This window comes from Mucilaginibacter sp. dw_454, assembly GCF_018449775.1.
In the GTDB taxonomy this organism is placed as follows: Bacteria; Bacteroidota; Bacteroidia; order Sphingobacteriales; family Sphingobacteriaceae; genus Mucilaginibacter.
The window spans coordinates 57,672-115,342 of record NZ_JAAVVB010000009.1 but is presented as its reverse complement, the minus strand read 5'-3'; the positions used below and the strand labels follow the sequence as shown (position 1 = coordinate 115,342).

Here is a 57,671-nt window from a genome sequence, read left to right as displayed (position 1 = left end):
ACTGAAGGTGGTATAGTTGGTAAAACCGTCAGTTGTATGAATTTCCTGATCAAGGCCCTTGTATTTGCCGTCAACATCCATATAAACGGTAGGGTTGATCATAGTATGATACATCGAGGTATAGAAGTTCTCTTTGATCTCTCTGTTGCCCTGGATGGTGATCTTATGCAGCTCTTTCTCCCATTGGTCCTGGCCCTCTTGTTTGATCTTGTCAAAATCCCAGGTTTTAGCTTCGGCAGTCAGGTTGGCTTGTGCGCCCTCCATGCTTACCGGCGAGATCGCGAATTTGATCTTGATCTTCTCGCCTTCATCCGTTTTGAAATCAAAGTAAGCACGCAGGTTTTTGCCCGCTATTTCCGGGAAGTTCTTCACCGTTGCAAACTTGCCCCAGAAACCGCCGTACACCTCGCGTTTTGAATAGTTTTTGTAGCCATGGGCGATGAAGGGTTTCGAAAACTCCATCGCAAAGTATAAAGCCCTGCTGCGTGCCCAGCCGTTAGTTAAGCGATAGCCAACCACGTGCGTATCGTCAATAACACGCATGTAGGTCCACACGTTTTTGTCCGGGTAGTTATAAATGCCCGACATCAAATCCAATATAATATGAGCATTATCTGATTTTGGGAAGGTATACTGGTGAAAACCAACGCGGGTAGTGGTGGTCAGTTCGGCCAGGATATTGTGCTCATCCAGCTTAACTTTGTAATAGTTAGCCTCACTTACCTCGTTAGCGTGCGAGAATGGCGAGCGGTAACCACTATGTGGTTTGTCGGCCGTACCTGGATTCAATTTCAATGGACCGACAGTTGGCATAATCAAAAAGTCGCCCAGATCTGAGTGGCCGGTGCCGCTAAAATGGGTATGGCTAAAGCCAACAATGGTTTTATCTTCATACTGATAACCAGCGCAGTACTCGTAAACTTTGGGGTTATAATGCCCGTCAAGCTCATAGCCTACGGTATCTGTCTCGGGGCTTAATTGCACCATACCAAACGGCACAGTAGCACCGGGGAAAGTGTGGCCCATGCGCTGGGTGCCCACAATAGGCTTAACATATTGTATTAAATTCTCTGATTTTTGTGCGCTGGCAGCAAGGCCCGAGCATATTAAAAGGACAGTAAGTGTTTTCTTCATGTAATGGTGAACAGTTAATTGCAAATGATAACGCAAATTATAAAATGTAATTGAATTGATTTAATTTATATTTACCAAAGCAAACGCCATTCTGACAGTCGAAAATATATTTTGTAACATCGGTACAGGTTTTGCCATCTAAACTCAAAAAACTAAATACTAAGAACAATGAAAAAGCTATTCTCAGCAATATTGGTTATCGTGGCAGCAATGTCATTAAGCTCATGCAGCTATAACAGCATGGTGCAAATGGACGAAAATGTTAAGGCTAAATGGGGTACTGTGCAAACGCAATATCAACGCCGGTCAGATTTGATCCCTAACCTCGTTGAAGCCGTTAAAGGTGCCGCAAATTTTGAAAAAAGTACTTTGACCGACGTGATCAACGCACGTGCTAAAGCTACTTCTATACAGGTTGATCCTTCAAAATTAACGCCCGAATCTATCAAAGCCTACCAGGCTGCACAGGGTCAGTTAAGCTCAGCCTTAGGTAGATTAATGGTTGTTAGTGAAAACTATCCTAACCTGAAAACCAACGAAAACTTTTTGGGGCTGCAAGCGCAGTTAGAAGGTACCGAAAACCGCATCACCGTGGCTCGTGACGACTTTAACCAAGCGGTGCAGGAGTTTAATACCAAGATTCGCTCGTTCCCGGCTAATATCACTGCCAAAATGTTCAGTTTTACAGAAAAGGGTTACTTCCAGGCAGAAGCAGGATCTGATAAAGCGCCAAAAGTAAAATTCTAATTTAGAGATTAGAGGTTGGGGATCAGAGATGAGTTTTCTGATCTCCGATCATCTTATCAAATAATGACAACTAACCTCTAATTAACTGCCTCATGGCTCTATTTACCGACGAAGAACAACAACGTATCCGCGAGGCAATCGCCGATGCCGAAAAACACACCTCGGGCGAGTTGCGGGTTTGTATTGAAAAAACCTGCAGCGAAGAAGTGCTTGAACGTGCCGCCAAATATTTTTTTCAGCTTGATATGCAAAAAACCAAGCTGCGCAACGGCGTACTAATTTACGTTGCCGTGGTAGATCGTAAGTTTGCCATTATTGGTGATGCCGGTATAAACCAGGTGGTTGATACCCATTTTTGGGACAGCACCAAAGAAGACATGCTGGAACATTTTAAAACCGGCGATATAGTAGAAGGCATAGTAACCGGGCTTAAAATAGCCGGCGACCAGCTTGGTAAATTTTTTCCATACGATTTGAACAACGACGCCAACGAATTGAGTGACGATGTTGCCTTTATGGATGGCGATTAGAACTTAAGAAAATGTTTAAGAAAATATTATTATTTGTTGGGTTAGCGATATGTGTCCTGGGCGCTTTCGCACAACAGTTGCCACCTAAGTCTACTACGCTGGTAACCGATTATACCAATACTTTATCTGCAGATGATAAGCAAAAGCTGGAAGCAAAGCTTGTTGCTTTTAACGATTCGACTTCATCGCAGATTGCTATAGTAATGATTCATTCCATTGGCGATTATGATGTCAATGATTATGCACAGAAACTGGGACGTGCCTGGGGGATTGGACAAAAGGGCAAGAACAATGGTATTGTTATCCTGGTAGCCGTAGACGATCATAAGATGTCTATCCAAACCGGGTATGGCATGGAAGGTGCACTGCCCGACGTAATTACTCAACAGATCCGCGTGAATGATATGAACCCGCGCTTCAAAGCCGGTGAGTTTTATGAAGGCTTAGACGCCGGTGTAACTGATATTATTAAATACACCAAAGGCGAATATAAAGCTGACCCAAATACTAACAAACGCAAACGCGGCGACGATAACAGCGGTGGTCCTGCCGGTTTTATCATCATCATTGTTATTGTGATATTGATCGTGGTATTCCGCAATCGTGGTGGCGGCGGAGGCGGTGGCCGTGTTATTGGCAGCCGTGGATCTGCTAGTCCGTTCTGGTGGTTCCTGGCAGGCTCTGCACTGGGCCGCAGTAGTGGCGGCGGCGGTTGGGGAGGTTTCTCCGGCGGCAGTGGCGGTTTCGGTGGTGGTGGCGGAGGCGGAGGCTTCGGCGGATTTGGCGGTGGCAGCTTCGGCGGCGGCGGCTCGGGCGGAAGTTGGTAGACACGATTTCAGGATTATTTAGATTTATCAGGATTCTTATCGCAAACAAATCGGAGTAATCGCTATTAAAATAATATGAGCAATAACTTGGAGTGGAAAATCTGCCATTCAGAATATATACATAAAGGTCCCTGGGCTACTTTACGGTCTGACAAGTGTGAAATGCCCGACGGGCGCATTGTGGAGCAATACTACGTGTTAGAATATCCTAACTGGGTAAATGCTGTCGCGCTTACTGCAGAGAACAAAATACTAATGGTGCGCCAATATCGTCACGCAGCTAACATTGTATCGTTAGAAATTCCCGGCGGTGTAATTGATGGCGACGAAGCACCGGAAGCTGCCATGCGCCGCGAATTATTGGAAGAAACCGGCTATCAGTTTGATGATATCGAATTAATCAACATTGTGTATCCAAACCCTTCAACGGCTAATAATCATGTATACTGCTACCTGGCCAAAGGCGGCATCAAAGTACAAGAGCAGGCTTTAGATGAACACGAAGAATTGATTGTTGAAGAATACACTATTGACGAGGTAAAACAATTTTTAACCGATAACAAGATCGCGCAATCGCTGCATTGTACCGGTTTGTTTTATGCCTTTATGAAGTTAGGCGTGATCAAATAGAATTTTAGCAAAACTGTTTGTCATCCTTTACTAAGCTCGGGATAGCCCATCATTCGACAGAAACATAAATTCCCTCTCATTGGGAGGAGTGCGGTTGGCTTGAGCGAAGGCGGGGAGGGAATCGCACAGGCCGAAGCTCTTTTTTATACGCATATGTCTTTTCATGGAATACTACCATTTAGAGGGGGCAACTGCCTGAATAATATATCAATAGCAACAAGGCCTCTAATCATTGGTGATAAGAGGCCTTGTTGCTTAATTGTTATTTGCTTTTAAACGCAATTCGGAAATTATTTAAATGAGATCAATGTCTCTGGCAACGATTCTACGTTTTCGCAGCAAAGCTGTTCCATAGCTTGTTTAAATTGTGTTTTCAGCACGGCTATGGTATGGTCGCCACCTTTTTTGCCCAAGGCTGATACACCATACATAAATGGCCTGCCCATAAAGGTAAATTTTGCACCACAAGCTAAAGCCCGTGCAATATCCGGTCCCGAACGTACACCGCCATCCATCATAATAGTTAGCTTGTCGCTGTATTTGGCCGTGAGGTTATATAATGAGCGGATGGACGATTCACCCGCGTCTATCTGCCTGCCGCCGTGATTAGACACAATAATACCATCTGCGCCAAGCGCTAAGGTCTTTTCCATGTCCTGCTCGCTAACTACGCCTTTTAGTACAAGTTTGCCTTTCCATTGGTCGCGTATGGCAGCAATCTTATCTACATCCACGCGCTTATCAAAAGACGCATTCATAAACTGACCCAGCTGCCCCATATTCAGGCTTTTGTCCATGTACTTTTTCAGTGTGGCAAACTCGGGGATGCCATGCTGCAAGGTTGACAATGACCACTCTGGCCTGATACACGATTGAAAAATGTTATTGATATTCATTTTAGGCGGCATAGACAAACCAGCTTTAATTTCGCGGTACCTGATACCGAAGGAAGGCACGTCTACCAATACAACCAGCACCTGGCAGTCAACGTCTCTTAATCGCTGCAAAATATCATCGCGCATGCTGGTCTTTGCAGGATGATATAACTGGTACCAGAATTTCCCTTCAGATACCTCGGCTATGCGCTCAATACTGCTGGTTGATACCGTACTTAAAATGTAAGGGATATTGTGCTTTAAGGCAGCTTTAGCCAATATCTCGGGCGAGTTGGGCCACATTAATCCTTGCAGACCAATTGGCGCTATCCCGAAAGGCGCATCATAACGATGGCCAAACAATTCTGCGCTGGTATCTACACCTTGATACTTTTTTAAATACTGAGGCATTAGGGTGATATCATGAAAATCGGTTTCGTTTTTCAACAAATTCACCTCTTCATTACAGCCTCCTTCAAGGTAATCAAAAGCAAATTTAGGGATCCGCTTTTTGGCCTTTTTTTTCAGATCGCCAATAGATGGATACCTTGGGTCATAACTTAATAAATCTGTCGACATACTATTATGTTTATGGAGTAATTATATTTAAAAATTGGTTTTATCAAAAATAGGTATACTAAAATTATTTAATTAGCATAAAACTTACCTTAATTGGTACTTTCCGTAGATTCGCCCAGCGTCAGAAAAAAACAATAAATATTAATGATACCAATTTATGATATTAAGGATTTTTCGCCACACTACGACAAAGAGCCGCAGTTTGTAATTGTACCGTTTGAAAATCTGAACCGCCCCAGTCCCTTTAGCTGGCCGCATAAGCATAGTTTTTATGAGATTTTATGGATAAGACGCGGTAAAGCCAAACACTTTGTTGATAACCAGGAGCTTGACCTTTCAAGCGATACTATCTACTTCATGTCGCCGGGGCAAACGCATCATTTTGAAAAGTATGAGGCCATTAAAGGCGACAGCATTATGTTCACCGAGGAGTTTTTTATCTTGAATTTCATCAATAAAGAAGCCCTGCAACAACTTTCATTTTTAGACGACAGTTACCGCAGCCCCAACATAAAACTCGATGAACCTACCAAACAAGTTTTAGAACCTTTGCTCAAGCTATTATATACTGAGTTTGAACGCCCTGATTATTCTAAACTGGCCATCAGCTCGATACTCTACGTATTTTTGAACAGCCTGCAGCGGGTTTATTTAACCCAAGATAGCAACAGCCACTTACCATCTAACCATACCACTGTTTTTAACAGCTTTAAACGGCTTTTGGAACAGCACTATAAAGAACAAAAAAAACTACCTTTTTATTCGGCCGAACTTTTTATCACCCCACATTATTTGAATGAGGTGGTTAAAAATGTCACCGGTAAAACAGCCAGCGAATTTGTGCAGGACCGCCTATCACTTGAAGCTAAAAGAATGCTGGTACAAAGCCATTTCCAGATCGGGCAAATAGCCGAGGAACTAGGGTTTAAAGATTTCTCTTATTTTTCAAGACATTTCAAAAAGCACAACAACATTAGCCCCGAGCAATACCGAAACCAGATGCACGAAAAGCACGGACTAAGTTAGCCCAAGTCAAATCTGCATTAAATATCGCCATTAAGTGAATTATAGCGACTTGTGTTTATGCCGAGTTTGCAGTAAAAACGCTACTTTTGCGCTTATCATGAGCGAAGAGAGATCATTAAATTTTATTGAGGAAATAGTTGAGGAAGATTTAGCTAAAGGCACTCACGGTGGCCGGGTTTTGACCCGTTTCCCTCCGGAGCCGAATGGTTATTTACACATTGGGCATGCTAAGTCTATTTGTTTAAACTTTGGACTGGCAAAAAAATACGATGGTCAGACTAACCTTCGCTTTGACGATACCAACCCTACCAAAGAAGAAACCGAATACGTTGACAGCATTAAAGAAGACGTTAAATGGCTAGGGTTTAATTGGGCCAGCGAATTATACGCATCAGACTATTTTGAGCAATTATACAATTTCGCTGTCGAGCTGATTAAAAAAGGCCTGGCTTATGTGGACGATAGCACGTCCGAAGAAATTGCTGCGCAAAAAGGCACACCAACAGAACCGGGCACACCGAATCAATATCGCAACCGCAGCGTTGATGAAAATCTGATTTTATTTGCCGGTATGAAAGCCGGCAAATACCAGGACGGTGAGAAAGTATTGCGCGCTAAGATTGACCTGGCGTCGCCAAATATGTTGCTGCGCGATCCGCTGATGTACCGCATTAAACATGCGCGTCATCACCGCACCGGCGATGCCTGGTGCATTTACCCGATGTACGATTTTGCACATGGGCAGTCGGACGCTTTGGAGGAGATCACGCATTCTATCTGCACGCTGGAATTTGTTCCGCACAGACCGCTGTATGATCTGTTCATCAAAGAATTAGAAATTTTCCCATCCAAACAATATGAGTTTGCCCGCCTGAACATGACCTATACGGTGATGAGCAAGCGTAAACTGATGCAATTAGTTACCGATAATCACGTAGAAAGCTGGGACGACCCACGTATGCCTACTATCAGCGGTTTGCGTCGTCGCGGTTATACGGCCGCTTCTATCCGCGAGTTTTGCGAGCGTATCGGCGTAGCTAAACGCGATAATATGATTGACGTGAGCCTGCTGGAGTTCTGTATCCGTGAAGATCTGAACAAAACAGCATGGCGCCGTATGGCTGTGTTAGATCCGATAAAACTGATCATTACTAATTATCCCGAAGGTCAAACTGAAACTCTGCATGGCGAAAACAACCCGGAAGTTGAAGGTGGCGATGGCGGCCGTGATATTCCGTTCGGTAATGAATTATGGATTGAACGCGAGGACTTTATGGAAGAACCGCCAAAGAAATTTTTCCGTCTGGGTGTTGGACTGATGGCTCGTTTAAAGAATGCTTACATTGTAAAATGCGAGGACTTTAAGAAAGATGCCGATGGCAACGTAACCGAGATCTATTGCACTTATATCCCTGAATCAAAATCAGGAAGCGATACCAGCGGCGTTAACGTAAAAGGCACCATCCATTGGGTGAGTGTACCACACGCCAAAACCGCCGAGGTTAGGTTATATGATCGTCTGTTTCAAGTTGAAGATCCGTCGAACGAGGAAGGCGATTTTAAAGAGTACCTAAATCCGGAGAGCTTACATGTATTGCCAACGGCTTATATCGAGCCTGATTTGGCAACTGCTAAGCCGGGTAAAGGTTATCAGTTTATACGTAAAGGTTACTTTACTTTGGATAAGCACTCAACTGCCGATAAGCTGGTGTTTAACCGGACGGTGGGTTTGAAGGATAGCTGGACTAAAAAAAGCTAAAAGCCTTCAAAGCTGAAGGCTTTTAGCTTTTTATAAATACAGGGCGAGGAATAATATCTTCGCCCTTTGCTTTTAGCTTTCTGCTTTAATCTTTCAGCTTAATACTTCTGATACACGTTATACAACACATTCAAATCCAGCTGACTTAACTGCGCCGTGCTATCGTCTTGCACAAAGTGGCGTTTAAAAGCGATAACTGCCGCGTTCAAATCAGAGGTATCATAACCCATTAGCTTGAGTGCCGTTTTATAGTCGAAATTATCGGGAGCCAGTTCCAGTGCATCGTCACTCCAATAACCGAAACCATTTTGTGCCAGCAATTTCCACGGAAAAAGCGGACCCGGATCGGGCTTACGTTTTGGCGCAAAATCCTGGTGTCCTAAAAAATTAGCAGTTGGGATATTGTAAGCTTTTTTGAGTTGAGCTAAGAGAAGCAACAGGCTTTTAATCTGCGCATCGGTAAATGGTTCTGAGCCGTTATTATCTAGCTCAATACCTAATGAGATACTGTTCATATCGGTAACGCTGCCCCATTTACCCAAACCGGCGTGGTTAGAGCGCAGATAATCGTTCACCATGTGATATACCTTGCCGTCTTTACCTACCACATAGTGCGCGCTTACCTCGGTACTTTTAATGGTAAAAGTGCGGATGGTTTGTTGTACAGAATCCTGCGCCGTAAAATGGATGATAACATAGTTAGCCTTTCGGATACCAAAATTGGTGGACCCAACCCATTCAGATGGCGTTTGGATCAAACCGGTGCTATCCATTAATACAGAAGGCTGCTGCTGCCTCACCAAACCAATTAGCGAGTCTGACTTTACGGTGTAGATACTGTCAGTACTAAAATGCGGGCCACGTACCACGGGGATCTTTTTGCCTTCGGCCGTGGTAATATTGGTGGTACCGCCCGGTTTATTCACCTTGGGTGAGCAAGCTGCAATAAACAATGCAAAGGCCAATAACAATACATACGTAAAGGGGTAATTATTGTGTTTTACCATTTTTTTTGTTTGTTGGCCTGTTGCATAAATAATACCAAAGTATTACCACTTACGGGCCTTATCGTAAAAATCTTCTAATCGGTTCTTGTAACCCTCCTCGCTAAACAAATCTATGATCTTTAAAAAAGTTTTATAGTTGGTAGTATATGGGAAGGCGTATTCTGCACATTCTAATTTTGAATCATCGGCCAAAAACTGGTTAAGCAAGGTAATTAATTGATCAACAGTTAGCGCTTTATCTGTCACCTCTGTTTTAAGTGTCGCTATTTTTTCCTCGTCGTTACGCTTTTGGCGTATTTTATTTAAAATCTTAGTCAAATCGTCGTCACTCATTGCTGTTTTTGGGTGAACGATCTTTTTGCGAACGGTGTCAGTAAAAACGCTATTGTTTGTAGCCGCTACAGATTTCAGGCCTGTTCCGGCTATACCAGCCAATACCAGGAAAAAGCAAAGTAATTTTTTCATCATTAACAGGGGTTAAATTGTCTTAATCAAAAATAACCCAAGGCTTTATCGGCACCAAACATTCTGTATTAAACGGCAATTTTTACACGAAAATATACCATTAATTAATATAGTTAGAATTATTGGTTAAATCTATCGTCTTCTAGCTCGGTATTTGCAAAGGTGTTACCTTGTTTAATGTCTCCCGTATCATATCCTTTTTTAAACCAATAAGCCCGCTGAGCGCTGGTGCCATGCGTAAAACTATCCGGCGTAACCCTACCCTGGTATTTTTGTTGCAGCCTGTCGTCGCCAATTTGGTGCGCGGCATTCAGTGCCGAGTCAATATCTGCCCGTTCAATAACAATATTATTATAATGATTTAAAGCCTCATAATGTGCCCAAACACCGGCGTAGAAATCGGCTTGTAGCTCTAGTTTAACAGATAATTTATTATAATCGCGCTCATTTAGATTTTGCCGGGCCTCTTCCATTTTTTGCGATACACCCAATAGATTTTGAATATGATGCCCTACCTCATGGGCAATGACGTACGCCCAGGCTGATTCGCCGGGTGCGCTGAAGCGGTTTTCTAATTCATTGAAGAATGACAGATCTAAATAAACCCTTTTATCCGCAGGGCAATAAAACGGACCGGTGGCTGACGTTGTAAATCCGCAACCTTCGGCATCAACCTGGTCGGTAAAAGTATGCAGTATTGGGTGTTCGTAGGTTTTACCCATGCTGCGGAATATGCTATCCCAAACTACGGTAGTTCCTTGAAAAACTACGCGGGCAAATTGCTTCTCACGGCTCTCGCCACCGCCGGGTACGGTATTGATTTGTTGCGAGTTTGGCGAACTACCTGAATTAAACAGCTGTGCCGGATTGAAGCCGGTGAATAGGTAAATAATTGCACCAATAAGCCCTAATGCTCCGCCTCCAAACAAAAAGCCACGACGGCCGCCGCCACTGCTGCTACCTTCTTCGTAATCATTACTTTCTTCGCCGCCTTGCCATTGCATAATTTAAATGCTGTTTGATGTTGTTAACAGCATAGCGCGGGCTATTGTTTGGCTACAAATAACTTAACCACCATTGTTTATGTGAGCGTTTGTATTTCATAAACCAACGGCACGGAAAGTATAATGTTGTCACAATACAAACCCAAACTATATATACGCCACCCAAACTTAGGCCGACAGCCGGTCCGCCCGGAAGTAAGCTGGTAGGTAACGGTATAATTAATCCTAACACGATAGCTGCAAAATGGATCAGGTACAAATGACAGATATAATAAAACAACGGCACTCGGCCATACACTACAAATATATCGGTAAACTTATTGCTTTTACCTTCTATCAAAGCCAGAAATAACATGCCGGGACCAAGCGTGATTAGCAAATAATCTAATGATGGCGGGTATTTACTTACATCGATAAAAGATAAAATAGTACGGTGAATATTGCCTTGATAAGTCCAGGTGGTTGGGTCGCCATAAATGGCAAAATATCTAATAATGATAAATAGCACCAACGCAGACGAACCCAAAATGATTAGAATGCGTTTACGTTTATCAGCATCAATAGTGAATATTTTACCAAAGCTATAGCCCGCAGCCATTACACCAACCCAGGGAATGAGCGGGTACATTACAAATATGGTTTCGCCGCCTATATTTACCAGACCCTGAACATGCAGGAAGGTCCATAATGTTTTTTCGCCGGCTGGCACCATCGATAGTTTGATGCCATCTAACGCGTCATGCCCAAATATCAGTATCAAACCAAAAGCGCCGACTACAGGTAATGGCAGGTATACCAAAAGGCCCAATATCATCATACTTATGCCAATTGCCCAAATCACCTGTAAAAACTGGCCGCCGCCCCAGCCCAAACGTATTACAGTAAGCTCCAATATAACCAACCACAAACCTCGCGACAGCAAAAAATTTGACGCCTGCCTTTTGGTCTTGCCCCTGTTAAGCGATAAAAACGCACCCGTACCTGCCAAAAAAACAAAAGTCGCCGCGCAGTAATGTGTAATAAAACGGGTCAGGAATAATAGGGTTGATGCCCGGGTCAAATCTGTCGGATCAATGGTTTCGGCCATAAAGAAATCTCGGGTATGGTCTAGCGCCATAATTACCATTACAACGCCGCGCAAAATGTCGATAGAATCGATGCGCTTTTTAGGGGTTTCAGCTAACAGGTTCATTAGGGATTTTTTGAAACCCTAACTTACAAATATTCTTTAATTATTTATAATACACATAATCAATTGCTTATAAACAAGATCGGCACCCCAAAACTGAGGTGCCGATACTTTATTGGTGTGCGATGATTAATTTGTTGTTACCGCCTTTGGTCGCTGAAAGTTAAACGGTACTATAACTTTAAAACTTATGTTGCGGCCCATGTTATAAATACCGCGTTGTACACCTGGTGCGGTGTCAGTGTTATCAAAGTATTTCAACCGGCTCATGTTTGATTGATAATTCACATCGCCCAGATTGGTGCCTTCTATAAATAACTCTAAAACCTTATCGCCTTTTGAGTTGGTTAGGTTACCGCCTAAGCCCGCGCTTATTAAATTATAACCGGCGGTATAGGTTTCTGTGCCATAGGCAGAAAAGAAACGATTCTGTGCACTGTAATGATCTAAACCAACAAAGGCATAGATATTTTTAACTGATGAAAAGCCTTTGGCAAAAGTACCGCGCAATTCTGAGTGTGTGTGTACCGGCGGAATAAATGGCAGATATTTCAAGCTATCAGCCACCGGGCCGCCGTTGCCTAAGTTTTTGCCATAGGTAAGTGCCAAATTATTCTCGAAATGCAGCCATGATACCGGGTGGATGTCTAAACTAAACTCGCCACCATTAATGCGGGCTTTGCTTTGAGTATAAGTAAATATAGTATATAATGGGAATGCCGGATTAACCGCCGCACTACCATCGGGATTTAATACTTGTTGCTGATAGATATAATTCTGAATATCGTTATTAAACAACTCAACGCTTACCGACACGTTCGGCAGGGTCAGGAACGCACCGATGTCTTCCTGCACACTAAATTCAGGCTTGAAGTTAGGATTACCTACGTGGTAGATCTGCGAACCCGGATCGGGGCCATTAGCTGACAATTCGGCGATACTTGGCGCTCTGAAACCGCGCGATACATTGCCTTTCAGCAAAAACTCCTGCGAGAAATTGTAAGTGGCGCCAAAGCTTCCTGAGAAACCGGTAAAGGTTTTATTTAGCGCATCAAATTGTTTGGTAACACCTGTTGTTCCGCCCGGATTACTGCCGGTGTATAGTTCGGGGTATTTATTACTTAGTGTATCTATGTAAGCTGCCTGGCCGTTGAACGAACGGTAATCATATCTACCGCCTGCAGATATATCCAAATTGCCAAAGCTTTTCTTGATCACCGCAAACGGACCAATATCAAACTGGTGATAAGCCGGGATCGGAAAATCGGTAGCATCGTCAATGGCGTTATTTTGGTATTGACCATTTACACCGAAAGTGGTTTCATAACCATCGCCGAAGGTCTGGTCGTACTTAAAATCGTAAGTGTAAGTGGTTAGGTGAAGGTTCAAGCCGGCAACTTCTGCATCCTCAGGGTGAGTAAATTCGCGACGGTGGCTAAACTGGTAACCCAGGTTGACAAACAAGTTTGCGCCGTTACCCAATATGAAGTTGCTGTTGTTATAAATGCGGTATAATTGTACGTGTTGGTGCAGCACCGGTATTTTATACGAGTTAAGTTCGCTGCCGGGCACTATTTGGTAACCACCATCTTCGGTAGTCTGCTTGGTGAACTGGCGGCTGATTGAATCACGGGCGCCGTCCGGGATGGCTTGCTCATCGTCAAATAACGAAGCATTGAAATACGAATATCCCCATGATTTATTTAAACCTAACATCAGGCGGGCATCACGCTCTTTAAAGTTAGTTGCGTAAACGCGGCCATCATGCTGGTTTTGGTAATCTTTTGATTCTTTGGCCGATATTACTGTCCCCCATACCAAACCATTGTTGTTGCCTTGCAGTCTTAATGAGTTGTTAATAGCACCGGCATTGGTACCGTACGACATCATGGTTGAACCCGCAATGGCACCATCAGGCAATGGCGGCGGCGATATCAGGTTGACAACTCCACCAATAGCGTCCGACCCATAAGTTAAACTGGCCGGGCCCTTAATTACTTCTACACGATCTATGGAGTTTTGATCCACTTCTATACCGTGTTCATCGCCCCATTGCTGCCCTTCCTGACGAATACCGTCCATTAGCGTAATTACACGGTTATAGCCTAAACCGTGGATAAACGGTTTAGAAATATTAGGGCCGGTAGTTACTGCGCTTACGCCCGGTATGTTAGCTATCATATCGATAACGTTACCGGCAGCAGCGCGCTGGTCTATAAACGCTTTGCCTACCGCAGCCATTGGTATCGGGCTTTTCTTTAGCTCGGTAGCACGGCTTACACCTGTAACTACTACTTCGCCGGCTTCAATAAATGATGCCTGAAGTTGAAAGTTTAGGGTTTGGCTTTTTGAAAAATCTACCGTTTGGGTAATACCTGCATAACCTACGCAGCTAATCTGCACTAGGTAAACACCTCGGGTGATATTGCTTAAAGTGAACTTTCCATTAGCATTTGTCACTGTCCCGGTTTTTAAATCGGGGATATTGATAGTAGCACCTACAATGGGCGAGTTGTCTTTTTTATCGGTGACAGTACCCGCTATAGTTGCAGGTGGCGCGTCGGCAGCCTTTGTATATATGGTGTTTGCCAGCAAAACAAACAGCAGGCTTAGTATTTTTATATAAGATTTCATCTTCGACTTAATATATTTAAGTATGGCCCGTTAAATACGATGACACATACTGATTGCTCTGAAATAATTTGATAAGGCGGCCCTCAAAAAACAGGCCTGAAAAAGTTTTAGCAGGATGCTGAAACCGGCGGTGCGCGGCCAGCCGCCAAAACCAAAGCAATGCTTATAAAATTGTAGCTGTAAGCTTTATAAAAATGCTTTGTAACAATATTAGGACTGAAGTAAGTATAGTGGCTAACTACGGCACTCATGTGGTGCATTGCATCACAAAGCGAACATTTTTCTTGCACAATGGTACGTGGACCGTATTGGGCAGCTATTTTGCTATTGGTAGTATTACCGGCTACAATTTTATGCTGGTGGGCGTAAACTACGTATTGGCCCGCTATAAAACAGATCAATAGTACCCACGAGTAAAGAATATTTGCCTTGTTATTTTTCAAAATAAGCTGATGCTTTTTGTAACCAAATGCAAATTTAAGCATAAAAAGCCAAAATAAAGAGTCAAAAGCAATATTGTTGCAAAAACTATTGTTTTTTGTGTTCAAATACAGCAGCCATCCGTGTATATTTGCAGCTATGACACCGGCACAGATTAACAAGAAATGGATTGAATTACAGGATAAGATTGCCATGGATTTTGACAGCGATAAGCCCGATGTTAAAGTGATGCTTTTTTTAATAGGCGTACAGGAATTGGGCCAGGGCCCACGTAAATTCAGCAAGCGGCAAAAGGAAGAACTGATGCATATTGCCACTTGCAAATTATTTAGCATGATGGGCTTTTATGAGCTGGAAGGCCTGGACCAGGATGGCTGGCCGCATTGGAAGATAGTACAGACCGTACCTAACTATACGCTACTGGAGCAGGAGCTGCTCCTGAAATCATTAATCATAAATTATTTCGAGGAAGAAATTAATTAATAATATGAAAAGAACGCTTACCCTTATTTTATTACTGATTACTGTAACCGCATTTGCTAAACCGCCTAAAAACCAATATGTGCGTATCAGCACTTCGTTTGGCTCATGCATTATACGTTTGTATAACGAGACGCCACAGCACCGCGATAACTTTATCAAACTGGCCAAAAAAGGTTTTTATAATGGTACGCTGTTTCACCGGGTTATCCAGAACTTTATGATCCAGGGTGGTGATCCGGATTCTAAGGATACCAGCAAAAACAAACCAGGGGTTGAATTGGGTAATGGTGATGTAAAATATACCATCCCTGCCGAATTTAATGATAGTTTATATCATAAACGAGGTGTATTGGCCGCTGCGCGGGATGATAACCCGGCTAAAGCATCCAGCGGATGCCAGTTTTATATTGTAGAAGGCAAACGTTTTACGGACGCCGATTTAGATAAACTAGTATCTACCCGTTTAATGGGCCACCCTATACCGGCCTCACATCGCGAAGTTTATAAAACGGTGGGCGGCTCGCCGCATTTGGATGGTAACTATACCGTTTATGGCGAAGTAGTGACGGGCATAGATATGGTGGACCAGATTGCCGGGGTAAAGAAAGATGAACGTGACAGACCGTTAAGCAATGTGCCTATGACGGTGACGGTATTATCAAAAGGCGAGTGCAAGGATCTGGACAAGATTTTGGGATTAAAGAATTAACACGATTTTAAGATTAAAGGATTATAATTGAAATTAAATCGTGTCAATTATTCAATATCCTGATTAATCATTTCAATCCTTAAATCGTGTCAATATCCTAATTAATCTTTCAATCTTAATCGTGTTAAACCAAGATCCTGCTTAATCATTCAATCATAAAATCGTGTCATGAAGATCATTACCTATAACGTCAACGGCATCCGTTCGGCGATAAATAAAGACTGGCTGGCCTGGTTACAGGCTACTAATGCCGATGTGGTTTGCTTACAAGAAATTAAAGCCACACCTGATGTATTAACCGACCTGCACCTGGTGGAAGCTTTGGGCTATGAGCACTATTGGTTCCCGGCCGAAAAGAAAGGCTACAGTGGTGTAGCTATCCTGACCAAACGCACACCTAAGCACATAGAATACGGCTGCGGCATCCCCGACTTTGACCGCGAGGGCCGCAATATCCGGGTTGATTTCGATGAGGTATCGGTGATGAGTGCTTACTTTCCATCGGGATCAAGTGGCGAGGAAAGACAGGCCTTTAAATTTAGATTTTTAGATGAGTTTGGTAAATATCTGACCTTGCTTAAAGTTGATTGCCCTAAACTGGTTATCTGTGGCGATTACAACATTTGCCACCGCCCTATTGATATCCATAACCCAAAATCAAACGCCAACTCATCGGGCTTTTTGCCTGAGGAACGCGAGTGGATGGAGAACTTCATCGAGTCGGGTTATGTGGATACTTTCCGTCACTTAAATAAGGAACCCCATAATTATACCTGGTGGAGTTTCCGTGCCAACTCGCGCGCCAAGAACCTGGGCTGGCGCATTGACTATGCCATGGCGAGTAAAGAACTAGAGGACAACATTAAACGTGTTGCCATACTTTCCGAAGCAAGACATTCCGATCATTGCCCGGTGTTGCTGGAAATGGAATTTTAATACCTTTACTCCGTCACGTCATCGTGAGCGAGGTACGAGCGTGACGATCTCTATACGACTATATCACAAATTAAAAACTTATCGCTTTACCGAAGCTCGCCACGCTACGCTCGTGATGACGCTAAGGGTTGGTTCTTTCTTGATTTATCGCAATAGCGCATTTTATCGCCAGTATAGTATATTTGATCTTATGAGACCTAAATTCATCCTACCCTTGTTATTGGCCTGCAGCAGCATAGCCTGCGCACAGGACGCTTCTGTTAAAAACATCGCAGCTATTAATCCGCCTGCTACAGCGCTTGCACCATTGCGCTATTTGGCATCAGACGAATTGATGGGCCGCGGCATTGACCGCCCCGAGATCAATATCGCAGCGCAATATATTGCCGATCAGTTTCAAAGTTTTGGTGTTAAGCCAGTGAGAGGCGCTGATGGCTATTTTCAGGAATTTGATATCACCAGGCTCATACCTGGCAAAACAGGCGAGGTACACATTGGCCAACTGAGTTTTACGCTCGGAAAAGACTTTGTGCAATTGCGCCCGGTAGATGTTAACATGAAGATTCCGTTGGTATATGTGGGTCGCGTAACCGAATTTGACCCAGCCAGCATGGATGTACATGGAAAAATCATTTTGGTTGATCTGGGCATAGCCGGTGATGCCCCATCGATTCAGAAAGACTACGGCGAACTAAATAAATTATGTACCGCGCTAACCAAAGCCGGCGCTGTAGCTATTGTTGCCCGTTACAACGGCCGGCCCGCAGCCTGGACCAACTTATTGGGTCATCTTCATCAGGCACAGGTGGCACATCCAAATGACGCCGTTTTATTAAACACTTTCATCACTGATAACACGCCCGAGTTTCAGGCTTTGCTGACCAAAGGTTATACAACCGAGGCTCATATTATAGTTTCAGGCACCTTAGCAAGAACTATCCACCTTAAAAATGTGATAGGTTACGTAAAAGGCACCGACCCCAAATTGAATAATCAATACATTCTGCTCACCTCGCATTATGACCACCTGGGTGTAGGCAAACCCACCATGGAAGAAGGGAAATTGGACAGTATTTTTAATGGCGCCAGAGATAACGCATCGGGCACTACAGCCGTGATAGACGCGGCTCGTTATTTTGCCAAATATCCGCCCGCACGTTCTGTATTATTCATCACCTATACCGCCGAGGAAAGCGGCGAAATTGGCAGCCATTATTATGCGGTACATCCTATCGTTCCGCTTCAAAAGATCATTTACAACCTGAATATCGATAACGCCAGCTACGACGATACCAGCCTCATCTCGCTGGTGGGCCTGGGCCGTACTACTGCCGACGAGCAGGTCAAGAAAGCCTGTGCCGCCTACGGCATGACCGTTAATGGCGACCCAACCGGCGGCCAGTTATTTTATGCCAGCGACAATTATCCATTAGCAGAGAAAGGCGTACCGGCACCTACTTTTAGCTTTGGTATGAGAACTTTTGGTCCGGAGATATTTAAACGCTATCACCAACGTAGCGACGAGGTAGGCAATATGGATCTGGATTACATGATGAAATTTGTGGATGCTTATATATTGGCGGCCCAATACATTGCAAACGACCCACAGACAGCTACCTGGGCCAAAGGTGACGAACTGGAAAAAGTTGGGTTGGAATTGTACGGGAAGCAATAGGATCAATTTACCCCTCCCTGCGTGTCATCGTGAGCGAGGAACGAGCGTGACGATCTCCGTAACGCGTCCCCGTCCGCTCGTTCAGAGATCCTCACGCTACGCTCAGGATGACGTGTCGGAGAGATAGTGCAAAAGAAATCTACTTTCCCCACCACGTCATCGTGAGCGAGGAACGAGCGTGACGATCTCTTGCCGCTTTGATAGAGATTGCCACGCTACGCTCGCAATGACGCGGTGGTATAAAGACGCAATATATTGCGTCTCTACATTTTAGGAAATCTCAAAATCAAATTAGGATCGGGAATATTGTGGAGATGTTTTTCTTTTTCAGAAAAGCGTGCCACACCAGGGTAATCGCCCACCTTTCCCTCCATATCAAACATTAACTGAAAATGCAGATGGGGTGGCCAGTGTCCGTTTTCATTAACATTGCCTAGCGCAGCAATTTTTTTATTTTTGGCGATGGATTGACCGGCGGTTAGGCCTGTTAAGCTTTCACGATCTAAATGTCCGTAAAGACTATAAAGCGTTAACCCATTCAGATTATGTTGCAGGATGATAGTCGGCCCGTAATCTCCAAAATTATTGTTATCCTGAAAGCTGTGCACTATGCCATCTAAAGGAGAATAAACCAAAGTTCCGGCTTCTGCCCAAACATCTACGCCTAAATGTAAACGCCGCGGCTCATCGTCCGTATCAAACAACGGGCTGCGGGCATACAGGGTTCGATGCTCCATGTAGCCCCCTATGCCATAGCGGCTGTTTGTCTTGGCAAGTTTGGCATTGATCCAATCGCTAAAACGTTCGCTGTCGCTTATGGTATCAATATCAAGTTCGGTATTGGCAGCGGTAAAGTCAAAAGGGTAGAGTTTATCCGCAGCCGGATCATAATCAACTACCTTACCCACAGCAAATGGATTTGCTTTTATCCAGGCAATTAGTTGATTGGTTTTACTCATGAAACCTCGGGGAATGATTACTCCTGGTCGGGTTGTTTTTCTTCGCGGTGGATCTTGTCGAAGATCTTTTCCATCCGGTCAACGTATTCACTGGTATCATCAACAAAAAACTCAAGCTGCGGTATTACCCTTACCTGGTCTTTAATGCGGCTACCTAATTTATATCTTATTTCTGCCGCGTGTTGCTTAACAGTTTGCAGTGCAAGCGTATTGTTGGTGTTATTAAAAAAGCTCAAAAACACCCTCGCTATTGCCAGGTCGGGTGTAACCCTCACTTTGGTTATAGTTACCAGCGTGTTTGGTAAGTAATTCATGCCCTCACGCTGAAAAATGGCGGCCAGGTCCTCTTGTATTACTCCGGCAAATTTTTGTTGACGTTTTGATTCCATAACTGATATTTATTTTAACGCCAAACAGGCAATTGAGTTTGAAATTATTCTCTGAACAATATATCTAAAAATTTCTACTTGCAATCGGCAGGTATATCTTTAGTTATTTTTATTACTTTTTTAACAGTGAGCGTGCTATCATAAGCGCCACCATCGCCGTTTTTAACCGACTTGCTCATGTTACCCTCTACCTCAATATACACCGGCTGGCCGGCCTGCTCAAAGTTAACAATTTGGGAGTATTGCAGCTCTAATTGTTTAGAACTATCGGCCACCCAAAACTGGCCCTGCTGATTACATACCTGGAAAAGCTTGGCGCCCGGCTCGCAGCTGTATATCCCTTTAAAAACCGGGCGAACCTGCGCCGAGCCTTTATCGCTATTGGTTTTATGCTTGCACGCCGTGACAATAATCATCACCGTAAACATCAACATAAAATATAGCCTGCCTGTACGCATAAAAGCAAATTTATAGATCTTGTTTAATATCGTCTAAGCCTTTAATGCTTAGCCTTGCACTAATACCCGATGCTATCGCCGCAATAGCCAGCACGGTAAAAAACACCAGTAGAAAATCGCCACCTTTAATATCAACAGGGTATGCATTGTTAGGCACATTCATGCCACCTACCTGTATGAGGCCGTAGTGTTGTTGCAATATACAAAATACCCAACCCAGTACAATACCTATGAGGCAGCCGGTTAAGGATATCATCAGCCCTTCAAAAAAGAAAACACCCTGGATAAGAATTTTACCGGCCCCCAGGCTGGTTAATATGGCAATGTCCTTGCGTTTGTCTATCACCAAAATGGTGAGCGAACCTACAATATTAAAAGCAGCTATAATAATCACAAAAGTCAGGATCATAAACACTGACCACTTTTCTAAGTTAAGTGTCTTATATAGCGAGGTGTCCTGTTCCTGCCGGTTTTTTATCGTAAAGTCTTTACCAATTTCGGCCTGTAGTTTATTTTGAATGGCTGTTATATCTGCGCCTTTTTTAAAGTTGATGTCGAGCGACGAAACGTTTACCGGCTCGTCGAACAATTCGCGCGTAAACTCTATGGGCACCACAACCATATCGTCATAATCTTGCTGGATAGAGAACACACCCGATGTGTATATACTGCGGGTAATAAACTCATCGCCCGGGCTAATAGCGCTTGCAGCACCACGGCGGGGCGCATAAATTTGTAAAGGATAAACGGTATTGCCGGGACTCACCGCCAAACTATTGTGCACAGTAACACCAATAACTGCCATGGGGCTGTTATTGGTATGCAGCGCGAATGATCCTTCCAGAATAGTACTATCCAGCTTACGATTTCTTAAAAACTCCTCGCTTACACCTGTTATACGGCCTATATAAGGTTTTTCGCGATACTGGATCATAACCTTATCCTGTAAGATCTGGGTGAACGAGAATACATGCGGATTTTTATGCAGCTCATCAAAATAGGCGGTGTGTGGATTAAAGCTTTTGCCCAGGCGAGCCTCAATCCTTAAGTCGGGTGCAAAGTTACTATTTTGGCCGATAATCACTTTTTCCAGCCCGTTAAATACCGAGAGCACGATGATAAGCGCAGCAGTACCAATTAACACCCCCGCCATAGATACCGCCGAAATGATGTTGATAACATGCATTTTTTTGCTTGATACCAGGTAACGCCGGGCTATAAAAATAGAGGTATTCATATTTTGAAATTATCTTTCCTGCGTGCAATGCGCGCCATCAATTCGGATAAAAATACATAAAAGGCATCATGCCTGATGCACTATACTAAAAAAGGATTGGTCAATTTTTCGTAGCCAATGGTAGTATCAATACCATGGCCAGGGTAAACCCGGCAATCCTCAGGCAATACGAGTAGTTTTTGTTCGATATTGGCGATGAGTTGCTTAAAATCGCCGCCGGGCAAATCTGTGCGGCCAATACTGCCTGCAAACAATACATCGCCACCAATTACATAGTTAGCCTTCTCGTCATAAAAACACAAATGTGCCGGCGAGTGTCCGGGTGCAAAGATCAAGGTTAGCGTAGTATTGCCAAAACTAACGGTGCCGGTTTCGTTCAAAAAAGTATCAGGCACCGGCGATGGCTCATAATGCAACCCAAACTGCGGCGCGTAGGCTATACCGGCTTCCAGCAAATGCAACTCGCCTTTATGAAACTGAGGCTTCAGTCCGTACATATCAAATACAAATTTATTGCCCAGGATATGGTCTATATGGCAATGGGTATTCAGCAGCAAAACCGGTTTCAGGTTATTGTTTTTAATGAAATTAACCACCGCATTTTGCTCGGCAGCATTATCCATTCCGGGATCAATGATGGCGCATTCGCCGGTTTCATCATATAAAATATAAGTGTTTTCCTGGAAGGGATTATTGGGGAGAACTTTTACTGTTGCCATTTTAGAGGGTTGCACGTGATACGTTTTACGTGGTACGTTAATAGTTATTAATATTTAAGGAAACGTATAACGTAATACGTACAACGTCAAACGTCTATCGTTTCCACTTAAAGCTGCCTATCATCACATTGATATCCTGTTTCACAAAATTAAGCACGGGTTGTATGGAGTCAAGACGGGGTTCGGTATTAAAATATAGGGCACCGCGCAGGTAATTTTTAACGCTATCGGTAACAAAAAACTGTACCGACGATGCTGCGTTGCCGCCTATGGTATAATAAATGCCGTACACTTTATTTTGGGGTATACTGATGGTGCCCTGGTCTATGTCTGTAGCTTTTACAGTATTTTTAAAAGCAAAGCGATGCGCATCTTCAACCAACTCATCAAATACTTTTTTTGAGGTAATGGTTTCGTAACTCATGTGTAAGGTGCCATCAAACTGCGGAAAATTCATATTGAGCAGGGTATTCATATTTAGCATTTTGGTTGGGATGCGGGTCTGCGTATCTTTTTGAATAACCGCGTAGCCAGGATATTTAAACGTGAAGGGGTAGTCAGACACATAATCGCGGTAGCTTTTCTTCGGAAACTCAATCCGGTAAAACCCGCGTGGCTTGGGCGAATAATCATGATTATTGCCACAGGCCGCCAACAGCAACAAGCCAACTATGCAAAGCGCAAATACTCTCATGGATGCTTCTCTTTTGAGTTCCAGATCTCCCATGATTTTTCGGCTTGCAGCATCAGCATTTCGTAGCCGTTCTTTGGTGTAGCACCACGTTCACCGCCCCGACGCAAAAATTCGGTTTCAGGTGGATTATATACCAGGTCGTACAGCAAATGCTCGTCGGTTATAGCATCGTACGGTATTGGCGGGCATTCCGTAACATTAGGATAAGTACCAAGCGGTGTAGTATTGATGATGAGCTTATGGGCCTTGATATGTCGTGGCTTTAACTCACTGAATAGTAAATTGTCGCCATGTGGTTTGCGGGTAACTATTTTGAAGCTGATATCCAGGTTCTCCAGCACGCATTTTACAGCTTGCGCCGCGCCGCCATCACCCAATATTAAAGCTTCGGTATGTTGTTCTTTTAGTAAAGGCCGTAATGACATTTCAAAACCATACAGATCGGTATTAAAACCCTCGAGCCTGAAATCATGACCACCTACGCCAACCTCGCCATTAAAGGCGGCCAGCACCGGGCTTTCTTTGGTAATGCGGATACAGTTTACGGCACCGGCATTACGGGCATCGTGCTCTATCCAATCCAGGAAACGCAGCACGTTTTTTTTATGTGGCACGGTAACGTTTAGCCCACATAGGTTGGGGTTTGCATCCAGCAGATCCTGCAGGTCTTTAACGTGCTCTAATGGATAAAGATCATATACCGCGTCGGTAATATCCTCATTGGCAAACTTCTCTGTGAAGTACTTTTTGGAGAAAGAATGCGAGAGGGGGAAACCGATTAATCCGTATTGTTTCATGCTGTAATATTAATATTAAACAACGAGGTTTTTAAACTTTTTGTTTAGCGGACGTTAATTATAAATCCACAACAAAAGGTGCTTTTGCTGCTTACGGATGATAGGATCGACCAATTTCATGGTATTGTTAGATATGGCCGGGCATCCCCAACCCTCGGGTGTACCATTAGGGTAAACTTCAGTCTCTGGAACCAACTCCCACGAATGAAACACCACCTGCCGGCCAATGGCCTTATTGTTAGTGGCATCCAATCCGTTTAGATAATATTTTACATGGATGCCCCAGTTGCTGTAAGCGCGCTCATTTACCTGGTATTTACCCAAAGCGGTACAGTGGCTCCCATCCCTATTGCTAAATATAGGCTTGTCGGCCGAAGAGGTGCCCGCCCATCGGAATATGCCGCAGCCATGGCTTACTAAACCAGATATAGCAATTTTATTCTTCTTAAAATCCCACAATACAAACCGTTTAACACCCGAAGGCAGGCTCATATCAATTAAAATACAATATTGGGTACTGTAGCTTTTAGTTTTGCAGAAAGCCAACGCCTCACGGGCTTTTTGCCTGGTGCGAGGCGTATCCAAATGCGGCCCTGCTTCGACACTTAAAGCCAATAAAAATGCCGGTAAAAAAATATAAAGTAATTTATACATTCTTACCGGCACCTTTTATAAAACCGTTAAATTATCGTCTGCGACCAAAAACGCGCAGCAGCATCAGGAACAGGTTGATGAAATCAAGATACAAAGTTAAGCCACCCATCAGCGCATATTTTTTCGCTGTTGCGTCGCCGTACTCTAAGCCTGCACCAATGCGTTTTAGCTTTTGTACATCATAAGCAGTTAAACCGATAAACACAGCTACACCGATATAAGAGATTAACATATCTAATCCGGTGCTGTGCATAAACATATTAACTACGCTGGCAATAACAATACCTATTAAACCCATGATCATGATAGAACCAAATTTGGTTAGATCCTGGCTTGTGGTGTAACCCGCAACCGCCATAACGCCGAATAGCAAAGAAGAGCTTATAAATACGCTTAATACCGAACCGGCTGTATAAATAAGCAGAATAAAGCTTAAGCTAATGCCTGTTAAAGCAGCATAGGCAACAAATAACAAAGCTAAAACCGGGTATGCAAGGCGATTAAGGCCAAAACGTATTAACAATACAAAAGCCAAAGGCGCAAACATTGCGATATAGCCCAAGCCTGAAAGCCCGTGCGTATTTTCGTCAACCATTAAACGCAGCAATGACGGTGTGGTAGCAAAAGCATAAGCACAAAAAGCCGATACGCCTAATGCAATAAACATCCACAGAAATACATTAGCCAAAAATTTACGAGATGCACTGGCATCGTCGATTTGTATTACGTTGTCGTAAACGTAGTTTGGATTGTTGTTTTCCATTTTTTATTAAAAGTGATTAATTATATACGAATGTAGTGTTTTACTACGATGATACAAGCACATAACGTAACATCTTAGTGTTTTGATATAACAATTAATACAGGGTTTAAACAAGCAGCGTTTAAGGCCCGAATTTTACATTAATTCAACCGTCGGGTTAATTGTTCTTCTACTTTTTTAAATAGCTGCACGGGTTTTAGTCCGCGCCAGTTAAGCTCATCCAGTTCGCCGCCAAAATTGATGTAATAGTCGATATTATTACGCTTAAACTCCTCGATCACGTGATCGCGGAAGTTGATACCGGCTATCCAGCCATCCTCCACATCCTGAAACCATTCTTCATAGTAACAGTCGTCAGACGAGTGGAAGTTCAACACATTCTCGCCGATCAAAATAAACTGGGTAATGCCGTTGTCAATCATCAGCTCAATGATCTCGCGCTTTAATAGCATGATATCGTTATTGATGGCATCGTTCCACTCGCCGATAAACTCGATGATGGAATAACCACGCTCGTAATCAACAAACAACACCTTCATGTACAACGTATTCGAGCCAAACGAATCCCACTGCGGATGCAGCAGAAAATTGTAGATCTGCTTATCAAACTCAAACTCGCTATACTCCGTAGCGTAAAAAGGCGAATATTCGTCTTCCGCTGCGATGTAATCATCCCGCCATTTATAATATGGTTCTATTTCGTGCATCTTGTAAATGTGCAAATATGCAGATGTGCGAATGTGCAGATAGCATAATTACCTTTATTAAATTTATTAATTTCTTTTCAATTGTATATGCGCCAATATCTGCATATCTATTTTCATCTGCAGATATGCACATTAATGAGTCTGGTTGTAATGGTCAACCGCTTTACGTACGCTGCCTTGTTCTTTTAATAATTGGGCAGCAGTAGCTTCGTCAAGCCCGGTTTCGGCCATGACCATGTTGGTTCCGCGATGTACCAGTTTATTGTTGGATAGTTGCATATCCACCATCTTATTACCCTTTACCCTCCCCAGCTGTATCATTACCGTGGTAGTTAGCATGTTCAGAACCAGCTTTTGGGCGGTGCCTGCTTTCATGCGGGTACTGCCTGTTAAAAACTCGGGGCCGGTAACTACTTCTACAGGATAATTGGCTTCGGCAGCCACCGGGCTGCCACTGTTACATACAACGCAGCCGGTAGCAATTTTATTTTGATTGGCGGCTTTCAATCCGCCGATAACATAAGGCGTAGTGCCTGATGCAGCAATGCCTACCACAACATCTTTGTCTGTGATATTAAAAGCTTGCAGATCTTTCCAGGCTTGTTCGTTATCATCTTCGGCAAACTCAACGGCTTTGCGTATAGCGCCGTCGCCACCGGCAATAATGCCAACCACCCAATCAAACGGCACGCCGAATGTCGGCGGGCACTCCGATGCATCAACCACACCAAGTCGGCCGCTGGTGCCTGCGCCAATATAAAATAAACGGCCGCCGTTACGCATTCGGTCTGTAACTACTGTGGTCAGCTTTTCAATTTGCGGAATGGCTTTACTTACTGAAATGGCAACAGTTTGATCTTCCTGGTTTATATGTTCAAGGATCTCTGCAGCACTCATCTTTTCAAGATGGTTGTAGTTCGAATCCTTTTCGGTAGTAGTTTGCATAGCCATGATTTTTGACAAAATTGGGTAAAATAATCCAAATTGGATTAATTATTGGTAGTAATTAAACATTACCAACGCATCATAATTTTTACATATGCGTGTGATTTTTAGGCGATAAATGCAAATGAGCGTAACATGGCTATCAGCCCAAATCAGTAGATTTGTAAAGATTCAATGAAAAGAACAGCAGCAATTATTTTCAGGTCGGTTATTTTGGTATTAATGGGCATTGCTATTGGTCTTTTAATAAGTGACAACCGTATTACCGACCACATCGACCTAAACAGCGACAAAGTATCTAAAGTACTTGACCTGGTGCGGCACAATTATGTCGATTCGGTGAATGTGGATAGCATTGAGGGCAGCACGGTAAATAACCTGCTGCAAAATCTCGATCCGCACTCGCTTTATTTGCCGCCACAACAATTAACCTCTATTAACGAGCGCCTGGAAGGTGGCTTCACCGGCATTGGCGTTGAATATATTTTGCTGCGCGATACTTTAGTAATTACCCAGGTAACGCAATTTGGCCCGGCTTACAATGCAGGCCTTCGTCCGGGCGATAAAGTGATCGAGGTTGATCATCAAAACTTTGCCGGCACGCGCTTAACTACTGCAAAAGTTAGCAAGGCTTTCCGCGGCGCAAAAGATTCGCAACTGTTGATGGCTGTGATTCCTGCGGGCGCCAAAACAACCAGGTTTTACAACATCAAACGCGACCATGTCGACCTAAGCAGCCTTGATGCCGCTTACATGCTTAATCCAAATACCGGCTATATCAAGATCAGTAAGTTCGCATCGACAACTGATGCCGATTTCCGCAAAGCACTGACTAAATTAAAAGTCGATGGATTGCAAAAACTGGTGCTGGATATCCGCGGTAACGGTGGCGGCTATCTAAATACAGCCACGGCTTTGGCCGATGAATTTTTGACCAAAAAACAACTTATTGTTTATACCAAAGGTGTGCATGAACCGCGCACAGATTATTTCGCTACCGACTCCGGCAATTTTCAGCAAGGTAAGTTAGCCGTGTTGATTGATGAGTACTCGGCTTCTGCAAGCGAGATTTTGGCAGGGGCGCTACAAGATCTGGATCGAGCGGTAATTATTGGTCGCCGGTCTTTTGGTAAAGGTTTGGTGCAAGAGCAATTTCCGTTTGGAGATGGCTCTGCTATCAACCTAACTATTGCCAGGTATTATACACCTTCCGGGCGCTCCATCCAAAAATCATACGCCGGCGGCACAGAAAGCTATCGTAATGAGTTGGCGCAACGCATGATTAAGGGTGAGTTGTTTTCGGAAGAAAGCAATTTAAAGGATAGCATTTTCAGTAAACCTACACATTATCACACCTCAAGCGGTCGCAAGGTGTTTAGCGGCGGCGGTATTATGCCCGACATTTTTGTACCTGCCGATACTACGCATAACACCTACCTGTCGCACGAGTTGAACAACAGGCAGATCTTTTCGGCTTATGTAATTGATCATATGCAGCCTTTATTGAAAAAGTATACTGCCGACGACTTTATTAAAAATTATAGTGTAAGCGATGCTGAATTGGGCAGCTTGATACTTTATGCCGCGCAAGATGTAAAAGATATTAACCCGCGCGAGGTCATGATTGGTAAAGACGATTTAAAAACCATGCTAAAGGCCTATGCCGCCAGACTTGGCTGGGGTGATAATGCTTACTTCAGGACCATCAATGCTGATGATCCGGCCATTAAAAAAGCTTTGGAAGCGGTAAGGTAGATGTGCTTTATTAGATGTGCAGATGCGTGGATATGCAAATGTGCAGATGAAATAATTAACATAAAAGGCTGTCATTCTGAGCATAGCGAAGAATCTTGTAAAAGCACTTGGCGAAGTGTATACGATTCTTCGCTATGCTCAGAATGACAATGATATTTTAGGGATTTGGATAATTGCAGCGTACATCATCCAAATCCAGAAAGCATCTGCACATTCGCACATCTGCATATTTGCACATCAAAACTATTTCTGTCTAAACCACACCTGTACCGGTGCACCGCTTAACTCAAAATGTTCGCGCAGCTTATTTTCTATAAAGCGATAATAAGGCTCCTTAACATACTGAGGCAGGTTACAGAAAAAGGCAAACATGGGCGATGTGCCCGCTATCTGCGTAATATATTTAATCTTAACGTATTTACCTTTGGTTGATGGCGGCGGATAATGCTCAATGATGGGCAGCATCACCTCGTTCAATTTCGAGGTGGTTATTTTGCGTGCTCGATTTTGATAAACCTGGTTAGCAACATCAATCACTTTAAGCACACGCTGCTTCTCTGTTACCGATGTAAACACGATAGGCACATCCGTAAACGGCGCTATTTTCTCGCGAATCATCTCTTCAAACACCTTGGTGGTTTTGTTATTCTTTTCAATCAAATCCCACTTGTTCACCACAATCATGATGCCTTTCTTATTCTTCTCGGCCAGGTGAAAAATATTGATGTCTTGCGACTCTATGCCTTCAACAGCATCAATCATCAAGATCACTACATCAGCCTCTTCCAGGGCTTTGATGGTACGCATTACCGAATAGAACTCAATGTTCTCTTTAACCTTGGTTTTCTTACGCATCCCGGCAGTGTCAATCAGCATAAAATCATGACCGTACTGGTTATAATGGATATGAATCGAGTCGCGGGTGGTGCCGGCAATTGGGGTAACTATGTTACGGTCCTTACCAATCAATGAATTGATAATAGATGACTTACCCACGTTAGGGCGACCAACTATAGTGTATTTAGGACGGGTGTTCTCTTCCAGCTTCTCTTCGTCGAAATGCTTAACTACTTCGTCAAGTAATTCGCCGGTGCCAGAGCCGGTCATTGATGAAATGTTGTGGATCTCGCCTAAACCTAAACTGTAAAACACAGTAGCGTCTGATTGCTGGTTGTTATTATCAACCTTGTTAACTACCACAAAAACCGGTTTCTTGCTTTTGCGCAAAATAGAGGCAATGTCGTCATCCAGGTCGGTGATACCCGTAGTAACATCAACCACAAATAAAATTACGGATGCTTCTTCAATGGCGATGTCCACCTGCTCGCGAATGGCAGCCTCAAAAACATCGTCAGAGTGTGCTACATAGCCGCCGGTATCAATTACTGTAAATTCGTGATGCGTCCATTCCGAGGTACCGTAATGGCGGTCGCGGGTTACGCCGCTAAAATCATCAACTATTGCTTTACGCGTCTCGGTTAAACGGTTATATAATGTCGACTTGCCAACATTCGGCCGGCCAACTATGGCTACTATGTTACTCATGGAATTTTGTTTTACGTTTAACGTTTTACGTTTTACGTGTTTAGAGCAAAGCTCTGATGTATTAATAATTTTTGCAAAGATAAACGTAAAACGCATTACGTACTACGTCAAACCTTTATCTATTCGTATCCAAATTTCTTCAGATAGTTCTTTTTGCTGCGCCAGTCTGGTATCACTTTAACAAAGGTTTCCAGGAAAACCTTTTTTTGGAAAAAGTCCTCCATATCCTTACGTGCATACGTGCCAACAATCTTCAGCATCCTGCCGCCTTCGCCAATGATGATATTTTTTTGCGAATCGCGCTCCACAATAATCTCGGCACTGATGCGATGCAGTTTTTCGCCTTCAACAAACGCGGTCACAATAACTTCGCAGCTGTAGGGAATCTCTTTCTTATATTGCTTCATTAACTGCGCACGGATCATCTCTGACGCAAAGAAACGGTCATTCCTATCGGTCAGCACGTCTTTATCGTAATAAGCCGGATGCTCGGGCAGATTTTCAATCACAAAGTTCATTACCGCTAAAACGTTATGCTCTTTCAATGCAGATATAGCGAAAATGGCTTTCGGATTTAATTTCTCCTCCCAATATGCTATTTTGGTTTTAACAGTTTCCTCGTCGCTTTGGTCAATTTTATTGATCAATACACAAAGCGGGGCCGAAGAGCCTTCCAGTTTTTTCAGTACATCCTCTTCATCGTACTCTTCATAGATATCCGTAACCAGCAAAATCAGGTCGGCATCAACAATAGAGCCTTCTACCTGGTGCATCATGCGCTCATGCAGCTCATAATGCGGTTTGATAATACCAGGGGTGTCTGAGAACACAATTTGATAGTCCTCATCATTAACAATACCCAGGATACGATGGCGGGTGGTTTGGGCCTTAGGGGTTATGATAGACATTTTTTCGCCCACAAGCGCATTCATCAGGGTTGATTTACCTGCGTTTGGCTTACCGATGATGCTAACAAAACCTGCTTTATGACCCATATAAAAATAATTAAAATAATATTTGGACTGCAAAGAAACGAATTATATCTTTGCAGTCCAATTAAAACGGAGCATAAAACGCTTTTTTACTATTGGAACAAAACATTTCGGAGTTATGCCCGTTATGTAATAACAACAAAAATAGTGCGGGATGGAGCAGTTGGTAGCTCGTCGGGCTCATAACCCGAAGGTCGTAGGTTCGAGTCCTGCTCCCGCTACCTAGAAAGTTAAAAGCCTTGAATCGAAAGATTTGAGGCTTTTTGCATTTGGTTTTATTTAAACCAATCTTCTGTCGTCGGCATTGTAAAGGGCTTGTCGAAAAAGTCAAATAATAATTCAAAAAATAGATCTTTTTTCTCCCAGGGACCCGCATGTGTCGTTCCTGGTAAAATGCACAATTGTGACTTTGGTATGTTTTGGAATAACTTTAATGTATGTTCGGGACGCATATCATCTCTATCTCCAGCCATAATTAATACAGGTATTTTTATACCGGAAAGATCTGAAAAGGGAATATTAGGGTAGTCCAGCATCAGTTGATTTAGTTTTCTCTCCTTTACATCCGAACTTTCTTTTACGATCTTTTTGCTGTAATTGAGGGCCCAGGAAAATATTGCTGTACTATCCGGTTGTATGTTCGCTCCAACGGCTAATAGTTTCTCTACTTTTTTGGGATACTTCATTGCCATTATTAAGCCTAAGATCGCGCCATCGCTATGTCCCCAAATAAAAGTTGAGTCGATTTTTAATTCGTCGAGTAACGCGTTTATGTCGCTGGCCATTAAGTCATAAGTTAACGGGGCATCTGTATCTGTAGATTTACCCTGTGCCCTGCTGTCTATTGCAATGACTTTATATTTCTTTAACAATTCGGGATAGAATGGGGCTGCATCTTTAATGGAACCACCATTTCCGTGCAGCACAACAAGCGGATGTCCCTCGCCATATATTTCGTAGTAAATTTTAACTCCATTTACGTTTGCATACTTTCCAACCGCCCCATTGGTTCCATAATTGGGAATTCCTTTACTGTAAATTAAAAAGCATTCTTTACCACTATGCGGGTTTGTACTGCTCAATTCTCCTTTAAAAAGATGGTTTACTCCCAGGCTATCACCACTTCCTGCCTTCCAACCATCATCGTTCTTTTCAAAGCCCGTTTTATAAATGCTTTTCCATGTTTTGTCTTTGGTCTGTACTTCAAGACTAATGTCATCTACATAAATACGGCCGTTATACTCGCCAAGGACGCCGAATAGGATTTGCTTATAATCTTCATCTATTGTTCCTTCAATGCTGACTTCCTTCCACTCATTTGTTTGTATTGGTTTGCTATAGAGTCCTCTATTCCTATTTTTACCTGCTTTTACCCATAAATAGGCCGCTGCATCTGTATCGTCTCTTTCACTCCGTACAAATGCTTTGTACCGAAATTTAGTTCCGGCACACCCCTGTTCGGTTGACGCATGGAAAAACGAGCCAAAGGTTCCCTGGGCGTATAAATTGTTTGCTGTCAGAACGGCGATCAGCAATAAAATCAATCGGAGTAATCTTTTATTCATATTTAGAAGCGAATAAGTTTTGCTATCTGCTAATCTAATAAATTATCTACATGGGTTATATGAGAAAATCGACGCTGTTACTCCGTTGTCTGAAGTCTGTAACTTCGGATGACTATGCCTGTAGTCTGCGACTATATTCTCAGATATTCCACTTCGCTGACGCATGCGTAAGTTTGCTTTAATTATGGTAACTCAAGTAAAATTTCAATGACACACAACCCAATTCTGCAGACTATCGTAGCTTTGATAAACACTATTTAAATTAATCAGCCATGATCAAAAAATATTATTGCCTGTTACTTTTAATTTTCAGCTTTTCATTGCTGACAACGCAGTCTGGCTTTGCCCAGTCGAAGATGTTGGCCAAAGGAGACGCTGCGCCTGTATTTAGCGCCCCTGCCAGCCTGGCCGGCAGCGAGTTTAACTTTTCACTGAAAAAATCGCTTGCTAAAGGGCCGGTTGTAGTTTATTTCTACCCTTCTGCCTACACCGGCGGCTGTGATGCAGAGGCTCATGCCTTTGCCGAAAATAAAGATAAGTTTACTGCGGCAGGAGCCACCATTATCGGCGTATCCGGAGACGATATTAAACGGCTGAATACATTTTCTGCTGATCCGAATTACTGCGCGGGCAAGTTCGCAGTAGCGTCAGATGGCGAAGGCAAAATTGCAGAAAGCTATGGCTTGGTTATGTCACCACCGAGCCTTGGAATGAAAGATGCGCGTGGTATGGAGCTTAATCACGGGTTCATCCCACGGACCACCTATGTCATTGGTAAGAACGGTAAAATTATAGCTGTTTTTTCATCAGCAATAGACCATATTTCGCCTACAGACCACGTTGAAAAATCATTGGCAATTGTAAAAGGAATATAATTCACGGGCCGGGTTCCCACATTTGGCCTGCGCTCCTACCTCAATTTAAAAGCCTTAAATCGAAAGATTTGAGGCTTTTTGTTTAAGTCCGCATTCCAAATCAATGATGCTTGAAATACTGAATCTCTTTTTCGTGTTTTTTGGCGGCTTCCATGGAATCAAAAGTGCCAAGAGTTTTACGCTTCTTCGTTTCAGGATCGACCCTCCTTGAGTAAATTCGATATTGACCGGATTTTAATTTCCTAATCATCTTTCGCTATATTGAGTTTGCAAATTATAGCCCCCTGGCAGGGCAATATATTTCTAACAAATTGATATGATGACAGTTTTTAACATCTGAGGATTCAAAGAAGGCAACACCGCTGTCCGAAGTTTATAACTTTGGACGACGATGTCTGTAGTCTGCGACTACATTCTCAGATTACACCGCGAACAATTGTTGTGATAGATCGGCCAGCTCTGTGATATTCTATTTAGAACAGCTGTATCACCATAAAAAATTAATTTACTCAGGCCACCTTTGCCTAACAAATACCGTTATGTTATAAATATGTGCCAATGGACCAAAACGAAATACTAGCAACCATAACGGACGTTTTCAGAGATGCACTTGATGATGAGAAAATTATCCTCGCCCGGGAAACTACGGCTGCGGATGTGGACAATTGGGATTCGCTCACTCACTTTCAACTGGTAGTAGCTGTCGAGCGGAAATTTAGCATTCGTTTCAATTCGCAGGAGTTTTTACGATGGAAAAATGTAGGCGAAATGGTTGATTCCATCAGCGCTAAACTTAACCCTTAACCCATGCAATTACATCATATTGGTATTGCTTGCAAAGATATCGGGCTTGAATTGGCTCATATTCATAATTTACATCAGGTTTCGACTGTTGAAGGCCCTGTGTTTGATGCAGAGCAGAATGCTACGCTGGCCTTAGTTACATTAACTGATGGCACCAACCTGGAGTTAATAAGCGGTAACCCGGTTCAAAATTTACTCAAAAGGCAAATTAGCTATTATCACATTTGCTTTGAAACTGACGATATAAACAACCAAATTAATCAGCTCTTAGCCGGCGGCGCAGTGCTTGTTTCGGCTCCAAAACCGGCTATATTATTTAAAGGTCGCCAGGTAGCCTTTTTACAGGCAAGTTATGGTTTGATAGAATTGCTTGCCATAAAATAAAAATTCATGCTGTTCACTTCGCTTACATTTTTAGCTTTTTTCACTGTTTTCTTTATTTGTTACTGGTTGATATTTACCACGGTAAGGGCACAAAATTTATTTCTGCTGATAAGCAGCTGTATTTTTTACGGTTGGTTTAGCTGGCCCTTTTTATTACTGCTTTTAGGCAGTTCGGCATTCAACTATTGGTTAGGGATTGGTATTGGCCATACGAAAGACGAGAAGCGCCGCCGTTTACTTTTATGGATCGGGCTTTTCCAGGGAATAGGGTGCCTTTTCATTTTTAAATATTATAATTTTTTTGCGCAATCGGCCGGCGCCACGTTCCATTTTCGGCCAGATGCTTTTCTGCTGCATGTAATTTTACCGCTGGGCATCAGTTTTTATACATTCCGTACGCTGAGCTACATTTTAGATATTTATAATGAGAAACTTGCCCCCACCAACAACTGGGTGTCGTTCTTTACTTATGTATCCTTTTTCCCATGCCTGATCTCAGGTCCGATTGACAAGCCCGGTGCTTTTTTGCTGCAACTAAAAAATGCGCGTCGTTTTAATGGCGAACAAGCCGCGGATGGCTTGCATCAAATTATATGGGGATTATTTAAAAAACTGGTAGTTGCTGATAACTGCGCCCTGCTTACGCAAAACGTTTTCGATCATTATAAAACCATGCCTGCCGGGTCATTGCTATTTGGCGCTTTTTTGGCTATTATACAGCTTTATGCCGATTTTTCGGGCTATTCTGATATGGCTATCGGCTTATCCAAAATGATTGGCTTAGAGGTTACACGCAACTTCAATTACCCTTTCTTCGCCCAAAACATTGCCGACTATTGGCGGCGCTGGCATATTTCGCTTACTGCATGGTTTACAGAATATGTATTTATGCCACTCGCCGGTCGTTTTCGTAATTACGGTAAGGGCGGGCTTATCGGCGCTATTATCATCGATTTTGCCATTATTGGCATCTGGCATGGAGCCAACTTTACATTTTTACTTTTCGGGCTGCTTAACGGGTGCTATTACATTCCCCTGATATTACGCGGCAAACTCAACAAAAAGCCACCGACAAGCAAAGGACTGCTGCCGGGCTTCCGCGAGTTAGTCAATATGGCCGGCACCTTTTTACTGGTCATGCTAACTGTAGTAGTATTCAGAGCCGATAGCGTAACACAAGCGCTGGATTACCTGCGCCGACTGCTTTCGCCTACCATCCTGTCGGGATTTTGGATTAGCGAACATGCCAATATCTATATAACACTCGCCGGTATTTTTGTATTGTTTGCTTTCGAGTGGGTACAGCGGGATAAAGCCCATCCCTTACAATTAGATCGTATTAGCGGGGCACCGCTGCGGGCGGCTATTTATTATAGCATCATACTGTTTACTTTGCTTTGTTGCGCCAGTGCAACCAATGAATTTATTTATTTCAAATTTTAGCAAATGAAACGTAGCGTAAAAAAATTCATACTTCAAACAGGGTTGCTATTAGCGGGAATTGTAATACCGTTTTGGGTGCTTTTTAAACTCGATTATTTGCCGGTGATTACCAGTTCCAGCATGTTTGATACCAAGATGATGATAGCACAGAAAAAACAAATGGGGCAAATAGATTTACTGGCTGTAGGTTCTTCTATGACGTTTTATCAGCTCAATTCACAGTTAATGGTTAACACCTTTCATCGCTCTTATTACAATTTGGCGTCGTGGGGTTTGCAAATGGGCGATATTAAGTTATTGCTGGGTGCTTTCATTCCTCAATACCGGCCGCATTACGTAATAATCTGCTCTTCCGTTGGAGATTTTAGTCGATCACCTAATGCTTCCTATCATAATTTTGCCGATGCCCCTCTGTTCATGCGTCGGCATATGCCCGAACTATTTTATTTTAAGAATTTTAGCTCGATAAGGCATATCATCAGAACTAAAAAAGATGCCTATCCTATTGTTTTTGATGCCTGGGGCGGGGCACAAATAAAAGTAGATCCCCGCAATGATCTTCATATAAAATTACCTTTCCCTACGGTGTACACGCCTGCTGCGTACCGCTCGCTTGACAGCCTGGCCGGTATGCTGGCGCTAAACAATATCAAATTAATATTTATAGAGACGCCTATCCGTCAATCAGAAATTGATGCGGCAACCAAACAGCATTATCAGCAGCATTTCGCACGCTGCAGCGACATAGTTACACGGCATAGCGGCACTTACCTCAATTACTACAATCCGTCAGTTTTTACAGACAGCCTTTTTGCTGACAACTATCACCTGAACCATAAGGGCGCTACGATATTTTCAGCAATGGTTGTACGTGGATTGAAAGGGATTGTCCGTTAATACAATATACTATCAGGCAATTAATTTAGTTGATAACCGTTTAAATAAATGCGCTGTGCATTTAGCAAATTAATATTTATAACGGTTGGACTTGCCCTATCGTTTGTAGCCACGGCACAAACTAAATCGCCGGTGATTGCGTTTGCCAGCGATACCCAGGAACCCATGTGGATTGAGAAATTGTTCTTGAAACAAGACCACAACCTGCAGGCTACTAAAATGATCTTTAAAGATGTAGATACGCTGCGCCCGGCTGCTTTATTCATATTGGGCGACGTTGTTTCATTAGGTAAAAGCAAAGCTGCCTGGAGTAATATAGACAAATATATCACGCAACTGCGTAAAGATTCGATACCGGTATTTGCGACACTAGGCAACCATGAAGTGATGTTTAATGCGGCCAAAGGCACCCAAAATTTTCTCCGTCGCTTTCCTTTATATAAGCCCGCAGGTTACGCAGAGATAGTAGATTCTGTGGCTGTGGTATTGCTCAACTCAAATTTTGCGACCATGAACAGCGTTGAAATTACAGCGCAAGACAGCTGGTATAAACAAGAGCTTACTGCGTTAGACAAAGATCCGGCTGTGAAATTGATTATCGTCGGGTGTCATCATTCACCTTATACCAATAGCACGATCGTAAATCCGTCTGTTTTGGTCCAGCAACATTTTGTTGAGCCTTTTCAGCACGCTGCCAAATGTGTGTTATTCGCTTCGGGGCACTCGCATAATTACGAACGATTTAAGGTAAAGGGCAAAGACTTTTTGGTGATCGGGGGCGGCGGAGGACTACATCAACCATTGAGGGCTAATAACGACCTCATGCATGACCTTTCTGCCGATTATAAACCCGCATTTCATTATCTTAAAATCAGCCGCCTGGGAAACACCTTACAGGTAACCTCCCGAGAATTAAAATCAGATTTTTCCAGATTTCAGGATGGATTTTCTTTTTCTATAAACAGCGCTTCACATTAATAAATCCATAGCCGTTTTTAGCTAAAAAAAAGCCCCAAATCTTTCGATTGGAGGCTTTATAAATTAATAGCTACAATACAAATACTGGAAAGCTATCTATACCTTTTTAAGTGGCTGCCCCGCCGCAGATATAATACCGTTTCCTAAAAGTGTTTTGCGGGTTAGGCTTTCCATTTTACCGGCCGCGTCGCGATGGATATAAACACGAGAGGCATTAGGGCCAATATTGGCGTTTAAGCCGGTAATTACCAGTACGTCGGGTTTAACTTCTTTCATCACATAGCTTTCAACCGGCTTGCCGGGTTCGGTTCGGTTCCATAACAAATCGCCCTTAACATAGGTAATGGTAATATTACTGGTGTATTTACCAACCAGGTCGCCGTATTTACTTTTCATGTTGACGGCGGCATTTGCCGGGATATTGCCATCGTCGATCATCCATTGCGCGGCCGCTTTTTGTACAGTATCAGTTGAATTTTCAAGGATATCCTTCAATATTAATTTATGCGTTGCTGCAAGAGCGTCGTCTTTGCCAATTTCTACATTGGGCACTACACCAACGCCCTCCCAACCTGTATTATCATGCGGACCCACAACCATTTTAAGTGGCACAAATGCCACCAAATTGTCTTTTAGTGCCACATTGCTGCCCGCAATGCCGGCGCCTGCACTGGTATCGCCTACTATGGTGGCGCGTTTTAGCTGCTGCATCGCGTAAGCAAAACCTTCAGAGGCAGAACCGGTGCCTCGGCCGGTTAGGATATAAACCTTGGCGTCGGGCATGTGCCTGCCGGGTACGTAAGAATAGGTCCACTCCTGCTCGTCTTGTTTACGATCCTTATAAAATCCGTTCAGGTAAAATTGCTCACGTCCCGTAGGATAAAAATACGATGCCAGGAAACGACCCATTTGCCCTGTACCGCCCGGGTTGTGCCGAACGTCAAGAATGACGTATTTACTATAAGCGCACATATTCATGCTTGCCGCCGCCATATCAAATGCTTCTTGCGAACCCAGGAATGGGCCGGGTATTTCTACATAAGCAGTTGAAGTGGCACCATCTATCTCTACTCTTTTAAATCCGTAGTTGGCTCTTTCGTTCGAGTTATCCTCTGCTGTTGCCCTGATACTTCTTCTTTCGCGCGGCTCGGTCATACTTTTATAAGATGCCTCGTTGCGGCTAACGCGCAGGTGCACATCTTTATGGGTTTTGCGCATATCGGCGGTAAGCTTCGCGGCAAGCTCTTCTTCCGTCAAATTATTATAGTGGCCGTCGGCCTCATTTTTAAGCAGGTCCTCTTTGTATTTCGCGCTTATTTCGGGGAATGGGTATACCTCTACCAGTCTGTCGGCAAGCTTGGTAACTATTTCGTGCCTGTCGGCATCGCTTACCGTTTGTGAGAATGAGGGTAGATTGCATACCAGCAGCAGTACGCCTATACATAGCGCCACACAATATTGTTTAGTCGGATTAGATTTCATGTAATGGGTTAAATGTGATTAGTTAATTATAAACAAATATAACGTCCTCCTACCTCAATACAAACCTTGTCTGTGTAACGCTTTCCTGACGGGAGCCTTCACCATCAGGTAAAAATGTATCAGTGTTCCCTACTTCTGTATAAATCTGGCTCATGCCAGCCCACTAACTTTGTCTCAACAAAAAACATTAAAACAATGGCAAAAACAATTTTTATTACCGGCGCCTCACGTGGCTTCGGTAAATTATGGGCCGAGGCATTATTACAGCGCGGCGATAAAGTAGTAGCAACAGCGCGTGACTTAAGTTCACTCGACGATTTGGTAAGCAAATATGGCGACAACATTTTGGCCTTACAGTTAGACGTTAACAACCGTGAAGCCGGCTTTGCAGCGGTTGCAAAAGCAAAAGAGCATTTTGGCAGTATTGATGTACTGATTAACAATGCGGGTTACGGTTTATTCGGGGCGATAGAAGAAAATACCGAGAAAGAAGCCCGCGAACAAATGGAAACTAATTTCTTTGGTTTGCTATGGCTTACACAAGCTATCATACCGGTTATGCGCGAACAGGGACATGGACACATCATCCAGCTTTCAAGCGTTTTAGGACTAATTACTATACCTATGTTGGGCTTGTATAATGCGTCTAAATTTGCGGTAGAAGGTTTAAGCGAGACGTTAGCTACCGAGGTGAAAGGCTTTGGCATTAACGTTACCCTGATAGAGCCAAACGGATTTGCAACCGATTGGTCTGGCGCTTCTGCGGCACAGTCCGTGGCGATGCCAGAATATGATGCACTAAAAGCAGCTTCTGCAACAGGCAGACCAGACGATATGTGGGGTGTCCCTGAAGCAACAACCGAAGCTGCATTAAAATTGATCGATAGTGAAAATCCTCCGTTGCGTTTATTACTTGGTAAATATGCTTACCCATGGATTAAACCAAACTATGAAAACCGCTTTAATGAGTGGAATGATTGGGCTGACGTATCGGCAGCAGCGCACGGCAAATAACAAATGGTATTATAATGACATGATCTGCACTTAAATACAGTGCAGATCATTTTACTTTGTATAATTATGCAGCACTTTAAAAATTTAGCCGACATGCACCGTTTCAGTGGTTTCCCCATGCCGGAGAATCCTTTGTTCAGCGTTTACCGGTGTACCAAAACCTGTATGTTGGGGGGCAGGGAGTTTACCTCTGATTTTTACATGATCGGGTTTAAAAAACTGAAGTCGGGCATGGTCATGTACGGGCGCACTAAATACGACCATGATAACGGGAGCATGATATTTGTAAAGCCGCGACAGATCATCGAGTTTCAAAGTGTGGAATTTGAAGAGGACGCCTTCATCATATTTATTCATGAAGATTTTCTGAATGGCCATGCGCTGCATAATGAAATGGCCAAATATGCCTTTTTTGATTACGAGGCTAACGAGGCGCTGCACTTATCGCCCAAAGAAGAAGAAATAGTGTGGGACCTTTTCTTTAAGATAGATGCCGAATACCGAAGCAATACTGATGAATACAGTCGCGACATTATTTTGGCGCATATTGATTCGATGCTGAAATACTCGCAGCGCTTTTACAAGCGTCAGTTTATTAACCGGGCCGATCTTTCTGGCAAAACCGTGTCGAAATTTAATGATGCGCTGGCCGCCTATTTCAAAAAAGGACTACTGGTTACCCAGGGATTGCCTACGGTTGCCGCATTAGCGTCGCAACTTAATCTATCGTCCCGCTATTTGAGTGATTTACTAAAACAGGAAACCGGCAAAACTGCCATGGAACTGATACACATTTACCTGGTAAGCGAGGCCAAGAACCGCCTGATGCAAAACGATCAGAATGTTTCTGAAATAGCGTATGAGCTTGGCTTTGAAAACCTGCCTTATTTTTCAAGGCTCTTTAAAAAGGAAACGGGTATCAGCCCTAATCAATTTAAAAAGCAGTTGATGAATTGAGAAACATTAATTTTCTCAATATTAGTACCGCGATAAATACAGATCGCAACCAAATGACAACAGTTGACAAACAAGTAACGATATCTGATAAAGCAGAATTAACTTTTGAGGCGCGTCTAATAGCCTCCGGAGATGGGTATATAGCAAACATTGAACTACTGTCGGAAGAGATTAACTTTTATAAGATAGAGGGATATGATCTTTTGGATTCTTTTACCAAACTCCGACAACTTCTCGAAGAAAAGCAACTTTTTATATTATGCCAGGGCGCCGCAAAGAATGTCCATGCATCAGGAATGGCACGGGATATGAGTTTTGGACTTAAGGCTTATTCGCTCGAACTCAACAAAAAAGCTTCGCTGGACCAATTGGTGGAAATATTTGATCCCGCCCCAATAGAAATAGTTTGTTCTATAGAAGAACAACGTGCTTTTCTTGAAAAGTGGATTGCAAGCCCTAAATATTAGCTGGCGTTAAAACGCGCAATTCCCCGAAGGGTGGATATTCTGAACGTCTTTGGTCAGCGTCCGTTGATTGCCTTTGATGGTCACTATCCATAAACTGTCAAAATCGTCGCCTTTCCATTTTAGTTTTTTGGTATCCACATCAAGCGCTTTGATGATACCTGAAATGTTATCGTGCTCCCAAACCACCAGCACGGTGCCTGTCTTTTTCAGAATATTAGCCGCCAGTTGCGCGGTTTCATCGGTATCATAATTGGTATTGATAGCCAGGTTATATTTTATAGCTAGTGGCGATATAGTCTCTGTCATCCGCAGGCTTTTGGTAACCTTGCCCGTTGATGGTGCAGGCACATACAGGTAATCAGGCACACCAAATTTAGCTTTGATAACTGCGGGCAGTTTCAGGGCCCGGTCGAAACCAGCGCAAGAAAGATTGTCCCCCTGATTTGGTTTTTCTGCATGGCGCAAAATGATGATCCGTAGCCCCTGCTGGGCAAACAGCGGCGAAATAGCTATCGTAGTAAAAGCAAAAATCAATAAAAATCTGTGTAGGTATGGTTTGATGGTCATGGTGGATAGATCTTTAATGATTCAATATAACTTTTTATTTGCCGCAATGTTCGGGTATATCCAAATAAACATGTGGCATATAGCCGCAAGCAAATTATATTTGGCAATAAAATAATTACTTATCTGGCTATAAAACCTACTTTGCTTAGCGTAAATTGCGGTATTAATTAAAACTAAGCAATGAAACGATCGCTAATATTCTTCTTTCTCTTTTCATCCTCATTGATCTATGCGCAAACCGCCAAACAAAAGGGCTATGTGCAATATGTAAACCCTTTTATAGGTACAGGTGCCGTGGATACCAATAGCCTTTCAGGCAGTAATTTTCCCGGGCCTACCAGGCCATTCGCCTTCGTGCAACTAAGCCCGGACACCCGCGACGCACCGGACGATCCGGCATCGGGCTATGACCATAATGATAAAACTATCGTCGGCTTTAGCCATACGCATTTAAGCGGTACAGGCGTGGCCGATCTGTTTGACGTTTTAATGATACCAACAACCGGCGATGTAAAACTGAATCCCGGAAATGCTAAAATTGCCAGAAGCGGTTATCGCTCTGCATTTTCGCACGACCAGGAAAGCGCACGCCCGGGCTATTACCAGGTAATGCTGCAAGATTACGGTATCAACGCAGAATTAACATCAACATCGCATGTAGGCCTGCATCGCTATACCTTTCCGGCCAGTAAGCAAGCCCATATCGTGATTGATATGGACCATACACTCGATAAAAAACGCAATTACTGGGAATGCCGCGTTATCGCCGGCGAAATAAAGGTAATTGATAACCATACGATAGAAGGTTACCGGGTACTTACCGGCTGGGCAAGGTTACGTAAAGTATATTTCCACGCCGTATTTTCAAAACCGTTTGACAGTGTATTAATGGCTAACGGCGGCCAAAAACCGCATGCCACTAATTTATTGAATGGCACGGCGGTAAAAGCGGCTTTAAATTTCAGCACTGCAGATAAAGAACAGGTTTTGGTAAAAGTAGCACTATCATCAGTAAGTATTGAAAACGCCCGCATGAATATGGCGGCAGAAGTACCGGGCTGGGGTTTTGACGAAGTAAGCCAGCAAAGCGGCGACGAGTGGGAAAAAGAACTGGGCAAAATTAAAGTAGAAGGCACGCTGGAGCAAAAGCAGATCTTTTATACCGGTTTGTATCATGCGTTTACTCAGCCAAATAATACTGCCGATGTAAACGGCGACTACCAGGCAACGGATATGACTATCCGTAATGCGCCAGATAAAGTGCAGTATTCTACCTTCTCACTATGGGATACTTACCGCGCCGCGCATCCGCTATATACTTTTATCCAGCCGGAAAAAAGTGCAGGCTTTATTAATAGCATGATCAGGCAACAAGAAAGCTATGGTTACTTACCTATCTGGCAATTATGGAACGATGAGAATTATTGTATGATTGGCAATCACGCCATCCCGGTTATTGTTGATGCGATATTAAAAGGCATCCCCGGTATTGATGCCGAGAAAGCTTACGCAGCAGTAAAGGCTTCGTCGGTTACAGATCACCCCGGTTCTCCGTTTACGGCTTGGGAGAAGTATGGCTATATTCCGGAGGATGTGGAATCGCAATCGGTATCTATCACTGTCGAAATGGCTTATGACGATTGGTGTGTTGCTCAACTGGCTAAAAAGCTGGGCAAAACTGCCGACTACGAGCATTTCATGAAGCGTTCGACTTTTTACAAGAACTTATATAACCCAAAAACAGGTTTCTTCCAGGCCCGTAATAAAGACGGCAAGTGGTTAACACCATTCGACCCGTTGAATTATGGCGGTAACGGCGGCAGCCCATACACCGAGGCTAATGCCTGGCAATACAGCTGGTACGTGCCGCAAAACGTGCCCGACCTGATCAATTTAATGGGCGGCGAAAAAGGATTCACCGCAAAACTGGATACCTTCTTCACCCTAAAAAACAAACCCGGCGACGTTAACGGCAATGCTTCAGGTTTTATTGGCCAATATGCTCATGGTAATGAGCCTAGCCACCATATTGCTTATTTGTATGACTATGCAGGCAAGCCTTGGAAAACGCAATTTTACGTTTCAAAAGTATTGAATGAGCTGTATAATAACTCATTTTCAGGCTATGCCGGTAATGAAGATTGCGGCCAGATGTCGTCATGGTATATTTTTAGTTCGATGGGCTTTTACCCGGTAAATCCGGCCAACGGTATTTATGCCATTGGCTCACCGATATTGAAAAATGCGTCGATGGTTTTATCCAACGGCAAAACCTTCAGCATGTCTGTTAAAAATCCCGGTAAAGAAAACATCTATATCCAATCTGTAAAGCTAAATGGTAAAGCTTATAATAAAACATATATCACCCAAAATGATATCATGAACGGTGCTACGCTTGAATTTACCATGGGTACCAAGCCAAATATGTCATGGGGTACTAAGGCAGGCGACGAGCCGCCTATGTCGGGTTATCAGAATTAAAAAAACTAAAAAAAGCCCCGGGTCGAAAAGATTCGGGGCTTTTTTGCGTTTGATAAATTTATAAAATTTAAATTTCGACTTTTAGTTACCCACCTATCTTCTTTATGAAAAAGGTCTTATTATTCATCAGTTTATTATGCGCCGGCGGTTTAGCACAGGCTCAAAAAGTAGTAGAACCTAATACATCTAAACATCAGGAATGGTCAAAACCCTATCCTCCGTTTCAAATAGCGGGTAACCTTTATTACGTGGGGACTTATGATCTGGGTTGTTATCTGATTGTAACGCCCAAGGGCAATATCCTCATCAATACCGGGCTTGCGGCCTCTGCGCCTTTAATTAAAAAGAGCGTTGAGACTTTAGGCTTTAAATTTTCTGACATCAAGATATTGTTAACTACACAAGCACATTTTGACCATATGGGTGCAATGGCCACAGTGAAGAAGATGACCGGCGGAAAACTGATGGTGGATGCCGGAGATGCCCAGGTGCTAACCGATGGCGGCCGTTCTGATTACGCCATGGGCGGGACGGTGAGCGTTTACCAACCGGTAAAGGCCGACAAACTTTTGCACGACGGTGATACCGTAAAACTGGGCGGCATGAACCTGCTGATGCTTCATCACCCGGGACATACCAAAGGGTCTTGCAGTTTTTTGTTTGATGTAAAAGACAGCAGGCGGAAATACCGGGTACTGATTGCCAATATGCCTACCATCATTACCGATCAGAAATTTTCGGAAGTAACTGCCTATCCTAACATCCAGAAAGATTACGCTTATACCTTGAATTCGTTAAAGCATTTACATTTCGATATCTGGCTGGCCACGCACGGCAGCCAGTTTGATTTGCTTAAAAAACACAAACCAGGCAGTGCTTATAACCCAGCCGCTTTTATAGATAAAAAGGGCTATTATGCCGAACTTGATGGATTACAAAAGGAGTTTGATAAAAAGGTAAGCGGTAAGTAAGTCAACCGCTTATCTTCCCAAAACTTTATCCCTGATCCGCAATGAAGGTTTTTCGATTACATATCTAAGCACCAGCGCGCCCGCTATACAACATACAATGCTGCATAACATCATTACATTGCTGTTCTTATCCATCCCGGTTTTATCAAGGAGGTGTTGTGTAAGATGGATGATCAGTTTATGCGTGAGGTAAATACCGTAAGACAGCATGGCGATTTGCCTGGTGAGCCAAGATTTTACGTCGTAAAATACGTTAGCCGGACAAACTATCGCAGCCACAATCAATCCGTAACTGATAGCAATTAACGGGTAGCCCCAAATGGTTGTTCTGAAAGTTGCCTGCGGTGTACAAATAAAGCAAGCCGGTATTAATAATAATACCCCCGCTACCATAATGATATTGCTTCGTTTATTGATCCAATCTCTAATATTTGGATAAAAGTTATACAAACCCGCAATGCTAACACCCGCAAGCAAGGCATCTAAACGATTATAAGTTGGGTAGTATATAAATTCATTAAAAAGGGCGCCAAAGTTGTCGCTCTTTAAGTTGGGCGCCATCCACAATTGCCAGTTCATGTATCTGATAGCGAATCCGCAGAGAAACAGTACCAAAATCAAGTAAGCTGCTTTTTTACCCGCTTTTAGATAACTAAGCAACAAAATGATCAAAGGCAGTACCAGGTAAAATTGCTCTTCGACGCAAAGCGACCATGAATGGGTAAAAGTGCCAATGTGCGAAACATCTAAGCCAAAGTTTGTAGTGAAAGTAAGGTATCGCCATAAGGGCGCCATGTGGTCCCGTTCGCGCAAAACGGGGAAAGCAATATACAAGCAAAGCATCACCAGGTAAGGTGGAATGATCCTGAAAAACCGTTTTGTAAAAAACTCTTTTAAAGAAATGGGCTTGCCTTTGGCAATAGTTGCGAACAATTGCCCGGCAATTAAAAATCCACTTAAAACAAAAAACAGATCTACGCCGGTCCACCCAAAATCGCCGAGTTTATTTACCCAATCCGGGTGGCCAAATTGCCGGTAATGAAACAGCACCACATAACAGATAGCAAATGCCCTTAGATGGTCTAATCCTAACAGTTTGTGTTTATCAGAAATGTCAGGCGTGGGCGTGGATGGTGGCTTCAACTGTCTTGGAATTTGCTTGTAATGTAAGTAAAAGCGCTGACAATCGTTCGGCGTATAGAATTTTGCATAATGCCAACCGGTAAAAACACCTATTGGTCGACACAACCATGCTATTGGTCGATATCTGGCTATGTAACAATAATAAGGCTTAAGCTGTGCGCGTTAAACTTTTATCTAATTTAATGGTTTATAATAGCAACTGACGATGAGTCATTACTTATTAACATAAAGGTCGTCTACTTATGATTCTACTACTTTGTGGCCTTTCGGGCGCAGGAAAAACTACTTTGGCTAAGAGCGTAAAAAAACTTTTAGCACAACAGCAAATCCCTTCCGAAATTATTGACGGGGATGATTACCGTCAGCATCTGTTTAAAGAACTGGGCTTCAGCGAAGATGATCGTATAGAGAATGTACGGCGCCTGGCCTTTATAGCCGGCAAGCTTTCTGCACATGGCATTGTTACCATTATAAGCGCTATTAATCCATATGAGCATATCAGGCAGGAAATATCGTTTATATACCCCAATGTTAAAACCGTACATGTTAACTGCAGCATAGATAACCTGATTTGCAGAGATACCAAAGGCCTGTATAAAAGGGCTTTGTTAGCAGATGGGCACCCCGATAAATTATATAATTTAACCGGCGTTAATGACCGGTTTGATGTACCAGAGAACCCCGATCTGTGTATTCATACCGACCAAAGCCCCATCGAACAGTGCACAGAAACACTATTTAACTTTATTGTACAAAACGGGGTATGCGCAGAGAAAATAAAATCCTGATCATTGCCGGCATGCACCGGTCGGGGACTTCATTGATAACCCATTGGCTATACAATTGCGGTTTAAATGTTGGCGAAGACTTAGCCGGCGCCGGTGCGGGTAATATTGAAGGACATTATGAAGATCTTGATTTTTTAAGGCTTCATGAAGATGTACTGCAAGCCAATAATTTGTCAAAAGAGGGTTACGTCGATCAGCCTGCTGTTGAGATGCCCTCCTATTATAAAACTAAGCTGCAAAAACTCATCGAGTTTAAAAACGAGGTGAGCGAACAATGGGGATGGAAAGAACCCAGAACCTGCCTGTTCTTGGATGAATACAGAGAACTCATTCCGGGCGCTTATTACCTCATCATTGTAAGGGCCTTTGGCGCCAGTGTAAACTCGCTCATACAACGCGAGTTTAAAAACATGGAACTTAAATACTTAAAGCGCAAATGGCCAGCGCGATGGGTATGGAACCACATCAGAAGGCCCAAAAGGCTTAAAGCGTACTACCAATTACATGCTGAAGATTTTTTAAATACCTGGATAGCTTATAACGAAGCTATCATCAATACCATAAAAACTTTACCTAAAAACAGGTTTATAGTTACCGATTCAAATTTACTATGCACCGCAGAAAACAGTGTGTTTAGCCATCTGATTGACGACTGGCATTTTGATTTAAAATTTTACGATTTCAACAAGGTATACAAGAGCCAGCTATTAAGCCGGGAAACCGATATTATTCCCTTTGTAAAAAACAAAGCAGTGATTGATAAAGCGCAAAAGCTGGAAGCCAAATTAAGGGGCTATATGGTTGTTTAGCATTTGACTGTCTGCTCCAAATATCTTCTCAATCCCTCCCCTGGTAAACCTTAACTGGCCCAATCAAGCCCGACTCCAACAATGGCGTGTTCGCATTCAACATATCAAAACGGAACACTTCATGGGTTTTGGTGAGCCTTTTGTTTACCGGCAGGCTCAGGTCATGCACAACGCGGTTGGCCCATAGGTTAACCACTTTAACTTCCAGAAGGTTGCCTGTAGGTTTTACTGCGCCGGTAATGTCTACACGCCATGGTGCGCACCATAAAATGCCTAGTTTCTTTCCGTTTACGCTTACTTCGGCTACATCCTTAACATCGCCAAGATCAAGAAACAGCCTTCCTGATTTAGGCGTGCTTTTAAGATCAAAGGTTTTGGTATAAGTAGCTGCGCCCGAGTAATATTTGATGCCTTCTTCGGGCCTCGCGGTCCAACTGATGAGTTCGGGGAAAGTAGTCTTTATGGGGCCGCCCCATGCCGGATCGAACGCGGCCGTCCATGAACCTTCTAATTTGCCTAGCTCAGTTAAAGTCGGGAAATTTCTTTCTGCCGATCCGTTGGCGTCCGCGGCTATTGGTTTACGAAAGACTACAAAATAAGAGCCGAATTTATCCATTGTCAAAGGCAAGGTGGTACAACCGTTAACTTGATGATATGATTTCGCCGCGACAGATTTACCAGTTAAAGCGTCCCAAATCTCTGGCTGTTTGCCGGCAACTCTAAATGTAAAATCGCGCTGTTGGTGCTGATCTGTCCGGTTGACTACAAAGTATATTTCGGTATTACCGTTTTTTCTGTGGATATAATCAAACAGGTCAGGGTCTTCCACTTGTCCGGCAAAAGAAAAGTCCGGAGCAACACCATCGGCAGTTAAGATATCTTTGGCTGATTTACCCCAAATGATACGTCCTTTTCCTAAGTGGCGCTCGGTATGGGTTTTGCCGTCCAGGTCACCCCATATCTCTGCGGCTATCTTTTTAACCAGCACATCGCTCTCAGGATACCCCTTCAATTCAGCAGACATATCGGGCGGGGCGCCAACAACAGTTGCACCCGCCATGATCAACGCCTTTAGCTTCCTGATCACCGGCAATGACATAGCGGTAGACGGGGTAGACGATACCGACAAGCTTTGATATGAACCAACCTCATTAGCTATTTGTGCCGATGGCGAAACGCAATTTTGCAGCACCAACAATTTATAACTCATGCCATCTGGTAATACAATACGGTTATTCTTCACGCTCATCCGGGTCAGCAATACTTCAGGGTTGCTGTAGTCGCAATCATAGCCGGGGCCAAGGTCGGCAATGGTGTATTTAGGCGGCGCCAAAAGCGGTGGCCGCTCGCCCAGATAAAAACAAACATCGCCCACAAAATTACCCTGCTGCAGCATATATTGGCAGCGCGACAGATAACTAAAAAATGCCGGCGACTGCTCCCACCAGGTAATGTTGGGTGTAAAATGTTGCCCGGCGCAATACTCGTATCCCGGCTTCCCGTCAGACGGTGGCTGGCAGGTAGCCGCATGCAACATGAACCGATTGATGCCCTCGCAAAAAGCATCGTTTGCATAAGGTTTCAAATCACCCGGGCCAAGGCTCCAGTGGGTACCGTCCTTCTCCTGCTCGGTAAAAGCTTCTGCTTCGGCCTGGCGCTTGCCATACATATGCGCAGCAGTTGCGGTTTGTTTAAGATTAAGTCGCTCCCTGCGGTTTTTATTATATCCACCGGGTGCATTGCGGTTTCCATTCACCCAAAATTCGCCCGCGAGGATGTCGCAGTGGCCAAAGTTTTTCAGCACGTCCTGTGGTGGGATATCATTGGGGCCGCCGGCTTCGTTACCTACTTTCAGGCCATGTTTATGGCACAGCTCTTCAAAATGCCCGTAATAGTTTTCTGCAATACAATCCTGTATGGTACGGTCAAAATCATCGCGGAAACGCGTAGATACATCTGCATTAACAACATTAAATCCGGCTAAAGCAGGCATATAGGCTTTCAGATCATAACCTCTGAATTTTTTAAACTGGTTGGCAAAATCCTGTGTCCAGGTTAGTTTTCCGCATTCCCAGCTGTCAGACCATAAATAATCCAGGTGGCCGCCTGCTTTTTTAGCTTCGGCCAAAACGGTATTACCCAGGTGAGAGAAATAATCGTCTAAAGCTGCACGGCTTAAATAATCTATTTCGTAGCCTTCGCCGCCTTTAAAAGTGTCTCCTTCGGGGTAGGCTTTCCATTTGCTCCAGGGGTGCCCCGTAAGGGTATAGCCTGTTCGTAAAATCACCCAATTTCCGGCCGGCACATCCCAATCAAAATGGCCGCTTGTATTTAGCTTCGCGGTTAAGTCTATAATGTTTTTGGGGTCGATCCCTTCATTGCCCTCAGGTACCTTGAAAGCCTGCACCATAATGTCATGATAATAACCTTCTACAATTTCTGGCTGTGGCAGGGCTGCCGAGAATTTGGTGGGGCCAGATACTTTCACTTGTGCCGACACTACCTTTTTCATGGCATTGTCTTTAGTTACCGACGGCCCCATCATTGTCCACCCGCCGGCAAGATTAAACCCAATTTCAATATGTAATCTTTTTGCCTCGCTTACCGCATGGCGAAACAGTGCGCGCCATTCGGGGCCCAAAAATGTCACGCCGGGCAGGGGTTCTTTGCCGGCATAACCGCCGTTACAGATGAGGTTAACGCCGCTGATGCCTTTGGCTTTAAACTGCTCCAGATCGCGTGTAATGCCTTCTTTAGTTACCCGGTTATAGATCCAAAACCAGTAAACTCTTGATTTTGCCGAATCGGGCGGTGTGCGAAATAAAGTTAGCAGGGTATCCTTACTTGAATTATGTTTTTTTACAGGTAACTTTTTTTGCTGCGCGATGCTGATGTCCGCAAAAAAAAATATCAAAAGGGCTGATAAAGCTATCAAAAAGTTTAATCGTCGAAACGGAACGCTGCTCATAAAACGAAAATTTTCTCGCATCCACCTAATAGTGATAAATAGACGGAACGATAGTACGGTAAACAGTCAAATAATTGGTTAGCGTAAATATGTTAATACTTGCGTGGTGTAAAAGTAAATACTATTTATAGCTATCCGTCCTGTACTGTCTTATTCGGCGATGCGTTTTAATGTAAAATGCGAATTTACTGTCGTAATTTGGTTACTAAAACATTCATGTTATGCTTAACGACATCCTTGCGACTTTTTACGAGCGAGACATTTACAAATTGATAGAAGAGGTTAACCTATTTAAAGACGAACGCAATCTTTGGCGCACACAGGGATCAATAACTAACCCGGCCGGCAATTTAGTTCTGCATTTGATTGGCGGCTCAAATTTCCATATCGGCACAACGCTTGGCCACACTGGTTACGTACGCAACCGCGATATGGAGTTTACGCAAAAAGATGTTCCCAAAGAACATTTAATAGCAGAACTCGAAAAACTCATTACTACCATCAGACAGACTTTGGGGTCGCTTACACTCAGAGACATGGAAGCCGACTTCCCGGGTTTTTTTGATAAGCCAGGCACGTCTACCACCTATGTATTAACGCAGTTATTACTCCATTTAAACTATCACCTGGGCCAAATAAACTACCTGCGAAGAAGTTTGGAGTATTAATTCGACTCGACATATTTTTTAAACGACTCTAACACCGCCCGGCAAAAATCGCGCTGCATAGCTACGGGGTCGGTGTCGTTGGGTTCAAAAGTTTCGGTGATCTTGACCATATCGCCAGCCTCAAAAGCAATGGTCGATTTGCGACCTTCATCGAGCGTATAAGTTATCAATTGATGGGGTATCACTTCATCATAGGTACCCGTATGGTCAAACATAAAACTGCCGTCTTTCAAACCCATGGTAAACAAAAACCGACCGCCGGGGCTTACATCATTCTCTACCGTTGGTGTATACCATTTGTCTGATACGTTGTTCCAGTGCTTGATGTCTTCGGGCGTTGTCCATAATTGCCACACCCTTTCGATAGATGCGTTGATTTCGACAGATACAGAGATAGGTTCACTCATCATTATTTGTTTTATCAAATTTAATAGGCATCAACCAAAAACCAGCAGGGCAAAAAAGACAATTTGCAGGGTCATTCCGGCTATTGGAAAGAAAAGTCGATCTCTTTATTCTGTTCGCCGGCGGCGATGGTGTCAATGTGCGATGACGTGCCTACGTTTTCAATACTATAATTAAATCCGGCAGATAACAGGCTATTATCATTAATCTTTTTTTCGAAAATCATCGCGCTCGCAGACTTTGGAATGTCCTTGATCTTCATGGTCGCCAGTGTCGAATCAAACAAGGTTTGGTTCGCCTTCTTGATAAAGATAGAAAATGTGATATCCTCGTCGTTATCCGAAAAGTCTTTTTGGGTATAAAGCTTAAATAGTATACTGCGAACGTTTTGAGGTTTTACGGTCGGGTCTTTTTTGGTGCAGGACGCTATCGATAGGATGGCAAATATCGCCACACATAAAGTAAATAGTTTTTTCATTGTGCGTTAATCGGTTGTTCCGATTACGCGATAGCCAAGCGCTCGGTTGCCTGAATTGAGAGATCACACCGAATATATATCGGCGTCAGCGTTTATTTAATCCCTTTGGGCAAAGTACTTACAACAGACCAGCCCCCATCAACCACCACATTTTGCCCGGTGATATGTTTGGCTCCGTCTGACACCAAAAACAGCGCCGTGTTGGCAATATCACTCACATAAGCAGGGCGCCCCATAGGGGTAATTTCCGACCATACACGTTCATAATCGGCTTCGAGGGTGGTGCGTTCGGTTAGCGTTGCACCAGGGGCCACGGTATTTACGTTGATGTTATATTGCGATAATTCAATCACCAGGTTTTTGGCCAGCATTTCTAAAGCGGCCTTAGTCATGGCGTAGCACGCCAGATCTTTTAAAGCCTGGTGCCCCACTACCGATGACATGAATAATATAGAGCCGCCACTTTGTTGTAACTTCATTTGGTTTGATGCCGCCTGCGCCAGGAAGAATGAGCCGCCAAGGTTAACCTGTAATACTTTAAAAAATGCCTCGGGCGGGTAAGTAGCAAAATCGCCATATAAAGTTATGCCGGAATTGGCTATAACGATATCCAGGTGACCATAATGGTCGACAGCGGTGTTAACCATTTGATGGATAAAATCAACATCGCTTGAATCGCCGGGGATAGCTATGCAGCGTTGGGCATTGGTAGCGTTGATCTTTTTTACAGCGGCACTGGCCAGTTCAGCATCGATATCATTCAGCAATACCGTAGCACCATTTGCCGCCAACTGGCGACAAATTTCAAACCCTATACCCTGGCCCGCGCCGGTAACAATGGCTACTTTATTTTCAAAATTCATATAGCAGGTTTATAACGTTACGAAGAAGAACTCCGAAGTACCAAAGTAACAAATAAAGCCAATTATTTTATCATCCTGGGCGATAGCGAAGGATAAAGATGCCTCCCTTCATGCCGAACTTGTTTCGGCATGACACTCGATTTAAATTACCGCTTATAAACAATCTTAAATATAACCCCCTTCAAATCATCTGCCACATACAGTGCACCATCAGGGCCTTGCGCTAAACCCATTGGGCGGTATTTTATCGGGCCGGTGGGATGTGCCAAATCAGAGCCTGTAAAGTTATCAGCAAATACCTCCCATTGTTTTGACAGCTTGCCGTTCACCAGCGGCACAAATGCCACAAAATAGCCCTGAACCGGGTTACTGGCACGGCCATGGAATACTACAAAGGCACCATTCTTATACCGTTTAGGAAATAGATTGCCCGTGTAGAACAACAGATCATTTGGCGCCAGGTGGCCAGGGAACGCTACCGCCGGGTCGGCATATTTGTCGGTGCTCGTTTTACCGTCGCCACCATATTCCGGCGATACCATTTTCTTTTGTAATTGCTGATCATAGTAAGCATAGGGCCAGCCGCCATCTGTACCCTGATGCAGTTCATAAATAGTTTCGGCAGGTAGCTCGGCGCTTTTTTCTCCGGTGAAATATGCCGGAGACATGTTGTCAAAACTACGGCCATGCTGCGTTGCAAATACCGTTTTAGTGGCAGGGTTATAGTCAATCCCCACCGCGTTTTTAATACCGGTGGCATAGCGAATACCATCACTAAAAGCCTGATTCTGTTTATCGGCCTTAAATTTCCAGATGCCGGCGGCCGAATCCAGTATCGGGCAACCCGGCATGCCTACGCCAGAATTTTTCTGACGGCAAGCATCAGACCAGGAGCCGATGGTTACATATAAATTATCCTGATCGTCGAGCACTAATGATTTTGAATTATCATGATCATGATCTACCAAACCTTGTACAATTATTTCGGGTTGATCGGGTGCAATTACCTCGTCTTTATCATTCAGTTTATAACGGAATACGCCGGTATTTGAAGCCGAGTACAAGTAATGATCTTTGATCTTTACGCCGGTACCGGGATAAGCGCCAAAAGCCATTTTTTTATCCAGTCGGCCGTCATGATTGGTATCGCTCAAAAAAAGCAAGCCTTTACCCGTACGGCGAATAGAGTTTAGTTTTGCGTAGATGTCGCCTTTCGAGGTTACTACAATGTGGCGTAATGGACCAAGGGAATCGGCAATTATTGTGGCGGAGAAGCCTGCAGGTAGTTTTAATTCGGCTGGTTTGGCGCCGGTAAATTGATTGGCTATAAAACCGCTTAAGACAAATACGGCAACTAAAATCCCGATAGGCCAAAGTACTTTTTTATTCATTTGATTTATGATTTAAAATTGAGTGTGGCCAAGATACGGATAAGCGAGAATTGGGAGATTATCTATCTTAATCGTTACTTGGATTCCATTTCTGTCATTGCGAGGAGGCAACGACGAAGCAATCGCACGCTGCAAAGTTCGCGATTGCCGCGCTTCGCTCGCAATGACAGCAAAACAAAAAAGGCTGACGATTAAACGATCATCAGCCTTAAAATTATTTATTCATCATCTGCACATCTGCATATCCTCACATTTGCACATCTGCCAGATCACGTTCCGTATTCTGGTGTGGTTACTTCGCTTTCTTCAAACTCATAGTCTGATAGCGGAGGGCATGAACAGATCAGCGTACGGTCGCCGTAAGTATCATTCACTCTGCCTACTGATGGCCAGAATTTGTACGCAGCAACATATGGCAGCGGGAAACCTGCTTTTTGGCGACTGTATGGTTTTGTCCATTCATCGGCAGTAATTACGGCTGCGGTATGCGGCGCGTTTTTAAGCGGATTGTTAACTTTATCTGAAGCACCTTGCTCAATCTCGGTAATCTCTTTACGGATAGCGATCATGGCGTCGCAGAAACGATCTAACTCATGTTTAGGCTCAGACTCGGTCGGTTCAACCATCACCGTACCAGCAACTGGGAAAGAAACAGTTGGTGCGTGGAAGCCATAATCCATTAAACGTTTAGCAATATCAACCACCTCGATGCCTGCTGCTTTGAATGAGCGGCAATCCAGGATCATTTCATGTGCGCAGCGATCGTTATTACCGGTGTATAATACCGGGTAATGGTTTTGCAAACGAGCTTTGATATAATTAGCATTCAGGATAGCATAACGGGTAGCATTAGTTAAACCATCCGGACCCATCATGGCTATGTAAGCATGAGAGATGATCAGGATAGATGCCGAACCCCAGGGCGCTGCAGATACTGCGTGAATGGCTTTACCATTGTCGATATCAACTACAGCATGACCTGGCAAATAAGGCACCAGGTGCTTAGCCACACCGATAGGGCCCATACCCGGACCACCACCACCGTGCGGAATACAGAATGTTTTGTGTAAGTTCAAGTGGCAAACGTCGGCACCAATAGTGGCCGGGCTGGTTAGGCCAACCTGTGCGTTCATGTTAGCGCCGTCCATATATACCTGGCCGCCGTTGTCATGAATGATCTGGCAGATATCTATAATTGATTCTTCGAATACACCATGTGTTGACGGGTAGGTCACCATTAAACAAGAAAGTTCGGAGCTGTATTGCTCGGCTCTGGCTTTCATGTCGGCTACGTCAATGTTACCCTTGTCATCGCATTTTACAATAACTATCTTCATACCCGCCATGGCTGCCGATGCAGGGTTGGTACCATGCGCAGACGACGGGATCAATACCACATTACGGTGATGATCGCCACGATCAATATGATAAGCACGGATTACCATCAAACCTGCGTACTCGCCTTGTGCACCCGCGTTTGGTTGTAAGCTCATGGCTGCAAAGCCGGTGATCTCGCTTAACCAACGGTTCAGTTCATCAAATAACTGCATGTAGCCACCGGTTTGATCAACCGGGGCAAATGGGTGCATACGGCTAAACTCTGCCCAGGTAACCGGTACCATTTCGGTTGTTGCATTCAGTTTCATGGTACATGAACCCAACGCAATCATTGAATGACAAAGCGAAAGATCCTTGGTCTCTAACGATTTAATATAACGCAGCATTTCATGTTCTGAATGGTGCGTATTAAATACAGCATGCGTTAAATAGGCCGAAGTACGTTGCAGATCAGCAGGGATAACCGTAGTCAGGTTTGCTTGCAATCCTTCAAAATCAACATCATTAAGGTTTTTGCCTTTTACTTTGGCAAACAGGCGCACCAGCGTTTTAATATCCTCTGGCGATGTTGTTTCGTCGACAGAAATAGTAACTACTGAACCGTTATAGTTCAAGTTAACCTCGTTATTTAAAGCTTCTGAATGGATAGGACCAGCCAGAACGCCCAAATC

General features: G+C 43.6%; 56 protein-coding genes and 1 tRNA gene (2 of these 57 cut by a window edge). 26 read left to right on the top strand and 31 right to left on the bottom strand.

All coding sequences use genetic code 11. The features are described 5' to 3' along the window. Positions 1-1,134: the 5' end (the start) of a GH92 family glycosyl hydrolase gene (locus HB679_RS20395; RefSeq protein WP_214073883.1), read on the bottom strand. Its footprint begins 1,152 nt before the window's first position; 1,134 of the gene's 2,286 nt are visible here — the first part of the coding sequence; the start codon lies at positions 1,132-1,134; the stop codon falls past the left edge of the window. A 168-nt stretch (positions 1,135-1,302) separates the two neighbouring features. Here HB679_RS20395 and HB679_RS20390 point away from each other — a divergent pair, with 168 nt between their 5' ends. The 4 genes from HB679_RS20390 (at position 1,303) to HB679_RS20375 (ending at position 3,868) form a co-directional block, all read left to right on the top strand. Continuing rightward, the gene (locus HB679_RS20390) at positions 1,303-1,881 is read left to right on the top strand and encodes a LemA family protein (protein ID WP_214073882.1); all 579 of its coding nucleotides are present in this window, start codon (positions 1,303-1,305) and stop codon (positions 1,879-1,881) included. Between the two features lie 92 nt (positions 1,882-1,973). After that, the gene (locus HB679_RS20385; RefSeq protein WP_214073881.1) at positions 1,974-2,411 is read left to right on the top strand and encodes a TPM domain-containing protein; all 438 of its coding nucleotides are present in this window, start codon (positions 1,974-1,976) and stop codon (positions 2,409-2,411) included. A gap of 11 nt (positions 2,412-2,422) precedes the next feature. Next, positions 2,423-3,238 carry a TPM domain-containing protein gene (locus HB679_RS20380; RefSeq protein ID WP_214073880.1) on the top strand — a complete coding sequence of 272 codons (816 nt, stop codon included), beginning with the start codon at positions 2,423-2,425 and terminating at the stop codon, positions 3,236-3,238. A 75-nt stretch (positions 3,239-3,313) separates the two neighbouring features. After that, positions 3,314-3,868, top strand: a complete 555-nt coding sequence (locus HB679_RS20375; protein ID WP_214073879.1) for an NUDIX hydrolase — start codon at positions 3,314-3,316, stop codon at positions 3,866-3,868. A 290-nt stretch (positions 3,869-4,158) separates the two neighbouring features. Here HB679_RS20375 and HB679_RS20370 read toward each other — a convergent pair whose 3' ends face one another. Next, positions 4,159-5,322, bottom strand: a complete 1,164-nt coding sequence (locus HB679_RS20370; protein ID WP_214073878.1) for an alpha-hydroxy acid oxidase — start codon at positions 5,320-5,322, stop codon at positions 4,159-4,161. Between the two features lie 144 nt (positions 5,323-5,466). Here HB679_RS20370 and HB679_RS20365 point away from each other — a divergent pair, with 144 nt between their 5' ends. After that, positions 5,467-6,348 carry a helix-turn-helix domain-containing protein gene (locus tag HB679_RS20365; protein ID WP_214073877.1) on the top strand — a complete coding sequence of 294 codons (882 nt, stop codon included), beginning with the start codon at positions 5,467-5,469 and terminating at the stop codon, positions 6,346-6,348. Positions 6,349-6,445: 97 nt separating this feature from the next. After that, positions 6,446-8,107 carry a glutamine--tRNA ligase/YqeY domain fusion protein gene (locus tag HB679_RS20360; protein ID WP_214073876.1) on the top strand — a complete coding sequence of 554 codons (1,662 nt, stop codon included), beginning with the start codon at positions 6,446-6,448 and terminating at the stop codon, positions 8,105-8,107. Positions 8,108-8,205: 98 nt separating this feature from the next. On the opposite strand, the gene HB679_RS20355 is transcribed toward HB679_RS20360, so the two are convergent. From HB679_RS20355 to HB679_RS20330, 6 genes are all read right to left on the bottom strand, one after another. Next, positions 8,206-9,114, bottom strand: a complete 909-nt coding sequence (locus HB679_RS20355) for an N-acetylmuramoyl-L-alanine amidase (protein ID WP_255547682.1) — start codon at positions 9,112-9,114, stop codon at positions 8,206-8,208. 42 nt (positions 9,115-9,156) lie between these two features. After that, on the bottom strand, positions 9,157-9,582 hold the full coding sequence (locus HB679_RS20350; protein WP_214073875.1) for a DUF4476 domain-containing protein: 426 nt from the start codon (positions 9,580-9,582) through the stop codon (positions 9,157-9,159). A gap of 116 nt (positions 9,583-9,698) precedes the next feature. Then, positions 9,699-10,583 (bottom strand): neutral zinc metallopeptidase, encoded by an 885-nt coding sequence (locus tag HB679_RS20345; RefSeq protein ID WP_214073874.1) that lies wholly within the window; start codon positions 10,581-10,583, stop codon positions 9,699-9,701. A gap of 52 nt (positions 10,584-10,635) precedes the next feature. After that, positions 10,636-11,775 carry a heparan-alpha-glucosaminide N-acetyltransferase domain-containing protein gene (locus HB679_RS20340; protein ID WP_214073873.1) on the bottom strand — a complete coding sequence of 380 codons (1,140 nt, stop codon included), beginning with the start codon at positions 11,773-11,775 and terminating at the stop codon, positions 10,636-10,638. Between the two features lie 126 nt (positions 11,776-11,901). Then, entirely contained in the window at positions 11,902-14,406 is a 2,505-nt protein-coding gene (locus HB679_RS20335; RefSeq protein ID WP_214073872.1) for a TonB-dependent receptor, read from the bottom strand. A gap of 107 nt (positions 14,407-14,513) precedes the next feature. Then, on the bottom strand, positions 14,514-14,891 hold the full coding sequence (locus HB679_RS20330) for a hypothetical protein (protein ID WP_214073871.1): 378 nt from the start codon (positions 14,889-14,891) through the stop codon (positions 14,514-14,516). A gap of 94 nt (positions 14,892-14,985) precedes the next feature. Between HB679_RS20330 and HB679_RS20325 the strand changes: the two genes are divergently transcribed. The 4 genes from HB679_RS20325 (at position 14,986) to HB679_RS20310 (ending at position 18,650) form a co-directional block, all read left to right on the top strand. After that, positions 14,986-15,330 carry a hypothetical protein gene (locus HB679_RS20325; RefSeq protein ID WP_214073870.1) on the top strand — a complete coding sequence of 115 codons (345 nt, stop codon included), beginning with the start codon at positions 14,986-14,988 and terminating at the stop codon, positions 15,328-15,330. A gap of 4 nt (positions 15,331-15,334) precedes the next feature. Then, a complete protein-coding gene (locus tag HB679_RS20320) occupies positions 15,335-16,039 on the top strand; it encodes a peptidylprolyl isomerase (protein WP_214073869.1) in 705 nt (234 codons plus the stop codon). A 168-nt stretch (positions 16,040-16,207) separates the two neighbouring features. After that, positions 16,208-16,975, top strand: coding sequence for an exodeoxyribonuclease III (locus tag HB679_RS20315; RefSeq protein WP_214073868.1), 768 nt, complete (start codon positions 16,208-16,210; stop codon positions 16,973-16,975). A 190-nt stretch (positions 16,976-17,165) separates the two neighbouring features. Beyond that, positions 17,166-18,650 (top strand): M28 family peptidase, encoded by a 1,485-nt coding sequence (locus HB679_RS20310; protein ID WP_214073867.1) that lies wholly within the window; start codon positions 17,166-17,168, stop codon positions 18,648-18,650. A gap of 263 nt (positions 18,651-18,913) precedes the next feature. On the opposite strand, the gene HB679_RS20305 is transcribed toward HB679_RS20310, so the two are convergent. The 11 genes from HB679_RS20305 to murQ form a co-directional block, all read right to left on the bottom strand. Next, on the bottom strand, positions 18,914-19,609 hold the full coding sequence (locus HB679_RS20305) for a peptidoglycan DD-metalloendopeptidase family protein (RefSeq protein WP_214073866.1): 696 nt from the start codon (positions 19,607-19,609) through the stop codon (positions 18,914-18,916). Between the two features lie 17 nt (positions 19,610-19,626). After that, positions 19,627-19,998, bottom strand: coding sequence for a 30S ribosome-binding factor RbfA (gene rbfA / locus HB679_RS20300; RefSeq protein WP_214073865.1), 372 nt, complete (start codon positions 19,996-19,998; stop codon positions 19,627-19,629). Between the two features lie 74 nt (positions 19,999-20,072). Further along, positions 20,073-20,456, bottom strand: coding sequence for a hypothetical protein (locus HB679_RS20295; protein WP_214073864.1), 384 nt, complete (start codon positions 20,454-20,456; stop codon positions 20,073-20,075). Positions 20,457-20,466: 10 nt separating this feature from the next. Next, a complete protein-coding gene (locus HB679_RS20290) occupies positions 20,467-21,693 on the bottom strand; it encodes an ABC transporter permease (protein ID WP_214073863.1) in 1,227 nt (408 codons plus the stop codon). Positions 21,694-21,773: 80 nt separating this feature from the next. Further along, the gene (locus tag HB679_RS20285) at positions 21,774-22,412 is read right to left on the bottom strand and encodes an MBL fold metallo-hydrolase (RefSeq protein ID WP_214073862.1); all 639 of its coding nucleotides are present in this window, start codon (positions 22,410-22,412) and stop codon (positions 21,774-21,776) included. A 94-nt stretch (positions 22,413-22,506) separates the two neighbouring features. Beyond that, on the bottom strand, positions 22,507-23,139 hold the full coding sequence (locus HB679_RS20280) for a gliding motility lipoprotein GldD (protein WP_255547681.1): 633 nt from the start codon (positions 23,137-23,139) through the stop codon (positions 22,507-22,509). Continuing rightward, positions 23,103-23,903: a shikimate dehydrogenase gene (aroE, locus tag HB679_RS20275; protein WP_214073861.1), complete on the bottom strand. Its 801-nt coding sequence runs from the start codon at positions 23,901-23,903 to the stop codon at positions 23,103-23,105. The genes HB679_RS20280 and aroE overlap by 37 nt, the downstream gene beginning before the upstream one ends. A 54-nt stretch (positions 23,904-23,957) precedes the next feature. Continuing rightward, entirely contained in the window at positions 23,958-24,557 is a 600-nt protein-coding gene (locus HB679_RS20270) for a murein L,D-transpeptidase catalytic domain-containing protein (RefSeq protein ID WP_214073860.1), read from the bottom strand. 31 nt (positions 24,558-24,588) lie between these two features. Then, positions 24,589-25,320, bottom strand: a complete 732-nt coding sequence (locus tag HB679_RS20265) for a Bax inhibitor-1/YccA family protein (RefSeq protein WP_214073859.1) — start codon at positions 25,318-25,320, stop codon at positions 24,589-24,591. A gap of 140 nt (positions 25,321-25,460) precedes the next feature. Beyond that, complete coding sequence (locus tag HB679_RS20260) at positions 25,461-26,027, bottom strand: hypothetical protein (protein ID WP_214073858.1); 567 nt, start codon at positions 26,025-26,027, stop codon at positions 25,461-25,463. 132 nt (positions 26,028-26,159) lie between these two features. After that, positions 26,160-26,972 (bottom strand): N-acetylmuramic acid 6-phosphate etherase, encoded by an 813-nt coding sequence (murQ, locus tag HB679_RS20255; protein ID WP_214073857.1) that lies wholly within the window; start codon positions 26,970-26,972, stop codon positions 26,160-26,162. Positions 26,973-27,146: 174 nt separating this feature from the next. On the opposite strand from murQ, the gene HB679_RS20250 reads away from it, so the two are divergent. Then, a complete protein-coding gene (locus tag HB679_RS20250) occupies positions 27,147-28,727 on the top strand; it encodes a S41 family peptidase (protein ID WP_214073856.1) in 1,581 nt (526 codons plus the stop codon). Positions 28,728-28,970: 243 nt separating this feature from the next. On the opposite strand, the gene der is transcribed toward HB679_RS20250, so the two are convergent. Both der and era read right to left on the bottom strand, forming a co-directional pair. Then, on the bottom strand, positions 28,971-30,272 hold the full coding sequence (der, locus tag HB679_RS20245) for a ribosome biogenesis GTPase Der (protein WP_214073855.1): 1,302 nt from the start codon (positions 30,270-30,272) through the stop codon (positions 28,971-28,973). A 119-nt stretch (positions 30,273-30,391) separates the two neighbouring features. Next, positions 30,392-31,267 carry a GTPase Era gene (gene era / locus HB679_RS20240; protein ID WP_214073854.1) on the bottom strand — a complete coding sequence of 292 codons (876 nt, stop codon included), beginning with the start codon at positions 31,265-31,267 and terminating at the stop codon, positions 30,392-30,394. A gap of 145 nt (positions 31,268-31,412) precedes the next feature. Here era and HB679_RS20235 point away from each other — a divergent pair. Continuing rightward, positions 31,413-31,485: transfer RNA gene (locus HB679_RS20235), tRNA-Met, on the top strand. Positions 31,486-31,539: 54 nt separating this feature from the next. On the opposite strand, the gene HB679_RS20230 is transcribed toward HB679_RS20235, so the two are convergent. After that, positions 31,540-32,829 (bottom strand): alpha/beta hydrolase, encoded by a 1,290-nt coding sequence (locus HB679_RS20230; protein WP_214073853.1) that lies wholly within the window; start codon positions 32,827-32,829, stop codon positions 31,540-31,542. Between the two features lie 272 nt (positions 32,830-33,101). Here HB679_RS20230 and HB679_RS20225 point away from each other — a divergent pair, with 272 nt between their 5' ends. The 6 genes from HB679_RS20225 to HB679_RS20200 all read left to right on the top strand — a co-directional run bounded on the left by HB679_RS20225 (position 33,102) and on the right by HB679_RS20200 (position 38,210). Continuing rightward, entirely contained in the window at positions 33,102-33,704 is a 603-nt protein-coding gene (locus HB679_RS20225) for a peroxiredoxin (RefSeq protein ID WP_214073852.1), read from the top strand. Positions 33,705-34,262: 558 nt separating this feature from the next. Next, positions 34,263-34,508, top strand: coding sequence for an acyl carrier protein (locus HB679_RS20220; protein WP_214073851.1), 246 nt, complete (start codon positions 34,263-34,265; stop codon positions 34,506-34,508). Between the two features lie 3 nt (positions 34,509-34,511). Continuing rightward, on the top strand, positions 34,512-34,892 hold the full coding sequence (locus HB679_RS20215) for a VOC family protein (protein WP_214073850.1): 381 nt from the start codon (positions 34,512-34,514) through the stop codon (positions 34,890-34,892). Positions 34,893-34,898: 6 nt separating this feature from the next. Further along, a complete protein-coding gene (locus HB679_RS20210) occupies positions 34,899-36,335 on the top strand; it encodes an MBOAT family O-acyltransferase (protein ID WP_214073849.1) in 1,437 nt (478 codons plus the stop codon). A gap of 3 nt (positions 36,336-36,338) precedes the next feature. Next, positions 36,339-37,232 (top strand): hypothetical protein, encoded by an 894-nt coding sequence (locus tag HB679_RS20205; protein ID WP_214073848.1) that lies wholly within the window; start codon positions 36,339-36,341, stop codon positions 37,230-37,232. A 48-nt stretch (positions 37,233-37,280) separates the two neighbouring features. After that, a complete protein-coding gene (locus HB679_RS20200) occupies positions 37,281-38,210 on the top strand; it encodes a metallophosphoesterase (protein WP_214073847.1) in 930 nt (309 codons plus the stop codon). Positions 38,211-38,306: 96 nt separating this feature from the next. Here the strand turns inward: HB679_RS20200 and HB679_RS20195 are convergent, their stop codons facing one another. After that, on the bottom strand, positions 38,307-39,692 hold the full coding sequence (locus HB679_RS20195; RefSeq protein ID WP_214073846.1) for a S41 family peptidase: 1,386 nt from the start codon (positions 39,690-39,692) through the stop codon (positions 38,307-38,309). A 195-nt stretch (positions 39,693-39,887) separates the two neighbouring features. Between HB679_RS20195 and HB679_RS20190 the strand changes: the two genes are divergently transcribed. The 3 genes from HB679_RS20190 to HB679_RS20180 all read left to right on the top strand — a co-directional run bounded on the left by HB679_RS20190 (position 39,888) and on the right by HB679_RS20180 (position 42,130). Then, positions 39,888-40,706, top strand: a complete 819-nt coding sequence (locus HB679_RS20190; protein WP_214073845.1) for an SDR family NAD(P)-dependent oxidoreductase — start codon at positions 39,888-39,890, stop codon at positions 40,704-40,706. A gap of 66 nt (positions 40,707-40,772) precedes the next feature. Next, positions 40,773-41,663: an AraC family transcriptional regulator gene (locus tag HB679_RS20185; protein ID WP_214073844.1), complete on the top strand. Its 891-nt coding sequence runs from the start codon at positions 40,773-40,775 to the stop codon at positions 41,661-41,663. A gap of 53 nt (positions 41,664-41,716) precedes the next feature. Further along, positions 41,717-42,130, top strand: coding sequence for a hypothetical protein (locus HB679_RS20180; RefSeq protein WP_214073843.1), 414 nt, complete (start codon positions 41,717-41,719; stop codon positions 42,128-42,130). A gap of 6 nt (positions 42,131-42,136) precedes the next feature. Here HB679_RS20180 and HB679_RS20175 read toward each other — a convergent pair whose 3' ends face one another. Beyond that, positions 42,137-42,697, bottom strand: a complete 561-nt coding sequence (locus HB679_RS20175; protein WP_214073842.1) for a histidine phosphatase family protein — start codon at positions 42,695-42,697, stop codon at positions 42,137-42,139. A gap of 180 nt (positions 42,698-42,877) precedes the next feature. On the opposite strand from HB679_RS20175, the gene HB679_RS20170 reads away from it, so the two are divergent. Both HB679_RS20170 and bla read left to right on the top strand, forming a co-directional pair. Further along, complete coding sequence (locus HB679_RS20170; RefSeq protein WP_214073841.1) at positions 42,878-45,178, top strand: GH92 family glycosyl hydrolase; 2,301 nt, start codon at positions 42,878-42,880, stop codon at positions 45,176-45,178. Between the two features lie 104 nt (positions 45,179-45,282). Beyond that, entirely contained in the window at positions 45,283-46,149 is an 867-nt protein-coding gene (gene bla, locus HB679_RS20165) for a subclass B3 metallo-beta-lactamase (RefSeq protein WP_214073840.1), read from the top strand. 9 nt (positions 46,150-46,158) lie between these two features. Here the strand turns inward: bla and HB679_RS20160 are convergent, their stop codons facing one another. Next, on the bottom strand, positions 46,159-47,292 hold the full coding sequence (locus HB679_RS20160) for an acyltransferase (protein ID WP_214073839.1): 1,134 nt from the start codon (positions 47,290-47,292) through the stop codon (positions 46,159-46,161). A 242-nt stretch (positions 47,293-47,534) separates the two neighbouring features. On the opposite strand from HB679_RS20160, the gene cysC reads away from it, so the two are divergent. Both cysC and HB679_RS20150 read left to right on the top strand, forming a co-directional pair. Next, on the top strand, positions 47,535-48,080 hold the full coding sequence (cysC, locus tag HB679_RS20155) for an adenylyl-sulfate kinase (protein ID WP_214073838.1): 546 nt from the start codon (positions 47,535-47,537) through the stop codon (positions 48,078-48,080). Next, on the top strand, positions 48,056-48,889 hold the full coding sequence (locus HB679_RS20150; protein WP_214073837.1) for a hypothetical protein: 834 nt from the start codon (positions 48,056-48,058) through the stop codon (positions 48,887-48,889). The genes cysC and HB679_RS20150 overlap by 25 nt, the downstream gene beginning before the upstream one ends. Positions 48,890-48,917: 28 nt before the next feature. On the opposite strand, the gene HB679_RS20145 is transcribed toward HB679_RS20150, so the two are convergent. After that, positions 48,918-51,803, bottom strand: coding sequence for a glycosyl hydrolase (locus HB679_RS20145; RefSeq protein WP_214073836.1), 2,886 nt, complete (start codon positions 51,801-51,803; stop codon positions 48,918-48,920). Positions 51,804-52,078: 275 nt separating this feature from the next. Here HB679_RS20145 and HB679_RS20140 point away from each other — a divergent pair, with 275 nt between their 5' ends. Continuing rightward, positions 52,079-52,525 (top strand): DUF1572 family protein, encoded by a 447-nt coding sequence (locus HB679_RS20140; protein WP_214073835.1) that lies wholly within the window; start codon positions 52,079-52,081, stop codon positions 52,523-52,525. On the opposite strand, the gene HB679_RS20135 is transcribed toward HB679_RS20140, so the two are convergent. The 5 genes from HB679_RS20135 to gcvP all read right to left on the bottom strand — a co-directional run. Beyond that, positions 52,522-52,932, bottom strand: coding sequence for an SRPBCC domain-containing protein (locus HB679_RS20135; RefSeq protein WP_214073834.1), 411 nt, complete (start codon positions 52,930-52,932; stop codon positions 52,522-52,524). The genes HB679_RS20140 and HB679_RS20135 overlap by 4 nt on opposite strands. 80 nt (positions 52,933-53,012) lie before the next feature. Beyond that, positions 53,013-53,408, bottom strand: coding sequence for a hypothetical protein (locus HB679_RS20130; RefSeq protein ID WP_214073833.1), 396 nt, complete (start codon positions 53,406-53,408; stop codon positions 53,013-53,015). A 92-nt stretch (positions 53,409-53,500) separates the two neighbouring features. After that, on the bottom strand, positions 53,501-54,271 hold the full coding sequence (locus HB679_RS20125) for an SDR family oxidoreductase (protein ID WP_214073832.1): 771 nt from the start codon (positions 54,269-54,271) through the stop codon (positions 53,501-53,503). A gap of 146 nt (positions 54,272-54,417) precedes the next feature. Then, positions 54,418-55,662, bottom strand: a complete 1,245-nt coding sequence (locus HB679_RS20120; RefSeq protein WP_214073831.1) for a PQQ-dependent sugar dehydrogenase — start codon at positions 55,660-55,662, stop codon at positions 54,418-54,420. 269 nt (positions 55,663-55,931) lie between these two features. Then, a protein-coding gene (gene gcvP / locus HB679_RS20115; protein WP_214073830.1) for an aminomethyl-transferring glycine dehydrogenase crosses the window boundary here: on the bottom strand, positions 55,932-57,671 show its 3' portion. Its footprint extends 1,170 nt past the window's final position; 1,740 of the gene's 2,910 nt are visible here — the last part of the coding sequence; its start codon lies beyond the right edge, outside the window; the stop codon is at positions 55,932-55,934.

Excerpts from the sequence above, each read along its gene's own strand:
- HB679_RS20390 (WP_214073882.1), top strand. The coding sequence starts at position 1,303 with ATGAAAAAGCTATTCTCAGCAATATTGGTTATCGTGGCAGCAATGTCA.
- HB679_RS20385 (WP_214073881.1), top strand. The coding sequence starts at position 1,974 with ATGGCTCTATTTACCGACGAAGAACAACAACGTATCCGCGAGGCAATC.
- HB679_RS20380 (WP_214073880.1), top strand. The coding sequence starts at position 2,423 with ATGTTTAAGAAAATATTATTATTTGTTGGGTTAGCGATATGTGTCCTG.
- HB679_RS20375 (WP_214073879.1), top strand. The coding sequence starts at position 3,314 with ATGAGCAATAACTTGGAGTGGAAAATCTGCCATTCAGAATATATACAT.
- HB679_RS20370 (WP_214073878.1), bottom strand. The coding sequence starts at position 5,322 with ATGTCGACAGATTTATTAAGTTATGACCCAAGGTATCCATCTATTGGC.
- HB679_RS20365 (WP_214073877.1), top strand. The coding sequence starts at position 5,467 with ATGATACCAATTTATGATATTAAGGATTTTTCGCCACACTACGACAAA.
- HB679_RS20360 (WP_214073876.1), top strand. The coding sequence starts at position 6,446 with ATGAGCGAAGAGAGATCATTAAATTTTATTGAGGAAATAGTTGAGGAA.
- HB679_RS20355 (WP_255547682.1), bottom strand. The coding sequence starts at position 9,114 with ATGGTAAAACACAATAATTACCCCTTTACGTATGTATTGTTATTGGCC.
- HB679_RS20350 (WP_214073875.1), bottom strand. The coding sequence starts at position 9,582 with ATGATGAAAAAATTACTTTGCTTTTTCCTGGTATTGGCTGGTATAGCC.
- HB679_RS20345 (WP_214073874.1), bottom strand. The coding sequence starts at position 10,583 with ATGCAATGGCAAGGCGGCGAAGAAAGTAATGATTACGAAGAAGGTAGC.
- HB679_RS20340 (WP_214073873.1), bottom strand. The coding sequence starts at position 11,775 with ATGAACCTGTTAGCTGAAACCCCTAAAAAGCGCATCGATTCTATCGAC.
- HB679_RS20335 (WP_214073872.1), bottom strand. The coding sequence starts at position 14,406 with ATGAAATCTTATATAAAAATACTAAGCCTGCTGTTTGTTTTGCTGGCA.
- HB679_RS20330 (WP_214073871.1), bottom strand. The coding sequence starts at position 14,891 with ATGCTTAAATTTGCATTTGGTTACAAAAAGCATCAGCTTATTTTGAAA.
- HB679_RS20325 (WP_214073870.1), top strand. The coding sequence starts at position 14,986 with ATGACACCGGCACAGATTAACAAGAAATGGATTGAATTACAGGATAAG.
- HB679_RS20320 (WP_214073869.1), top strand. The coding sequence starts at position 15,335 with ATGAAAAGAACGCTTACCCTTATTTTATTACTGATTACTGTAACCGCA.
- HB679_RS20315 (WP_214073868.1), top strand. The coding sequence starts at position 16,208 with ATGAAGATCATTACCTATAACGTCAACGGCATCCGTTCGGCGATAAAT.
- HB679_RS20310 (WP_214073867.1), top strand. The coding sequence starts at position 17,166 with ATGAGACCTAAATTCATCCTACCCTTGTTATTGGCCTGCAGCAGCATA.
- HB679_RS20305 (WP_214073866.1), bottom strand. The coding sequence starts at position 19,609 with ATGAGTAAAACCAATCAACTAATTGCCTGGATAAAAGCAAATCCATTT.
- rbfA (WP_214073865.1), bottom strand. The coding sequence starts at position 19,998 with ATGGAATCAAAACGTCAACAAAAATTTGCCGGAGTAATACAAGAGGAC.
- HB679_RS20295 (WP_214073864.1), bottom strand. The coding sequence starts at position 20,456 with ATGCGTACAGGCAGGCTATATTTTATGTTGATGTTTACGGTGATGATT.
- HB679_RS20290 (WP_214073863.1), bottom strand. The coding sequence starts at position 21,693 with ATGAATACCTCTATTTTTATAGCCCGGCGTTACCTGGTATCAAGCAAA.
- HB679_RS20285 (WP_214073862.1), bottom strand. The coding sequence starts at position 22,412 with ATGGCAACAGTAAAAGTTCTCCCCAATAATCCCTTCCAGGAAAACACT.
- HB679_RS20280 (WP_255547681.1), bottom strand. The coding sequence starts at position 23,139 with ATGGGAGATCTGGAACTCAAAAGAGAAGCATCCATGAGAGTATTTGCG.
- aroE (WP_214073861.1), bottom strand. The coding sequence starts at position 23,903 with ATGAAACAATACGGATTAATCGGTTTCCCCCTCTCGCATTCTTTCTCC.
- HB679_RS20270 (WP_214073860.1), bottom strand. The coding sequence starts at position 24,557 with ATGTATAAATTACTTTATATTTTTTTACCGGCATTTTTATTGGCTTTA.
- HB679_RS20265 (WP_214073859.1), bottom strand. The coding sequence starts at position 25,320 with ATGGAAAACAACAATCCAAACTACGTTTACGACAACGTAATACAAATC.
- HB679_RS20260 (WP_214073858.1), bottom strand. The coding sequence starts at position 26,027 with ATGCACGAAATAGAACCATATTATAAATGGCGGGATGATTACATCGCA.
- murQ (WP_214073857.1), bottom strand. The coding sequence starts at position 26,972 with ATGCAAACTACTACCGAAAAGGATTCGAACTACAACCATCTTGAAAAG.
- HB679_RS20250 (WP_214073856.1), top strand. The coding sequence starts at position 27,147 with ATGAAAAGAACAGCAGCAATTATTTTCAGGTCGGTTATTTTGGTATTA.
- der (WP_214073855.1), bottom strand. The coding sequence starts at position 30,272 with ATGAGTAACATAGTAGCCATAGTTGGCCGGCCGAATGTTGGCAAGTCG.
- era (WP_214073854.1), bottom strand. The coding sequence starts at position 31,267 with ATGGGTCATAAAGCAGGTTTTGTTAGCATCATCGGTAAGCCAAACGCA.
- HB679_RS20230 (WP_214073853.1), bottom strand. The coding sequence starts at position 32,829 with ATGAATAAAAGATTACTCCGATTGATTTTATTGCTGATCGCCGTTCTG.
- HB679_RS20225 (WP_214073852.1), top strand. The coding sequence starts at position 33,102 with ATGATCAAAAAATATTATTGCCTGTTACTTTTAATTTTCAGCTTTTCA.
- HB679_RS20220 (WP_214073851.1), top strand. The coding sequence starts at position 34,263 with ATGGACCAAAACGAAATACTAGCAACCATAACGGACGTTTTCAGAGAT.
- HB679_RS20215 (WP_214073850.1), top strand. The coding sequence starts at position 34,512 with ATGCAATTACATCATATTGGTATTGCTTGCAAAGATATCGGGCTTGAA.
- HB679_RS20210 (WP_214073849.1), top strand. The coding sequence starts at position 34,899 with ATGCTGTTCACTTCGCTTACATTTTTAGCTTTTTTCACTGTTTTCTTT.
- HB679_RS20205 (WP_214073848.1), top strand. The coding sequence starts at position 36,339 with ATGAAACGTAGCGTAAAAAAATTCATACTTCAAACAGGGTTGCTATTA.
- HB679_RS20200 (WP_214073847.1), top strand. The coding sequence starts at position 37,281 with ATGCGCTGTGCATTTAGCAAATTAATATTTATAACGGTTGGACTTGCC.
- HB679_RS20195 (WP_214073846.1), bottom strand. The coding sequence starts at position 39,692 with ATGAAATCTAATCCGACTAAACAATATTGTGTGGCGCTATGTATAGGC.
- HB679_RS20190 (WP_214073845.1), top strand. The coding sequence starts at position 39,888 with ATGGCAAAAACAATTTTTATTACCGGCGCCTCACGTGGCTTCGGTAAA.
- HB679_RS20185 (WP_214073844.1), top strand. The coding sequence starts at position 40,773 with ATGCAGCACTTTAAAAATTTAGCCGACATGCACCGTTTCAGTGGTTTC.
- HB679_RS20180 (WP_214073843.1), top strand. The coding sequence starts at position 41,717 with ATGACAACAGTTGACAAACAAGTAACGATATCTGATAAAGCAGAATTA.
- HB679_RS20175 (WP_214073842.1), bottom strand. The coding sequence starts at position 42,697 with ATGACCATCAAACCATACCTACACAGATTTTTATTGATTTTTGCTTTT.
- HB679_RS20170 (WP_214073841.1), top strand. The coding sequence starts at position 42,878 with ATGAAACGATCGCTAATATTCTTCTTTCTCTTTTCATCCTCATTGATC.
- bla (WP_214073840.1), top strand. The coding sequence starts at position 45,283 with ATGAAAAAGGTCTTATTATTCATCAGTTTATTATGCGCCGGCGGTTTA.
- cysC (WP_214073838.1), top strand. The coding sequence starts at position 47,535 with ATGATTCTACTACTTTGTGGCCTTTCGGGCGCAGGAAAAACTACTTTG.
- HB679_RS20150 (WP_214073837.1), top strand. The coding sequence starts at position 48,056 with ATGCGCAGAGAAAATAAAATCCTGATCATTGCCGGCATGCACCGGTCG.
- HB679_RS20140 (WP_214073835.1), top strand. The coding sequence starts at position 52,079 with ATGCTTAACGACATCCTTGCGACTTTTTACGAGCGAGACATTTACAAA.
- HB679_RS20135 (WP_214073834.1), bottom strand. The coding sequence starts at position 52,932 with ATGAGTGAACCTATCTCTGTATCTGTCGAAATCAACGCATCTATCGAA.
- HB679_RS20130 (WP_214073833.1), bottom strand. The coding sequence starts at position 53,408 with ATGAAAAAACTATTTACTTTATGTGTGGCGATATTTGCCATCCTATCG.
- HB679_RS20125 (WP_214073832.1), bottom strand. The coding sequence starts at position 54,271 with ATGAATTTTGAAAATAAAGTAGCCATTGTTACCGGCGCGGGCCAGGGT.
- HB679_RS20120 (WP_214073831.1), bottom strand. The coding sequence starts at position 55,662 with ATGAATAAAAAAGTACTTTGGCCTATCGGGATTTTAGTTGCCGTATTT.